The 57076-nt window shown below is 63.5% G+C and carries 56 protein-coding genes and 1 pseudogene (2 of these 57 running past the window's edge); 37 read left to right on the forward strand and 20 right to left on the reverse strand.

Annotated elements, in window-relative coordinates; all coding sequences use genetic code 11:
* From ctaD to U0C82_RS08050, 5 genes are all read right to left on the reverse strand, one after another.
* Positions 1-487, reverse strand: partial view of a cytochrome c oxidase subunit I gene (ctaD, locus tag U0C82_RS08030; protein WP_322186554.1) — the 5' end (the start) only. 2156 nt of this gene lie to the left of the window's left edge; 487 of the gene's 2643 nt are visible here — the first part of the coding sequence; it begins with the start codon at positions 485-487; its stop codon lies beyond the left edge, outside the window.
* A complete protein-coding gene (locus U0C82_RS08035) occupies positions 484-1461 on the reverse strand; it encodes a cytochrome c oxidase subunit II (protein WP_322186555.1) in 978 nt (325 codons plus the stop codon). The genes ctaD and U0C82_RS08035 overlap by 4 nt, the downstream gene beginning before the upstream one ends.
* 221 nt (positions 1462-1682) lie before the next feature.
* Positions 1683-5243: an error-prone DNA polymerase gene (locus tag U0C82_RS08040; protein WP_322186556.1), complete on the reverse strand. Its 3561-nt coding sequence runs from the start codon at positions 5241-5243 to the stop codon at positions 1683-1685.
* Positions 5240-6832: a DinB/UmuC family translesion DNA polymerase gene (locus tag U0C82_RS08045; RefSeq protein ID WP_322186877.1), complete on the reverse strand. Its 1593-nt coding sequence runs from the start codon at positions 6830-6832 to the stop codon at positions 5240-5242. Before U0C82_RS08045 ends, U0C82_RS08040 begins: the two co-directional genes overlap by 4 nt.
* Positions 6759-7844, reverse strand: a complete 1086-nt coding sequence (locus U0C82_RS08050; RefSeq protein WP_322186557.1) for an ImuA family protein — start codon at positions 7842-7844, stop codon at positions 6759-6761. Before U0C82_RS08050 ends, U0C82_RS08045 begins: the two co-directional genes overlap by 74 nt.
* Before the next feature lie 460 nt (positions 7845-8304).
* Here U0C82_RS08050 and U0C82_RS08055 point away from each other — a divergent pair, with 460 nt between their 5' ends.
* Entirely contained in the window at positions 8305-10344 is a 2040-nt protein-coding gene (locus tag U0C82_RS08055) for a thioredoxin domain-containing protein (protein WP_322186558.1), read from the forward strand.
* A gap of 27 nt (positions 10345-10371) precedes the next feature.
* Here the strand turns inward: U0C82_RS08055 and U0C82_RS08060 are convergent, their stop codons facing one another.
* The gene (locus U0C82_RS08060) at positions 10372-10851 is read right to left on the reverse strand and encodes a YbaK/EbsC family protein (RefSeq protein ID WP_322186559.1); all 480 of its coding nucleotides are present in this window, start codon (positions 10849-10851) and stop codon (positions 10372-10374) included.
* Positions 10852-11040: 189 nt separating this feature from the next.
* Entirely contained in the window at positions 11041-12300 is a 1260-nt protein-coding gene (gene rho / locus U0C82_RS08065; protein ID WP_322186560.1) for a transcription termination factor Rho, read from the reverse strand.
* An 803-nt stretch (positions 12301-13103) separates the two neighbouring features.
* Between rho and U0C82_RS08070 the strand changes: the two genes are divergently transcribed.
* Positions 13104-13313 carry a hypothetical protein gene (locus tag U0C82_RS08070; protein WP_322186561.1) on the forward strand — a complete coding sequence of 70 codons (210 nt, stop codon included), beginning with the start codon at positions 13104-13106 and terminating at the stop codon, positions 13311-13313.
* A 133-nt stretch (positions 13314-13446) separates the two neighbouring features.
* On the opposite strand, the gene U0C82_RS08075 is transcribed toward U0C82_RS08070, so the two are convergent.
* Together U0C82_RS08075 and U0C82_RS08080 are read right to left on the reverse strand one after the other, a co-directional pair.
* A complete protein-coding gene (locus U0C82_RS08075) occupies positions 13447-14274 on the reverse strand; it encodes a TorF family putative porin (protein WP_322186562.1) in 828 nt (275 codons plus the stop codon).
* Positions 14275-14586: 312 nt separating this feature from the next.
* Positions 14587-15252 carry a YiaD family glycine zipper/OmpA-like lipoprotein gene (locus U0C82_RS08080; RefSeq protein WP_322186563.1) on the reverse strand — a complete coding sequence of 222 codons (666 nt, stop codon included), beginning with the start codon at positions 15250-15252 and terminating at the stop codon, positions 14587-14589.
* A gap of 448 nt (positions 15253-15700) precedes the next feature.
* Between U0C82_RS08080 and U0C82_RS08085 the strand changes: the two genes are divergently transcribed.
* The 16 genes and pseudogenes from U0C82_RS08085 (at position 15701) to U0C82_RS08160 (ending at position 26650) form a co-directional block, all read left to right on the forward strand.
* Positions 15701-16159 (forward strand): hypothetical protein, encoded by a 459-nt coding sequence (locus U0C82_RS08085; protein WP_322186564.1) that lies wholly within the window; start codon positions 15701-15703, stop codon positions 16157-16159.
* A gap of 265 nt (positions 16160-16424) precedes the next feature.
* Positions 16425-17609: a DNA-packaging protein gene (locus tag U0C82_RS08090; protein ID WP_322186878.1), complete on the forward strand. Its 1185-nt coding sequence runs from the start codon at positions 16425-16427 to the stop codon at positions 17607-17609.
* A gap of 242 nt (positions 17610-17851) precedes the next feature.
* Positions 17852-19072 (forward strand): phage portal protein, encoded by a 1221-nt coding sequence (locus tag U0C82_RS08095; RefSeq protein ID WP_416186636.1) that lies wholly within the window; start codon positions 17852-17854, stop codon positions 19070-19072.
* 179 nt (positions 19073-19251) lie between these two features.
* Positions 19252-19770: an HK97 family phage prohead protease gene (locus U0C82_RS08100; protein WP_322186565.1), complete on the forward strand. Its 519-nt coding sequence runs from the start codon at positions 19252-19254 to the stop codon at positions 19768-19770.
* 54 nt (positions 19771-19824) lie between these two features.
* Positions 19825-21072, forward strand: coding sequence for a phage major capsid protein (locus U0C82_RS08105; protein WP_322186566.1), 1248 nt, complete (start codon positions 19825-19827; stop codon positions 21070-21072).
* A gap of 167 nt (positions 21073-21239) precedes the next feature.
* Positions 21240-21791, forward strand: coding sequence for a head-tail connector protein (locus U0C82_RS08110; protein ID WP_322186567.1), 552 nt, complete (start codon positions 21240-21242; stop codon positions 21789-21791).
* 2 nt (positions 21792-21793) lie between these two features.
* Positions 21794-22132 carry a phage head closure protein gene (locus tag U0C82_RS08115; RefSeq protein ID WP_322186568.1) on the forward strand — a complete coding sequence of 113 codons (339 nt, stop codon included), beginning with the start codon at positions 21794-21796 and terminating at the stop codon, positions 22130-22132.
* Positions 22129-22332 carry a hypothetical protein gene (locus tag U0C82_RS08120; RefSeq protein ID WP_322186569.1) on the forward strand — a complete coding sequence of 68 codons (204 nt, stop codon included), beginning with the start codon at positions 22129-22131 and terminating at the stop codon, positions 22330-22332. The genes U0C82_RS08115 and U0C82_RS08120 overlap by 4 nt, the downstream gene beginning before the upstream one ends.
* Positions 22333-22473: 141 nt before the next feature.
* Complete coding sequence (locus U0C82_RS08125) at positions 22474-22884, forward strand: DUF3168 domain-containing protein (RefSeq protein ID WP_322186570.1); 411 nt, start codon at positions 22474-22476, stop codon at positions 22882-22884.
* A 130-nt stretch (positions 22885-23014) separates the two neighbouring features.
* Complete coding sequence (locus tag U0C82_RS08130; RefSeq protein ID WP_322186571.1) at positions 23015-23428, forward strand: phage major tail protein, TP901-1 family; 414 nt, start codon at positions 23015-23017, stop codon at positions 23426-23428.
* A gap of 4 nt (positions 23429-23432) precedes the next feature.
* Positions 23433-23768 (forward strand): annotated as a pseudogene (locus U0C82_RS08135) (gene transfer agent family protein); the annotation flags it as partial.
* 107 nt (positions 23769-23875) lie between these two features.
* Entirely contained in the window at positions 23876-24046 is a 171-nt protein-coding gene (locus U0C82_RS08140; protein WP_322186572.1) for a phage tail assembly chaperone, read from the forward strand.
* Positions 24047-24185: 139 nt separating this feature from the next.
* Positions 24186-24713: a phage tail tape measure protein gene (locus U0C82_RS08145; RefSeq protein WP_322186880.1), complete on the forward strand. Its 528-nt coding sequence runs from the start codon at positions 24186-24188 to the stop codon at positions 24711-24713.
* A gap of 4 nt (positions 24714-24717) precedes the next feature.
* Positions 24718-25353, forward strand: coding sequence for a DUF2460 domain-containing protein (locus U0C82_RS08150; protein ID WP_322186573.1), 636 nt, complete (start codon positions 24718-24720; stop codon positions 25351-25353).
* Complete coding sequence (locus U0C82_RS08155) at positions 25350-26243, forward strand: DUF2163 domain-containing protein (RefSeq protein ID WP_322186574.1); 894 nt, start codon at positions 25350-25352, stop codon at positions 26241-26243. The genes U0C82_RS08150 and U0C82_RS08155 overlap by 4 nt, the downstream gene beginning before the upstream one ends.
* Positions 26240-26650: an NlpC/P60 family protein gene (locus U0C82_RS08160; protein WP_322186575.1), complete on the forward strand. Its 411-nt coding sequence runs from the start codon at positions 26240-26242 to the stop codon at positions 26648-26650. The genes U0C82_RS08155 and U0C82_RS08160 overlap by 4 nt, the downstream gene beginning before the upstream one ends.
* On the opposite strand, the gene U0C82_RS08165 is transcribed toward U0C82_RS08160, so the two are convergent.
* Positions 26647-27815, reverse strand: a protein-coding gene (locus U0C82_RS08165) for an IS3 family transposase (RefSeq protein ID WP_322186576.1) whose coding sequence is annotated in 2 segments (ribosomal slippage) — positions 26647-27551 and positions 27551-27815 — 1170 coding nt in all. Because the reading frame shifts where the segments join, the coding sequence is not laid out codon by codon here. The two genes, U0C82_RS08160 and U0C82_RS08165, sit on opposite strands and share 4 nt — an antisense overlap.
* Before the next feature lie 210 nt (positions 27816-28025).
* On the opposite strand from U0C82_RS08165, the gene U0C82_RS08170 reads away from it, so the two are divergent.
* Positions 28026-28343 (forward strand): hypothetical protein, encoded by a 318-nt coding sequence (locus U0C82_RS08170; protein ID WP_322186577.1) that lies wholly within the window; start codon positions 28026-28028, stop codon positions 28341-28343.
* A 413-nt stretch (positions 28344-28756) separates the two neighbouring features.
* Here the strand turns inward: U0C82_RS08170 and U0C82_RS08175 are convergent, their stop codons facing one another.
* Positions 28757-29086, reverse strand: a complete 330-nt coding sequence (locus U0C82_RS08175) for a PDDEXK family nuclease (RefSeq protein WP_322186578.1) — start codon at positions 29084-29086, stop codon at positions 28757-28759.
* An 860-nt stretch (positions 29087-29946) separates the two neighbouring features.
* On the reverse strand, positions 29947-30231 hold the full coding sequence (locus tag U0C82_RS08180) for a hypothetical protein (protein WP_322186579.1): 285 nt from the start codon (positions 30229-30231) through the stop codon (positions 29947-29949).
* Between the two features lie 204 nt (positions 30232-30435).
* On the opposite strand from U0C82_RS08180, the gene U0C82_RS08185 reads away from it, so the two are divergent.
* Positions 30436-31992, forward strand: a complete 1557-nt coding sequence (locus U0C82_RS08185; RefSeq protein ID WP_322186580.1) for a KAP family P-loop NTPase fold protein — start codon at positions 30436-30438, stop codon at positions 31990-31992.
* Between the two features lie 217 nt (positions 31993-32209).
* A complete protein-coding gene (locus U0C82_RS08190; RefSeq protein ID WP_322186581.1) occupies positions 32210-32851 on the forward strand; it encodes a recombinase family protein in 642 nt (213 codons plus the stop codon).
* A 664-nt stretch (positions 32852-33515) separates the two neighbouring features.
* Here U0C82_RS08190 and U0C82_RS08195 read toward each other — a convergent pair.
* The 4 genes from U0C82_RS08195 to U0C82_RS08210 all read right to left on the reverse strand — a co-directional run bounded on the left by U0C82_RS08195 (position 33516) and on the right by U0C82_RS08210 (position 35828).
* Complete coding sequence (locus tag U0C82_RS08195) at positions 33516-34142, reverse strand: hypothetical protein (RefSeq protein ID WP_322186582.1); 627 nt, start codon at positions 34140-34142, stop codon at positions 33516-33518.
* Positions 34143-34759: 617 nt separating this feature from the next.
* Positions 34760-35008 carry a hypothetical protein gene (locus U0C82_RS08200; protein WP_322186583.1) on the reverse strand — a complete coding sequence of 83 codons (249 nt, stop codon included), beginning with the start codon at positions 35006-35008 and terminating at the stop codon, positions 34760-34762.
* A gap of 116 nt (positions 35009-35124) precedes the next feature.
* Complete coding sequence (locus tag U0C82_RS08205) at positions 35125-35502, reverse strand: hypothetical protein (RefSeq protein ID WP_322186584.1); 378 nt, start codon at positions 35500-35502, stop codon at positions 35125-35127.
* A 119-nt stretch (positions 35503-35621) separates the two neighbouring features.
* Positions 35622-35828 carry a hypothetical protein gene (locus U0C82_RS08210; RefSeq protein WP_322186585.1) on the reverse strand — a complete coding sequence of 69 codons (207 nt, stop codon included), beginning with the start codon at positions 35826-35828 and terminating at the stop codon, positions 35622-35624.
* 203 nt (positions 35829-36031) lie between these two features.
* On the opposite strand from U0C82_RS08210, the gene U0C82_RS08215 reads away from it, so the two are divergent.
* From U0C82_RS08215 to U0C82_RS08230, 4 genes are all read left to right on the forward strand, one after another.
* Complete coding sequence (locus tag U0C82_RS08215; RefSeq protein WP_322186586.1) at positions 36032-36418, forward strand: hypothetical protein; 387 nt, start codon at positions 36032-36034, stop codon at positions 36416-36418.
* Positions 36419-36519: 101 nt separating this feature from the next.
* Positions 36520-37935, forward strand: coding sequence for a DEAD/DEAH box helicase family protein (locus U0C82_RS08220; protein WP_322186587.1), 1416 nt, complete (start codon positions 36520-36522; stop codon positions 37933-37935).
* 32 nt (positions 37936-37967) lie between these two features.
* The gene (locus tag U0C82_RS08225) at positions 37968-39824 is read left to right on the forward strand and encodes a portal protein (RefSeq protein ID WP_322186588.1); all 1857 of its coding nucleotides are present in this window, start codon (positions 37968-37970) and stop codon (positions 39822-39824) included.
* Positions 39812-40951 (forward strand): hypothetical protein, encoded by a 1140-nt coding sequence (locus tag U0C82_RS08230; RefSeq protein ID WP_322186589.1) that lies wholly within the window; start codon positions 39812-39814, stop codon positions 40949-40951. Before U0C82_RS08225 ends, U0C82_RS08230 begins: the two co-directional genes overlap by 13 nt.
* 8 nt (positions 40952-40959) lie before the next feature.
* Here U0C82_RS08230 and U0C82_RS08235 read toward each other — a convergent pair whose 3' ends face one another.
* Positions 40960-41178, reverse strand: a complete 219-nt coding sequence (locus U0C82_RS08235; RefSeq protein ID WP_322186590.1) for a hypothetical protein — start codon at positions 41176-41178, stop codon at positions 40960-40962.
* A gap of 116 nt (positions 41179-41294) precedes the next feature.
* Between U0C82_RS08235 and U0C82_RS08240 the strand changes: the two genes are divergently transcribed.
* From U0C82_RS08240 to U0C82_RS08295, 12 genes are all read left to right on the forward strand, one after another.
* The gene (locus U0C82_RS08240) at positions 41295-42113 is read left to right on the forward strand and encodes a hypothetical protein (protein WP_322186591.1); all 819 of its coding nucleotides are present in this window, start codon (positions 41295-41297) and stop codon (positions 42111-42113) included.
* Positions 42110-43081 (forward strand): glycine-rich domain-containing protein, encoded by a 972-nt coding sequence (locus U0C82_RS08245; protein ID WP_322186592.1) that lies wholly within the window; start codon positions 42110-42112, stop codon positions 43079-43081. Before U0C82_RS08240 ends, U0C82_RS08245 begins: the two co-directional genes overlap by 4 nt.
* A 91-nt stretch (positions 43082-43172) precedes the next feature.
* Entirely contained in the window at positions 43173-45167 is a 1995-nt protein-coding gene (locus tag U0C82_RS08250) for a phage tail protein (RefSeq protein WP_322186593.1), read from the forward strand.
* A gap of 39 nt (positions 45168-45206) precedes the next feature.
* On the forward strand, positions 45207-45413 hold the full coding sequence (locus tag U0C82_RS08255) for a hypothetical protein (RefSeq protein WP_322186594.1): 207 nt from the start codon (positions 45207-45209) through the stop codon (positions 45411-45413).
* 171 nt (positions 45414-45584) lie between these two features.
* Positions 45585-45905, forward strand: a complete 321-nt coding sequence (locus U0C82_RS08260; RefSeq protein ID WP_322186595.1) for a hypothetical protein — start codon at positions 45585-45587, stop codon at positions 45903-45905.
* 32 nt (positions 45906-45937) lie between these two features.
* Complete coding sequence (locus tag U0C82_RS08265; RefSeq protein WP_322186596.1) at positions 45938-46597, forward strand: response regulator transcription factor; 660 nt, start codon at positions 45938-45940, stop codon at positions 46595-46597.
* Positions 46598-46748: 151 nt separating this feature from the next.
* Positions 46749-48092 carry an ATP-binding protein gene (locus tag U0C82_RS08270; RefSeq protein WP_322186881.1) on the forward strand — a complete coding sequence of 448 codons (1344 nt, stop codon included), beginning with the start codon at positions 46749-46751 and terminating at the stop codon, positions 48090-48092.
* Between the two features lie 81 nt (positions 48093-48173).
* The gene (locus U0C82_RS08275; protein WP_322186597.1) at positions 48174-48572 is read left to right on the forward strand and encodes a hypothetical protein; all 399 of its coding nucleotides are present in this window, start codon (positions 48174-48176) and stop codon (positions 48570-48572) included.
* Between the two features lie 186 nt (positions 48573-48758).
* Positions 48759-50030, forward strand: a complete 1272-nt coding sequence (gene ccmI, locus U0C82_RS08280) for a c-type cytochrome biogenesis protein CcmI (protein ID WP_322186598.1) — start codon at positions 48759-48761, stop codon at positions 50028-50030.
* A complete protein-coding gene (gene ccmE, locus U0C82_RS08285; protein ID WP_322186599.1) occupies positions 50027-50500 on the forward strand; it encodes a cytochrome c maturation protein CcmE in 474 nt (157 codons plus the stop codon). Before ccmI ends, ccmE begins: the two co-directional genes overlap by 4 nt.
* Positions 50497-52476 (forward strand): heme lyase CcmF/NrfE family subunit, encoded by a 1980-nt coding sequence (locus U0C82_RS08290; RefSeq protein WP_322186600.1) that lies wholly within the window; start codon positions 50497-50499, stop codon positions 52474-52476. The genes ccmE and U0C82_RS08290 overlap by 4 nt, the downstream gene beginning before the upstream one ends.
* On the forward strand, positions 52473-52973 hold the full coding sequence (locus U0C82_RS08295; protein ID WP_322186601.1) for a cytochrome c-type biogenesis protein: 501 nt from the start codon (positions 52473-52475) through the stop codon (positions 52971-52973). Before U0C82_RS08290 ends, U0C82_RS08295 begins: the two co-directional genes overlap by 4 nt.
* Positions 52974-53253: 280 nt before the next feature.
* Here U0C82_RS08295 and dapD read toward each other — a convergent pair whose 3' ends face one another.
* The 3 genes from dapD to U0C82_RS08310 all read right to left on the reverse strand — a co-directional run.
* The gene (gene dapD, locus U0C82_RS08300) at positions 53254-54108 is read right to left on the reverse strand and encodes a 2,3,4,5-tetrahydropyridine-2,6-dicarboxylate N-succinyltransferase (RefSeq protein ID WP_322186602.1); all 855 of its coding nucleotides are present in this window, start codon (positions 54106-54108) and stop codon (positions 53254-53256) included.
* A 214-nt stretch (positions 54109-54322) separates the two neighbouring features.
* Positions 54323-55720: a ChaN family lipoprotein gene (locus U0C82_RS08305; protein WP_322186603.1), complete on the reverse strand. Its 1398-nt coding sequence runs from the start codon at positions 55718-55720 to the stop codon at positions 54323-54325.
* A gap of 132 nt (positions 55721-55852) precedes the next feature.
* Positions 55853-57076, reverse strand: the 3' portion of a protein-coding gene (locus tag U0C82_RS08310) for a lytic murein transglycosylase (protein ID WP_322186604.1). Its footprint extends 18 nt past the window's final position; 1224 of the gene's 1242 nt are visible here — the last part of the coding sequence; its start codon lies beyond the right edge, outside the window; its stop codon occupies positions 55853-55855.

The raw sequence follows: 57076 nt of genomic DNA on the forward strand, positions 1-57076 counted from the left end.
CCGACAGGCGCGGAAACGGCAGGTCTCGCGCGCCCAGCATCTCGGGCAGGAGGATGATCGCCATCGCCTCGAAGATCGGGACGGCGAACAGGAACATCATCACCGTGCCGTGCAGCGTATAGACCTGATTGTAGAAGCTCGCCGTCAGGAAGTCATTGTCCGGAACGCCGAGCTGCACGCGTACCATGAGGCCGAGAACGCCGGCGAACAGCATGAAGATGAACGCGGTGGAGGTGTACCAGACGCCGACTTCGGTGTTGTTGACGGCCGACCAGTACTTCCAGCCCTTCGGCGCGTCCCACACCCAGATGAGGCGCTTTTCCTGGGCCTCGCGGACGGCGGGATCCTCCTGGTCCACATGGCTCGCGCCGATGGTCTGGGGCTGTGGCGGATCGGTGTAGGGCGGCGTTGCGGGATCGGAACGATCGACCGCGTCGATGCCGGCATTGGAGGCGCGGGGCGCTGGCGTGCTCGGGGCCTTGCTCATTTCAGCTGCTCCAGCCAGGCTGCGATGGCGACGATGTCGGCTTCCGGCAGAACGCCGTAGGCCGGCATCTCGACGCCCTGTTTGACATGGTCCGTCGCGCGGATGAATTGCGCGACATTGGTCGGCGTGTTCTCGAGGATGCCGGCGGCGATCGTCAGGCGCGAACCCATATGGGTAAGGTCGGGGCCGATCGCGCCGTCGGCGGCCGTGCCGCGCACCGAATGGCAGGCGTCGCAGCCATTTTCCATGAAGGTGTCGTAGCCGGGGCCGGAGGTGATGCGGGCGGGCTCGGCCTGCGCACTCACATAGGCATCGTAGGCGTCCTGCGAGACGACGACGACGCGAAAGCCCATCTCGGCGTGGGCATCGCCGCAGAATTCGGTGCACACGCCGTTATAGACACCTTCCTTCCGCGGCTCGACCACGAGCCGGTTCACGCGGCCGGGGATCATGTCCATCTTGCCGGCGATCGACGGCACCCAGAAGGAATGGATCACGTCCGGGCTGCCGAGCAGGAGCTCGGACCGACGGCCGACGGGCAGCCAGATCTCGTTGGCGCTCTCGACGCCGCCGGGCGGCAGGCTCTTGACGACGCCCGGCTCGCCTTCGACGGCGTAGGCGACGCGGAACCAGAAGCGTTCGCCCGAGACGGCGATGGTGGGCCCGTTCGCGCCCGCCCGGAATTCGGGCATGAGCTTGAGGCCGTAGACCAGGAGCGCGGACAGGACGACGGTGGGAAACACGGCGCCGCCCCAGACGATGAGGCGCAGGCCGGTCTTTTCGGAATGGCGCCCGGGACGGACCTTCGTCGCATAGACCGACAGGCCGACGGTGACGAACCAGACGACGACCGCGCCGACGAGCATGACCCAGAACAGGGTCTCGACCTGCGCCGCTTCCAGCCCGGCGCCCGTGAAGGTGGACTGGGGCGAGGTGCAGGCGGACAGGGCGGGCAGCAAAAGGGCCGACGACAAGGCTGCGCTTCGTGCGCCGCGCGATCGAAGGAGGGACGCGATCGTTCGAGCCAGGGCTGACAATCCGTCCGGTCGCAACCGTCTGTGCGGCATCGAGGCTCCATTCATCGGCAGGGAAGGCGTTCGGCGATGGCACGACCAGGCATGGCGCTTCGCTCGCTTCCGACATTTCAACGATGTAGCGGCATATCGCAATCGGAAAAGTCTCGTTTGCCGGATCGTCAATGGAAGTTTCGTCCGCGTGGCAGGACGGCGACAATCGGATCGCCACCCGCTGCGCCGGCGGATCCGGTTTGCCCGTCATGCCCGTCGTCGGCGGCCTCGGCCGGCGTGATCGCAGCGCTTTGCGCGCGCCGCCCGTGCCGCTTGAGGAAGGCGCGGGTTCGCGCGTCCTCGTCGACCGGACGGCGCACCTCGTCGGCATTGCAGATGGCGGCGGCCAGCGATCCGGCGGCAAAGGCCGCGGCGTTCGCCTCGTCCTCGCTCATGGCGTTCTTGCGGCCGTTCGAGGAATGGCGAAGCGGCGCGCGCACATGGTCCGCCCGCGCAATGCCTTCGCGGCCGATCTCCTCGCCGGCGGCGACGGGGGCGAGGAGGGGCGTCAGGTCCTCGATGGTCCGGGCGACCACGTGGATGACGCCGCGATCGCTCTGCATGGTTCCCGAAACCCTGATGAAGCGGGCGCCCAGAACCAGCGGGCGGAACTCTTCGAAGACTTTCGGCCAGACGATGATGTTGGCGACGCCGGTCTCGTCCTCGATGGTGATGAAGATGACCCCCTTGGCCGAACCCGGCCGCTGGCGCACCAGAACGAGGCCCGAAACATCGACCCAGGTGCCCGATCTCAGGCTTGCGAGGCTCTGATTGTCCCGGACCCGGCGGGCGGCGAGGACGCCGCGCACGAAGGAGACCGGGTGCGCCTTGAGGGAAAGGGAGAGGAAGCGATAATCGTTGACGACCTCCTCGCCCGGCCGCATGGGTGGCAGATGGGCGTCGGGTTCGGCCTGAAGATCCTTCGTCGCGGCGCTTTCGAAGAGCGGCAGGCGCTCCGCCGCCCCCTTCGGATCGAGCGCGCGCACGGCCCAGAGGGCATCGCGGCGCGACAGGCCGAGGCAGGCGAAGGCGTCGGCCTCGGCGAGGCGTTCGATGACGGCGCGCTTGAGGCCGGTTCTGAGCCAGACGTCGCGCACCGAATCGTAACCTGCGCCGCGCCGCGCGATCAGTATCGCCATGTCGGCCTGCGACAGCCCCTTCACCTGCCGGAAGCCGAGGCGCACGGCATGGCGCGACCAGATGGCGGGCCGCATGGAGACGTGCGCGGAACTGATGGCGGACGGATCGAAGGCTTCGGGCTCGAGGCTCTGGTCCCAGCTGGACCGGTTGACGGATATCGGCCGGAACGCGATGCCGTGCTCGCGCGCGTCGCGCACGATCTGGGCCGGCGCGTAGAAGCCCATGGGCTGGGCATTCAGGAGCGAAGCGGCGAAGACGTCGGGATAATGACATTTCAGCCAGCAGGAGGCGTAGACGAGAAGCGCGAAGGAGGCCGCGTGGCTTTCGGGAAAGCCGTATTCGCCGAAGCCCTCGATCTGCTTGAAGCAGCGCTCGGCGAATGCGGCCTCGTAGCCACGCGCGACCATGCCGTCGATCATCTTCCTGCGGAAGGTGTGGATGGTGCCGACGCGCCGGAAGGTCGCCATGGCGCGGCGCAGCTTGTCGGCCTCGCCGGGGGTGAAGCCGGCGGCGACGATGGCGATCTTCATCGCCTGTTCCTGAAACAGCGGCACGCCAAGAGTGCGGCCCAGAACCGCTTCCAGCTCGGGCTTGGGGTAGCTCACCTTCTCGAGGCCCATCTTGCGGCGCAGATAGGGATGGACCATGTCGCCCTGGATCGGTCCGGGCCGCACGATCGCGACCTCGATGACGAGGTCGTAGAATTTTTCGGGACGCAGCTTGGGCAGCATGGTCATCTGCGCGCGGGACTCGATCTGGAAGACGCCCAGCGTATCGGCGCGCTGGATCATCGCGTAGGTCGCCGGATCGTCCTGGCCCTCGGACAGATCGGCAAGGCCGATCTCGCGGCCGTAATGGATCTTCAGCAGGTCGAAGGCGCGGCGGAGGCAGGACAGCATGCCGAGGGCGAGGATATCGATCTTCAGGATGCCCAGTTCGTCGATATCGTCCTTGTCCCACTCGATGATGGTGCGCCCGTCCATCGAGGACCGGAGGATCGGCACGGTCTCGTCGATGCGCCCCCGGGTGATGACGAAGCCGCCCACATGCTGGGAGAGATGGCGGGGAAAGCCGGAAATCTCCTCGGCATAATGGAGGACGGCGGCGGTGGTCCGGTCTTCCATGGATAGGCCCGCGGCCTTCGCCTCGCGCGCGCCGACCTCCGCCGAGCCATAGCCCCAGACCGAGCCGGCGAGCGCCGCCACCGCATCCTGCGACAGGGAAAAGGCCTTGCCGACCTCGCGCAGCGCCGAGCGCGCGCGGTAGGTGATGACGGTCGCCGCCAGCGCCGCATTGTCGTGGCCATAATGGGAGAAGATGTACTGGATCACCTCCTCGCGCCGTTCGTGCTCGAAATCGATGTCGATGTCGGGCGGCTCGCGCCGGTCGGGCGAGATGAAGCGCTCGAAGAGCAGGCCGGCGCGCTCGGGCGAGACTTCCGTGACGCCGATGCAGTAGCAGACCACGGAATTGGCGGCCGATCCGCGCCCCTGGCACAGGATGCCCCTGGACCGGGCGAAGCCGACAATGTGGCGCACGGTGAGGAAGTAGGGCTCGTATTCGAGCGCGGCGATGATCGCCAGCTCGTGTTCGATGCGCTCGCCCACGGTTTCCGGCACGCCGTTCGGATAGCGCCAGCCGGCGCCCTCATAGGCGAGGCGCCGCAGCTCCTCGCGCGGGGAACATGACAGGCCGAGGGCCTCGTCGGGATATTCGTACCGGAGGCTCTTCAGATCGAAGGCGAGCTGGGAGAAGAACCGGTTCGCCTGCGCCAGGGCGTCCGGATAGGCGGAAAACAGCCTTGCGATCTCAAAGCCGGGTTTCAGATGCCGCTCGGCGTTCATGGCAAGGCGCCGGCCGGCCGCCTCCAGCGGAACATGCTCGCGGATCGCGGTCATGACGTCGGCGAGCCGGCGCCGCCGGGGCGCGTGGGCCAGAACGTCGTTGGTGGCCAGAAGCGGCGTGCGGCAGGCGGCCGCGATCGCGTCGAGACGGGCAAGGCGGCGCTGGTCGAGCCCGTCATGGCAAAAGCGCGCGGCCAGCCAGACGTGGCCCGGAAAGGCGGCGTGAAGCGCGGCAAGGGTCCGGCCGAGGGTTTCGAGCCGGTCGTCCGCCTGCGCGCCTTCGCCGTTCCCGATCTCGCAAGGGGCAAGGACGGCGAGATTGATGTCCTCGCCCCAGGCGAGAAGATCGGCGCGATAAAGCAGGCAGGTGCCCTTTTGCCCGCGCAGATTTCCAAGGCTGAGCAGGCGGCAGAGCCGGCCCCAGCCGGCGCGATTGCGCGGATAGGCGAGGATGTCGGGCACCTCGTCGGAAAAGACGAGGCGGGCGCCGGGCGCGAAGGGCAGGCCTTCCTCCTTTGCGACCTGATAGGCGCGGACGACGCCGGCCAGGGTGTTGCGGTCGGCGATGCCGAGGCCCTTCAACCCCAGGCGATGGGCGGTGACGACCAGTTCCTCCGGCTGGGAGGCGCCGGTGAGGAACGAGAAGCAGCTCGCAACGCCGATTTCGGCAAACGGCGTCTCGACGCCCGGGCCTCCATCCGTCATGCGAAGAGCCCGTGCATGTACCAGGCGGGAGAACCGGCCGCGGAGCCGGTCGTCAGGACGAAATCCGGATCGAGATCGCGATCCCGGGCTCCCTCGCGAAACAGCCAGAAATGCCGGCCCGCCTCGTCCTCGATGCGGAAATAGTCGCGCGCCGGGCGGTCCTCGTGCCACCATTCGCCGGCGATCCGCTCCGGCCCCTCGGCCTTCCTGACCCGGTAGAGCGCACGGCGCCAGCGAAACGAGATCGGCGCGCCGTCGGGGATCGCGAAGCTCGCCTCGATCGGCTCGGGCCGCACCAGCATGCGCAGGGGCCGGGGTGCGATGGACGGCGCGTCGGCCGCCTCGCTCGTCCCCTGCCTTGTTCGCGATGGCCCCTCGCCGCCGTCCGCAGCGCCCAGGACCGGCTGCCAGCCCGCCGCGCGCTCCGGCTGCCAGCTGTCGCGAAGGCAGGGGGCCAGCACGCTCCGGGCGCCGAGCCGGGCGCCGATCCGGTCGACGAGATGGGCGAAGGCCGCGCCGGTCTCGGCCTTGCCGGACAGATCGGTCTGGAGATCGTCCCAGCGCTCGGTCTCGTAGACGCACAGCTTGACGAGATCGTAGCCGAAGCCGGCATCGAGCTCGTCGCCGAGGCTCTTCAGCCGCTCCTTGAACAGGCGCGCGACGGTGTCCGGCTCGCGAACCGGGCGGGCGGCGGCGACCAGAGCGCGGTTGACGACGCCGTCGACGCGAAAGAGCGAGAGTTCCATCGTCCGCGCCCCGATCCCGCGCGCCTGAAGGTCGCCCTTCATGCGGGCGGCGAGGGCGAGGAGGACCCGGGCGACATCGTCCTCCAGGGTGATCGGTTCGAACAGGCGGCGCTCGGTGATCAGTTGCGGCACCGGACGGCGCGGCGAGATGGGTCTTTCGGCAAGGCCCGTCGCCTCGTCGAGGACGCGCAGGAGGCCTTTGCCGAAGCGCCGGGCAAGGCCGGCTCTCGGTTGATCGAGAAGCGAAGCGATGGTCTTCAGGCCGAGCCGGTGCAGGAGGCTCGCCATTTCGGGTTCGAGCCGCAGGACGCTCACGGGAAGCTGCGAGACCGCGGCGCGCTCCTCGCCCGCCCGTACCACCACCGGCTGCGAGGGAACGCCGATGAGGGCGATGGCCGTGCCCGCCGAGCCGGCGATCGCGGCGCGGGCGAGAAAGCCCTGGTGGAAAAGCCGCATCAGGAGATCGTCCATCAGGGCGCGCTCGCCGCCGAAAAGATGGGCGCAGCCGGAAATGTCGAGGATCAGACCGAAGGGCGGATCGAGGGCGACGAGGGGCGTGTAGCGATCGCACCAGTCGGCGATGGCCGCAAGAAGCCGGCGATCTTCCGACGGTTCGGCAAGAAGGGTCTCGAGGCCGGGAAACCGCGCCCGCGCCTCCGACAGCCCGGCGCCCGTCGCAAGACCCTGCGCCTCCGCGCGCTCGCAGACAGCGGTGATCCGGTTGGCGTTCGCCGCGCTCTGGTAGAGCGCGAGCGGAAGCATCCGCGCCTCAGCCGGCGCGTCGGAACGCCAGGTGCGCCCCAGCCGGTCGCGGATGATCCGGTCTGTCGGAAGCTTCGGCATGGCGAGCGCCAGGAAGCGATCCTGCGTGCGGCCATGCTGCGAGGCGGAACGAGCGGTCATGGGAACTCCAGACGAGATCGATCCGGCCGGTGCGGGCGGATCGATTCTTTTCGATGGAAAGAGGGAAGACGGGTGCGCCGACGAGCCGGCGCTGATCGGCAAGATCGGCGACGGGACGCGCCTGGGCCGGCCCGATCCGCAGCCTCAAGGGGGCGGCGGTCGACTGCGCCTCGGCGCTCTGGCGCACGAGAAGAAGCGGTACGCCGGCCTTGTGGGCGCGCACATGCAGGCGGCGGGTGCCTTCGAGGCCGAGCTGGCGCGGATTGCCCCGCGCCTCCAGAACGACGAGGGCCAGCGCCTTGCAGGCGGCCGCTTCCTCCGCCGCCCAGATCGCATCGTCCAGCCTGCGGGCGCAGACGAGGGTCATCGCGCCGGAGGGCACCGAGAATGCGGCAAAGCCGAGAGGATAGGGCAGGCCCGCCTCGTGGATCGCCGGTCGTTCGCTGATCCACAGGACGGGACGGTCCCGGGACGCGCCGAACCGTGCGGCGAGCGCCATGGCAAAGCCTGCCAGACTGCCGCCGTCGCGGGCCTCGTCGCCGTGAAGTTCGGCAAGGCCGCCCGCCGGAAAGCCGCCGCCGAGCGCCGCATCGACGGCGGCGTCGCCAAGGGAGATCGCTTCGTGCGGGGTGCACCGACGATCCTGGCGGACACGGCCCATACCGGAAACAGGCCCGGAGCTAGGAAAATCGTCTTCCCCCGTGCCGGGTTCTTCGGGGCCGTGCCCCGGTGATGCAGCCGACTGCCCGGCGCCCTTCGGTTTCGCGCCGGCATCGCCGGTTCCATCGCGAAACCAGGTCGCCGGCTTTTCCTCGATGCGCGCGATCTGCGATCGCAGACTTTCGAGCAGGGTTGATTTCGTGTCGATATGACACGAATATAACGATTTTCCCGAGTCTTGACGTGTGATGCGCGCCGGCCCCGAAGGCAGGGACGAAATGTTGGCAGACATGACATCCTCCTTCCGCCACCCGAAGCAGGGTGGCCGGTGCAGCGACTCGAGCTCTCTATCGTTCCCGATATGTTCCTATGGATTCCAGAGGCAACCGCAAGAGTCAAGAATGCCTATCATGTGCATAAATTCCTCTCATGCGCTTCCGGTCGCGCAGGCCGGGAACGGGACGGACGATTGCGATCTCGATGAAGCTCTTCGGCGTTCGGATCCGCGATCGCGCCGCGCGAGCCCTTGTCGGCCCGAATTGCGCGGCACGGAGCGGACTGCGGGAGATCCGCCGCGGGCGTGTCGTCCCGGCCCGTTCCCTGCCCGTCCCCGATGGCGGAGAGGGATCTTGGCGTTTCGTTTCCGCCTGTAAATTCTGGCGCTTGCGGGGTCGATAGCCTGTCGAAGGGCGTGGTCGCCGCTAGGTCTTGCGGTATCACCCCATGGGAACGAAGCAGCCGGGACAATTGCCATGAGCCAGTCGAACGCCGCCGGGGGCAACCAGCTCGCCGATGCCGTGAGCCCCTATCTCCTGCAGCACAAGGACAATCCGGTTCACTGGCGCGAATGGGGGGAGGCCGCCTTTGCCGAGGCGCGGGACCGCGACCGGCCGATCCTTCTGTCGATCGGCTACGCCGCCTGCCACTGGTGCCACGTGATGGCCCATGAGAGCTTCGAGGACGCGGCGGTGGCCGAGATCATGAATGCGCTGTTCGTCAATGTGAAGGTCGACCGCGAGGAGCGGCCGGACGTCGACCAGTTCTACATGACCGCCCTGCATGCCTTCGGCGAGCAGGGCGGCTGGCCGATGACCATGGTGCTGACGCCCGAGGGCAAGCCGTTCTTCGGGGGGACCTATTTCCCGAAGGAGCCGCGCTACGGCCGTCCCGGCTTCGTCCAGATCATGCAGGCGCTCGACAGGGCGTGGACGGAGCGGCGCGCGGAAATCGACAAGAGCGCTGAGGACATCGGCGTGCGCCTGAGGACCCATCTTCAAACCCATGCCGCACCCGGCGAACTCGACCATCTGGCCCTTGAACCGGTGGCCGCCCGCATCGGCACGATGATGGACAAGGTGCGCGGCGGCATGGGCACGGCCCCGAAATTTCCCAACGCGCCCTACATGGAAGTGCTGGCGCGCTCCGGCTTTCACCATGGCAACGAGGAGCACAAGGCCGCCTTCCTCAAGACGACGCGGGCGCTGTGCCTCGGCGGCATCTACGACCATATCGGCGGGGGGCTTGCGCGCTATTCGACGGACGAGCGCTGGCTGGTGCCGCATTTCGAAAAGATGCTCTACGACAATGCCCAGTTCCTGCGGCATCTGACCTGGTGCTGGCGGGCGACCGGCGAGGATCTGTTCCGTCGCCGGATCGCCGAGACCGTCGGCTTTCTCGACCGGGAGATGCGGACGGCGGGCGGCGGTCTTGCCGCCTCCCTCGACGCCGACAGTGCGGACGCTGCCGGCCACATGGAGGAAGGCGCCTTCTACGTGTGGCAACGCGCGGAGATCGACGCGGCCCTGGGCCCGCGGGCGGCCGCGTTCGCCAAGGCCTACGACGTTTCGGAAGGCGGAAACTGGGAGGGCCATTCGATCCCGCACCGGCTTCATGGCGGTGCCGAGGGCTCGGACGCCGATTTCGACGAGGACAAGGCCGCCCTTCTGACGCTGCGCGAACGCCGCGCACGGCCGGGACGCGACGACAAGATCCTCGCCGACTGGAACGGCCTTGCGATCCGCGCGCTCGCCGAGATCCATCAGGCGACCGGCGAGGAGACCGCCTTGCGGCTCGGCCGGGAGGCGTTCGCGTTCGTGATGGGCGAGATGGTCGTCGACGGGCGGCTTCGCCATGCCGCGCGGGACGGGCGGACGGCGGGCCTCGCGCTTTCGTCGGACTATGGCGCCATGATCTCGGCGGCCATGGCGCTGTTTGCGACGACGCTCGATCCGGCCCTGCTCAGCCATGCCGAATGGCTGGCGGATGAACTCGAACGTTGGCATGCGGACGGCGAGGGGGGGCATTTTCTCAATGCGAGCGATGCGAGCGACGTGCCGGCCCGGCTGCGCGGCGACCAGGACGATGCCATGCCGTCCGGCACCTCGCTTGTCCTGGAGGGGCTTCTGCTCCTGGCCCAGGTGACGGGACGGATCGATCTGTCCGAGCGCGCCGAGCGGGCGGTGCTCCTGGCGGCGGGCCGGGCGGGCGCGGCCCCATCGGGCGTTCCGGGCATCGTCTCGGCGGCGGAGCGGCTGACGCGCGGCTCGGAGCTTGCGCTTTTCGGGTGGCGCTCGAACCCGGGATGGAACGGGATGGTCGACATCGTCGCAAGGACCGTCGATCTCGATCGGCTGGATTTCGTGACGCACGATCCGGCGATGCTGCCGCAGAGCAACCCGATGTCCGAATCGCATCCCAGCCGCACGCCGGCCGCGTTCCATTGCACGGGCCGGGTTTGCCGGGCCCCGGTGTTCACCCCCGAGGCGCTGCAGGGGCTGCTGCTGCCTGTGTGAGGGCGCCTGAGACCTTGGTCGGCCCGGCTATTTGACGGGGCCGAGCTGCGCCTTGGTGGCGCTGCGCAACTGGAGCGGAACGACCTCGAAGACGTCGTTCGGCGTGCCGGCGGCCGCCCAGACGCTGGCGAAGCGGAACAGGTCCTCGTCCATATAGGTGGCGATCTCCCGGGTCGCGCCGAAGGGCGAGACGCCGCCGATGGCGAACCCGGTGGCCTCGCGCACGAAATCGGCATCGGGCCGGGTGAGCGTTTCGCCGAGAAGCGCGCCGACCGTGGCTTCGTCGACCCGGTTGTCGCCGGAGACGAGCAGCAGATAGGGCTTGCCGCTGTCCCTGCCCTTGAAGACCAGGGACTTCACGATTTCCCCGACCGAGACGGAGAGCGCCTTCGCGGCGTCTTCGGCCGAGCGCGCGGTCGCTTCGGTGTGGATGATTTTGGCCTTGATGCCCTTCGACTGGGCATCGGCCACAACGCGCATGACGGCTGGATGGGGGGCGTCGGTCATGGGGCTCCTCTGTGGCGGTTGGCGCGGGTCGCATGTCCAGATGGACCCGGACGCCGGGCCGGTCAACGGCCGGTGATCTTCACGTCCACGAAACGACCGGCAGCGGACACGAAAAGGCCCGCCGGCTTTGCGAAAGCGGGCGGGCCTTTCCGGTCCCGTTGCGCAACGATGCGCAAGGAGCCGCGTCGATCAGGTGTTCATCTGGTCGAAGAAATCGGCGTTGGTCTTGGTCTGCTTGAGCTTGTCGTTGAGGAATTCGATCGCGTCGGTCGTGCCCATCTGCGACAGGATGCGGCGAAGCACGAAGATCTTCTGGAGATCGGACTTCTGGATGAGAAGGTCTTCCTTGCGCGTGCCGGACTTCAGGATGTCCATGGCCGGATAGGTGCGCTTGTCGGCGACCTTGCGGTCGAGCACGATCTCCGAATTGCCGGTGCCCTTGAACTCCTCGAAGATGACTTCGTCCATGCGCGAGCCGGTGTCGATGAGAGCCGTCGCGATGATGGTGAGGGACCCGCCTTCCTCGATATTGCGGGCCGCACCGAAGAAGCGCTTCGGGCGCTGGAGCGCGTTGGCGTCGACGCCGCCGGTCAGCACCTTGCCCGAGGAGGGAACGGTGGTGTTGTAGGCCCGGCCGAGGCGGGTGATGGAATCGAGGAGGATGACCACGTCCCGGCCATGCTCGACGAGGCGCTTGGCCTTCTCGATGACCATCTCGGCGACCGCGACATGGCGCTGGGCCGGTTCGTCGAAGGTGGAGGAGACGACCTCGCCCTTCACCGAGCGCTGCATGTCGGTCACCTCTTCCGGCCGCTCGTCGATGAGCAGGACGATGAGATAGCATTCGGGATGGTTGGCGGTGATCGAATGGGCGATGTTCTGCAGCAGAACGGTCTTGCCGGTGCGGGGCGGTGCGACGATGAGGCCGCGCTGGCCCTTGCCGAGGGGAGCGACGAGATCGATGACGCGGCCCGACATGTCCTTCTTCACGGCACCCTCGGGCAGCTCCATCTTGAAGCGTTCGTCGGGGTAGAGCGGCGTCAGATTGTCGAAATGGCTCTTGTGCTTGATCTTCTCGGGATCGTCGAAATTGATCGTGTTGACCTTGAGGAGGGCGAAGTAGCGCTCGCCCTCCTTGGGGGAGCGGATCGGACCTTCGACCGTATCGCCGGTCTTCAGCTGGAACTTCCGGATCTGCGAGGGCGAGACATAGATGTCGTCGGGCCCGGGAAGATAGTTGGCGTCGGGCGAGCGCAGGAAGGCGAACCCGTCCTGCAGGATCTCGACGACGCCTTCGCCGACGATCTCGGTATCCTGGGAGGCAAGCTGCTTCAGGATCGCGAACATCAACTCCTGCTTGCGCAGGACCGAGGCGTTTTCGACCTCGTTCTCCTCCGCAAAGGCGATGAGTTCAGGCGCGCTTTTGTTCTTCAGGTCTTGGAGTTTCATGGGTCTACGTCGAACTGTCTTGGGGGTGATGGGTGCGCAGTGACGGCGGGAACCGATCGAAAGCGACCAGGATCGATTGGCCGAACAGCAAATTTTGCGAGGGACGCGCGCCGGCCGGGATGCCGAGCAGCGGTCGGGTCAGATCTCGAAGGACATTCGAAAGCGGCCAAGGCGGGGAGGGGAACGCAGAACCGTACGGTCGATCCGGCGCGAAAAGAGATTTCAGTACCGATATAGCTGTCGCAGCGCAGTGAAGCAAGAGGCGGGGGACGCAGGGCCCGGCATGTCCGGGCTGCAGGGGCGGCCGCGCGATCGGTGGCTCGGCCGAAGCGGATGCCGGTGCGCGGCGCGAAGGGCGATCGGTGGGTGCCTCACCCTTGGGCGGGGCATGGCGGTCAGAGCAACCGAACGGGGTCAACCGGCTCCCGCCCAAGGTCGGCCAGACCGCCAGGGCGGCCCGTTCCAGCCTGCCTGCGACCCCAAATGACCAATGGATTCAAGATGCAACAGGGGGTGGGCACGGGCCGCGCCGGGGCGGCTTCGCGCTTGCCGCCCCTTCATCGGTCATTCATATTCGCTTGTGCAGGGTGAGACAGACCTATGACGACGATCGCACAGGGCGGGCGGCGGAACGGCGTGGTGGGCTTTGGGTCCTCACATTCCGGACATCGCCGATTGCCAAAGGACGAGTGTCGAACATATGGCCCTCGATAGTCTTGCAAGGCCTGTTTCAAACGACCGGCCTTTTCTCATCATCAGGTCGCATCCGGCCCCAGCGCCATCTTGAAAAAGGTCTTCGTACCATGAACACTCGCATGATCCTCACGGCGACAGTCGCGATCGCACTCGCCACGTCCGTCGGCTGCAGCCGCACCCAGCGCACGCTCGCCGGAGCCGGTATCGGCGGCGCCTCCGGTGCCGTGATCGGCAACGCGGTCGCCGGCAATGGCGGCGCGCTTGTCGGCGGCCTGGCCGGTGGTGCCACCGGCGCCTATGTCGGCCGCAACTACTAGGCCGGCAGCGGGACGCTCCGCGAAATCACGATGAAAAAGCCGGAGCCGCACGACGCGGCTCCGGCTTTTTTGTGCAATGGGGCAGGACGGGCGGCCGTGCTTCTGGGCGGGAGCCGCCATGGGTGGGCGACGATCAGTTCGCGCGGGCGAGCTTGCGCAGGGCCTTGAGGCCCGTGGTGAAGGACAGGGTTCCGACGATCGTCGCATCGCACTTGAAGGTGTCCGTGCACTGGGTCGAGGCGTCGAGATCGGTGTCGTGATAGCGAACGTCGAAGGAGAACGCATCCTCGAACGTGTAGGTGACGCCCGCATCCCAGACGAGGTGCCGGTCGAAAAGGCCCTTGTCGAAATCCTGATAGCCGACCGAACCGGAGAAGGCGAAATCCCTCGGCAGCGGAACGGAGAGATTGGCCTTGTAGAAATAGCCGGTTTCCCGGTCGTCGCCGAAATAGTTCGGCGCGTAGGCGAAGGTCGCGCCGACGGTGGCGATGTCGTCGAAATCGTAGGACGCGGTCGAGAACACCTCGGGATAGTTGAGTTCGTCCGCATCAAGATAGAAATAGTAATAGGCGGTGACGTCGAACGACCAGTTCCCGAATGTCGGGCGGTAGGCGACGTAGGGGTCGAATTCCGTATCGGGCTTGGGTGAGCCGAAATTCACGTTCGAGGTGAAGAAGCCGGCGTGAAAATCATAGAGCGAGGCGTCGAGTACACCCTGAAGCGCCGGTTCGCGGTCGGTTTGCGAAAATCCGCGCAGCGACACGTAGTCGGTCAGTGCGCTGACCGTCAGATTGACGTCGAACGGGCTTTCTTCGATGTCCATGCCGGGATTGGCCGTCGCCGCGGGAATGGTCGGCGTTTCCGCATCCGCCGTCTGAGCCGCCGCCGGAGCGAGCGCGGTGAGAAGCACGCTTGTGGCAAGGAAGGCTGCGAGACTGGCCGAGGTGAAACGCTTGATCATGTTGGAATGGCTCCGGGCGACAGGGATGGTTCCAAGACAAGACCCGATCGGGGGAACGATGGTAAACCCCTGCCATGACAACCATCCATGGATGCGTTGCCTGAATGACACAGAACCTGTGCTGTATCGGCAACTTGACAGTTGTCGGGCCGAACCCGAGCGCTCGCGCAGGCGCCACACGGCATCCGCGCGAAGATATGCCCGCCATCCGCCCGCCGACCCGGTTGCGGAACCGGGTCGGTCGCTTCAAGCTCTTTGAATACCCACCGGACGGACCGAAAACCGGATCCGTTTGTCGGCCCGTCCGATTCTTCAGCGGGCCGAGAGCGGTGAGATCTGGACCTCGACGCGGCGGTTTCGGGCGCGGCCGGCTTCCGTGCCATTGTCGGCGATCGGCTGGCTTTCGCCGTAGCCCTGGGTGTTGAGGCGGTTCGGATTGACGCCGCGGCTCGCCAGATATTGGCTGACCGAGGATGCGCGCTGCTGGGAAAGCTGCAGATTGTAGCCGTCGCCGCCCTGGCTGTCCGTATGGCCGTAGACGTTGACGATGGTTTCGTCGAACTTCTGCAGGACGAGGGCGACCGAGTTCAGGGTCTGGTAGAAGCCCGGCAGGATCTGCGCCTGGTCGGACGGGAATGTGACGTTCGAAGGCATGTTGAGGATGATCTTGTCGCCGACGCGGGTGACCGAGACGCCGGTGCCCTGCAGCTGCTGGCGCAGCTGGGCTTCCTGATTGTCCATGTAGGCACCGATGCCCGCACCGGCGAGGCCGCCGATGCCGGCGCCGATCAGGGCCGCCGTGGATTCGTCCGACCCGGTGGCCCGGGCCACGAGATAGCCGCCGGCAGCGCCGAGGCCGGTTCCGAGACCGGCACCGCCGAGCGTGTTCGAGATTCTCTGCTCGCCGGTATAGGGATCGGTCGTGCAGCCGGCGAAGGCGACGGACAGGCAGAGAAGGACGGCGATCTTTCTGATCATGGTTCAGGGGGCTCCAGCGTCGATGGTAGATGATGGGCCGTCGCAGACGCGCGCGGCCATTTGTGTCCGATCCCGCGTCTAGAAAGCGCGCGTGTCGCAAATAGGACTAACACGAGCGGTCTGAATTCAAGCTGAAGGCGTTGCCGGGACGCAACGGGACGGACAGGCACGGGACACGCCATGGGGGATGCTGCGCACCGGCAGGGATTCGGTTGCCCGGCGACCGGTTGCTGCGAGAAAACAGAAAATAAGAAAATAGTCCTTGACACCGTCACGGTCGTCGGATAGGTTGCAGGCACAGTCGGAGAATTGGGAAAGGCGGAGCGGAGAGCTTCGCCTTTTTGCGTTTTTCGCGCGGAATTTCGTCTCGAAAGCGCGCCGCCTAGGCGGTTGGACGGGATTCGTCGCGCGGTTTTCATATGGCGCGTCTTGCGATGAAGGGGGTGCGATGGTGGAGCGTCGCCTGATTTCGGACCGGTTGATGGATCTGTTGTTGGCCGAGGTTCGGACGATCGAAGCGGCATATGAGGAGAATAAGCCTAGTACTCGCGCCGAAGACCGGATGATCGCCTTGCCTTCGAAGGAAAGTCTCGCGGTCGCCAAGGACCGGATCGACCGGATCGGGCTGGTTGCGCGGACCCTTGAAAGGCTGATGGAGGTAAGACGGGCCGAAATCGCCGGTGCCGAACGGGAGGGGGGCGATGATGCCGAGACGGTTCGCCTGCGCGACGAACTCTTGAGGCGCTTGAAGATCCTGGACCAGCGGCGGCAGGCGGCAGCCGGCACACCGGAAAGGCAGCCGGGGCGGCGGCAAGCGCAACTGGAGAAAACGGACCGCGCGATGGCGAGGACAAAGCCGGAAGACGGGCGATCCCGGCGCACGGCGGCGGCAGGTGGGCAACCATGACAAAGCGATGGGCATGACCGATCCCGCAGCCTGCGAAGGCCTCGACGATGCGGGCGCGGGTCTCCGCGACCGTCGGGATGCAGGAAGTGCCGGCGACGGCGATGACGGGATCATGGGCGCGACCGGGGCGATGGTGTGGTCGCAGGACCCGAAAGAGCGCGAGCGCCAGTACTGGAAGGCGGTGGGCGGCGAGATCGCACGATGCTCGGCCCCCGTTCTCGATCTTGCGACGCCGCGCTGGGAGCAGCTGGCGCGGCGCGAGCAGATGCCGCCGCCGGGCGACTGGCGGCAGTGGCTTCTGATCGGCGGCCGCGGCTCGGGCAAGACGAAAGCCGGAGCCGAGTGGATCAAGGGCCTGGCGCTGGGGATCGAGCCTTTCGCCACCCAGCCCCATGGGCGCATCGCGCTGGTGGCCGAAACGCTGGCCGATGCACGCGAAGTGATGATCGAGGGCGAAAGCGGACTGAAAGCCGCGTTCGGCCGCCATGCCCCGGTGTTCGAGGTGAGCCGCAAGCGGCTGGTGTTTTCGAACGGGGCAAGGGCGCAGATCTTCTCGTCCGAAGACCCGGATTCGATCCGAGGCTACCAGTTCGACGCCGCCTGGGGCGACGAACTCGGCAAATGGGTGAAGGCGCAGGACAGCTTCGACAATCTGATGCTGGCGCTGCGGCTGGGGACCAATCCGCGGGCGCTGTTCACCACGACGCCGCGCAACGTGCCGCTTTTGAACCGCCTGCTCCAGGACAGCCAGACAGCGGTGACGCGCATGCGCACGGCGGACAATGCCGGCAATCTCGCACCCGGATTTCTGGAGGCGATGCAGCATCGTTATGGCGGAACGCGGCTGGGACGCCAGGAGCTGGACGGCGAACTGCTCAGCGATCGCGAGGACGCGCTGTTCGACCGGGCGACCATCGATCTGGGACGGCGCGCCGCGGCGCCGCAGCTGAGGCGGATCGTGGTGGCCGTCGATCCCCCGGCAAGTTCGACGAAGCGCAGCGATGCGTGCGGGATCATCGCCGCCGGCAAGAGCGCGGACGGCGCGATCTACGTGCTGGCCGACGCAAGCCGCCAGGGGGTGAAGCCGGAGGGCTGGGCGCGGGCGGCGGTCGCGCTCTACGAGCGTTTCGAAGCCGATCGGATCGTGGCCGAGGTGAACCAGGGCGGCGACATGGTGGAAGCGGTGTTGCGCACGCTCGCGCCGGACGTTTCCTATCGGGCTTTGCGGGCAACGCGCGGCAAATGGACGAGGGCCGAGCCCGTCGCCGCGCTCTACGAGCAGGGGCGCGTGCACCATGTGGGCGTGTTCCGCGAGCTCGAGGACGAGATGGCCGATTTCGGGCCCGATGGGCTGAGCGGCGGCCGGTCTCCGGACCGGCTCGATGCGCTGGTCTGGGCCGTGACGGCGCTGCAGGCCGGCGAGGCGAGCCCGAGGGTGCGGGCGTTCTAGACATCGTGCGTCCATCCGGACGCGCGATGCTCCAGCTCGTTTTCGATGTCGCGCATCAGGCTCTTTTGGAAATCGATTCCGATGTTCGGGCCGATGCTCGCGCGCCGGCGAAGCCGCAGATCACGGTTTCCAAAGTCGGCCGGCGCGGCCGCGGGAGAACCGCCCGCGCCGGGCGAGCACCCGTCGCCATGCGCGCCCGCGACGCGTTTTCGTCGAGATGAAGCAGAGGAAGGAGAGGGCTGATGGGCCTGACATCGAGGCTTGCCGCTTTGTTCGGCGGCGGGAGCGCCCGGCATGGCGAAGCGGGCGCTGCCGGCGGGACGGAGGCGAAATCTGCCGGGCTCGCCATGACGGGTGGGGCATTTCTCCTGACCGGCCCCGGCCCCGGCGCGCGAGGGGCGCGCAGCTACGAGGCCCTGTCGCGCACCGGCTTCATGGGCAATCCGGTGGTGTACCGCGCGGTGCGCCTGATCGCGGAGGCCGCTTCGGCGATCCCGCTGGTGCTGCAGAAGGAGGGGCGCGAATTCGACGACCATCCGGTGCTCGACCGGCTGCGCCGCCCGAACGGCATGCAGGACCGGGCGAGCCTGTTCGAAATGCTGATCGGGCACATGCTCTTGGCCGGCAACGCCTATGTCGAGGCTTCGGGCGCGGATGGGAGCATCGCCGCGCTGTATGCGCTGCGGCCGGACCGGGTGCGGACGATCGCGGACGCCGACGGCTGGCCGGACGCCTACGAATACAGGGTGGGCACGGCGGTTCGGCGGATCGCGGCGGAAGGGGACGGCGCCCGTCCGTCCACGATCCTGCATCTGCGGCTGTTCCATCCCCTGTCCGACCAGCTGGGTTTTGCGCCCCTGTCGGCGGCCGAGGCGGCCCTCGACCTTCACAATGCGGCGGCAAGCTGGAATGCGGCGCTGTTGAAGAACTCGGCGCGGCCCTCCGGCGCGCTGGTCTACCAGCCGGCGGACGGTTCGAACCTTTCGGTGGAACAGTTCGATCGGCTGAAGGCCGAACTGGAGAGCGGCTATGCCGGCGCGGCGGTCGCGGGGCGGCCGATGCTTTTGGAAGGCGGGCTCGACTGGAAGGCGATGGCGCTGACGCCGAAGGACATGGATTTCATGGAAGCCCGCCATGGCGCTGCCCGCGACATCGCGCTGGCCTTCGGCGTTCCGCCGATGCTCATGGGCATCCCCGGCGACCTCACCTACGCCAATTATTCCGAGGCGAACCGGGCGTTCTACCGGCTGACCGTCCTGCCGCTGATCCAGAAGATGACCGGCGCGATCGGCGCTTGGCTCGGCGAGCTTGCCGGCGAGGACGGGTTGGAACTCGGGATCGATCTGGATGCGGTGGAGGGATTGTCCAGCGAGCGCGAGGCCTTGTGGGCAAGGGTCTCGCAAGCCGATTTCCTAACCCGGGACGAAAAGCGCCAAGCCGTCGGATACGGGGCGGGAGGCTGACGTCGCAGGTCGAGCCCGACGGGAGGCCGGCCCGATGAGCCGCCACAAAAAGACAGCACCACTCGGACCGAGGGTGCTGTCAAGTGACTGCCACGACATCAAGAATTCAGGACAGGTGCAAAGGTGCAACAGATCCGTCAAATTGTCAATAAAGAAACACCGCCCGGAGGGAACGCGCGATGACGGCCGGACCGGCTCTGGCGGGCCCGGCCCCGCCGCCGCTCGTGATCCAAGGCTATGCGGCCCTGTTCGAGCGGCCGGATCTGTCCGGCGACATCATCGAGCCCGGCGCGTTCAACGCCTCGCTCATGCGGCGCGGCGTCGGGGCGATCCGCATGCTGTGGCATCACGATCCGGCGCGGCCCGTGGGGCGGTGGACGCTGATCCGCGAAGATCGCCGCGGGCTCTATGCCGAGGGCGTGATCGCCTGCCGCGCCCGGGCCGGCGAGGAGGCCGCGGCGCTCGTTGCGGCAGGCGCGCTCGACGGCCTGTCGATCGGGTTTCGCACGCGGCTTGCCAGACGCGCGAACCCGCCGCACCGGCGGCGGCTCGTGACCATCGATCTGTGGGAGATTTCCCTGGTCTCCTTTCCGATGCAGGAGGGTGCACGATTGAGCGCTCCCGGCAATGACGGGCCTTCGTCGATGCTGCCGCCGCGGCGCATGGGCGGCGGGCCGATCCATCCCGGATCACACTGACCCCGGCAGTCGGGGAACCGATTCAACACATCACGAGAATGAGGAGTTCTGCGAATGAACGAGAGCATCGGCGCGCCTGAAACCAAGGCTCATGGCGCGGAGATCGAAGCCGGTCACCACCGGTTCATGAACATCTTCGAGACCTTTCGCGAGGCGAACGACGAGCGTCTGGCGCAGCTGGAACGGCGCATGAGCGCGGACGTGGTGACCGAAGAAAAGGTGGACCGGCTGACCCGGGCGCTCGACGACCAGCAGCGGCGCATGGAGCGGCTGACGCTGAAGAGCACGCGGCCGCAGATTGGCCGGGACGAGCGAACGGAGGCCGCTCTCCCGAGCGAGCACAAGAGCGCCTTCGAGGCCTATGCCCGCGCCGGCGACGAAACGGCGATGCGCCAGCTCGAAGCCAAGGCCATGTCGCAGGGGACCGGCGCCGATGGCGGGTTTCTGGTGCCGGAGGAGACCGAAACCGAGATCGGCCGGCGGCTGATCGCGATTTCGCCCGTGCGCTCGGTGGCCACGATCCGCACCGTGTCGGCGGCGGTGCTGAAGAAGCCGTTCGCGATATCCGGCGCGCAGACCGGCTGGGTGGGCGAAACGCAGATCCGGCCCGAGACGGCGGCGCCGAAGCTGGCCGAGCTGACCTTCGCGACCATGGAACTCTACGCCATGCCGGCGGCGACCAATGCGCTTCTCGACGATGCGGCGGTCGATCTCGACCAATGGATCGGCGAGGAGGTGGAGCAGGCGTTCGCGGCCCAGGAAAGCCGGGCCTTCGTCGGCGGCGAGGGCGTGAACAAGCCGCGCGGCTTCATGACCTATCCAATCGTCGACGAGACCGTTTGGAACTGGGGCAGCGTCGGCGCGCTGAAGACCGGAGCCGACGGCGGGTTCGCGCCCGGAAAGGCAGCCGACCGGCTGATCGACCTCGTTTATGCGCTGAAGGCGGGCTACCGCCAGAACGCCAGCTTCATGATGAACCGGCGGACCCAGGCGATGGTGCGCAAGCTGAAGGACGCCGACGGCAACTATCTGTGGCAACCGCCGACGATGGCCGGCTCGCGGGCCTCGCTGATGGGCTTCCCGCTGGTCGAGGCCGAGGATATGCCGGACGCCGACGCGAAGGCGAACGCCATCGTCTTCGCCGACTTCAAGCGGTTCTACCTCGTCGTCGACCGCCAGGGCGTTCGGGTCCTGCGCGACCCCTATTCCGCCAAGCCGTATGTGCTCTTCTACACGACCAAGCGCGTCGGCGGCGGGGTGCAGGACTTCGACGCGGGCAAGGTGATGACCTTCTCGGTCTGACCGGCCCCGGTCCGCATCGTTCGGGGGCCGGCGATCCTCCAACCGTCTTCCTGGTTCCACGCATCAGGCTTTCCGCGAATCGATCTCGATTTTCGGGAAGACGCTCCAAGCGCCGGCCCCAATGCGCGCCGCATCTTATGACGACGACACGAAAGAAGGATGGACCCATGGTCACGATCGATCTCGGCCGCGCGGTATCGCCGGTCGGCCTTGCCGAGGCGAAGGCGTGGGCGCGCATCGAGCGCGGCGACGAAGACGACACGCTGGCGCTGCTGCTTTCCGCCGCGAGCGAAGCGGCGGAGGCCGAACTGGGACTGGCGCTTTCCAGGCGCAAGTTCCGGATCGTCGCCGACAGAAGCCCGCCGGACGGGGTTCTGTCCCTGAAGCTGACGCCGTTGGTGAGCGTCGACGCGGTTCTGGCCTATGCCCGCGACGGGACCGAGATCGCGTTCGACCCGGCGCTGGAGGCTGCAATTCTCGACGATGGATCGGGCGTCCGCCTGTCCGGCGCCGTCCGGGCGGCCGGCGTCAACGGGATCGACGTCACGGTGACGGCCGGCCTTGCGGCGGAGGCGATTCCAGCGGAGGTGAAGCATGCGATCCTGGTCGCGGCCGCGACCTGGTTCGAGGCGCGGATCGCGGCCGGCGACGCGGTGACCGGCATCCTCCCGAGCCCGGCGCGGCGCCTGCTGCGTGCCCGCCGCAGGATGCGGCTTTGAGAATGGCCAGGCCCCTGTTCATCGATCCCGGCCTCCTTAGCGAACGGGCGGTGCTGGAAGCGCCGGACGACCGGTCCGACGGCCAGGGTGGGGCGGTGACCGCGTGGATCCCCGTCAGGACCGTCTCGGTTCATGTCGCACCACTCGGCGCGCACAGGTTCGAGCGGTTCGACCGGGCGCAGGGCGAAATCCGCCATCGCGTGATCTGCCGCAAGGCGGACGATGTGCGGCGCGGCCTGAGGTTTCGTCTGGACAGCCGCATCCTGAGGATCGAGACCGCCCACGATCCGGATGCGCGGGGGCGGTTTCTCCTGTGCCTGTGCGTGGAGGACGACCGGTGAGGCTTGCGGTCGCATCCAATCTCGATCGCCTGCGCGTCTCGATCGAGAAACGCCTGGCGCGGCGTGCGGCCTGGCGCGGCGAACGGCGCGACGAGGAGGATTTTGGCGAGGAGATCTGGGCCTCGAACCTGCCCTCCACCTCGCGGTTCGCAGAGGCCTCGGCGAAGTCAGGATCGGACCAGCGTGACCGGCTCTTTTAGCCACTCACGAAAAGTTCGATCGCCCAGATCGCTTTTTATCGTGCAAGCGTGATGTTTATGATACAATATCACAATATGTGAAGAGTTGTGACAAGGCGCGAGCTTCGTCTCGCAAGGCCGACAGTCAGGGAGGCAAGGAACATGGCGCATCCGAGTTCGCAGTTGCAGCAGTCGATCTTCCGCGTCCTGACCGGCGATGCCGCTTTGACGGGGCTCTTGGGCGGGCCGAAAGTGTTCGATCGACGGCCCGAGCGGGCCGCCTTCCCCTATCTCACCCTCGGGCGCACCGCGGTGGTCGACTGGTCGACAGGAACCGAAGACGGGTCGGAGCACATTCTGACCCTGCATATCTGGGCCAGAGGCGGCGGAAAGCAGGAAACCTACGCGATCATGGATCGGGTGACGGAAACCCTGAACGATGCCGCCCTGCCTGTGGACGGCCACCATCTGGTGAACCTGCAGCTGCAGTTCGCCGAGGCGCGCCAGGAGCCCGACAGCCTGACCTATCACGGGATTCTGCGGTTCCGCGCGGTGACCGAACCGCTGGCTTGAAACGCTCAAGGAGAGCGACCGGGGCGGCTCCGAACGACCTGCCCCGTCCTCAGCACGATACGACCTGACCGAAGCGGCTCCTTCAAGAGCCGCTTTTTTCGTGGCCGGATTTTACCGATCGGAGAATGCCATGGCGGCACAGAAGGGCAAGGACCTGCTGCTCAAGCTGGACGAAGCGGGCGACGGGAGCTTTGCGACGATTGCGGGGCTCAGGGCACGCAAGCTGAGCTTCAACGCGGAGACGGTGGACATCACCGACACCGAAAGCGCGGGACGATGGCGCGAACTCCTGGGCGGTGCGGGCGTCAGCCGGGCCTCCCTTTCGGGCAGCGGCATCTTCAAGGATGCGGGCTCCGATGCCACGTTGCGGTCGATCTTCTTTGCGGGCCGCATCGCCGCCTTTGAGGCGGTGATCCCGGATTTCGGCCGGGTCAGCGGGCCGTTCCAGGTGACAGCGCTCGAATATGCCGGAGAGCACAATGGCGAGGTGACGTTCGACGTCGCGCTGGAATCGGCGGGGGCGTTGCGCTTCGATGGGATCTAGGCCGATGTTCGCGAATGCCCGCAGGGGCGAGGTCGCCGCGCGGATCGACGGGACCGAGAGGCGGCTCTGCCTGACGCTGGGTGCGCTGGCCGAGCTGGAGGCCGCGTTCCAGGCAGACGATCTGGGCGCGCTGGCCGCGCGCTTCGCGGCGGCAAGACTTTCGGCGCGCGACCTGACGATCATCATCGCGGCGGGGCTGCGGGGCGCCGGCATGGCCGTGTCGTCCGAAGACGTATCCGCGATGCGCTTCGAAGGGGGCGTTGCGGGCGCAGCGCAAGTCGCGGCCGCATTATTGACGGCGGCCTTCGGCGGCGCCGATGGGCCGGACGCGGGCGTGCCGGGGGACGGCGGACCGGAGGCAGGTTCGCGCGGCGAGGCGCCGCCAAACCCCCAGGCGCCGCGGCGGGACGAAGCCCATCCGCCGCGGCGTTTCCCTGGGACGACGTCATGCGGTTCGGCTTCGGCATCCTGAAACTCTCGCCCGAGGCTTTCTGGGCCATGACCCCGCGCGAGATCGCGGCCGTGTTCCCGGCCTTTTCCGCCTTCGACGGCGGATCGGGCATCGGTGTGCCATCCAGAGGCTGCGTGGCGGCGCTGATGCGGCGTTTTCCGGACTGATACGGCCGTTCGGCGGATCGGACCGTCGTGTGTTGCCAAGCATTCCGCCGGACCTTTCAGGGCACGGCGCCTGCGCGCCTGCCTCCACCCTTGCCTAACGATTCGAGGATTTCCCATGGACGAGGACGACACGATCCGCATGCGCATGAGCGCGGATACGGCGGAGCTGAGCGCTGCGCTCGACGACCTGTCGCGGCGGGCGGACCAGTTCGGCTCGGCCATGACGCGGGCGCTGACGGGGGCGGTAAGCGGGGGGAAATCCCTCGATCAGGTGATGCAGGGGCTGGTGAGGCGTTTTTCCGACATTGCGCTCAACGCTGCTCTGAAGCCGCTCGAGACCATCCTGTCGGGGGTGATCGGCGGGCCTCCGGTCGGCGGTGGCGGCGCTGCCGTCACGCCGTTCGCCAAGGGCGGCATCGTCGCAAGGCCGAGCTTCTTTTCCCATGGCGGCGGGCTCGGCGTGATGGGGGAAGCGGGGCCCGAGGCGATCCTGCCGCTGCGCCGGGGACCGGACGGCCGGCTCGGCGTTGCCGCCGGCGGGCAGGGCGGCGGCCCCTCGATCGTCTTCAACGTCACGACGCCGGACGCCCAGAGCTTCCGCAAATCGGAGATGCAGATCAACGCCATGCTCGCCCGGGCCGCCGGGCGTGGCCGAAGGGGGCTATGAGACCATGGCGATCCAGGCATTCTCGGACGAGCGGTTTCCGCTGCGGATCGGGTTCGGCGCAAGCGGTGGGCCGGAGCGGCGCGTCGAGATCGTGCGGCTTTCGACCGGGTTCGAGCATCGCAACCAGCGCACGGCGCATGCCGTGCGGCGTTACGATGCGGGCTCGGGTGTCAAAAGTCTTGCCGATCTGGCGGAGGTGGTCGCGTTCTTCGAGGCGCGGCGCGGCAAGCTTGTCGGGTTTCGCTTTCGCGATCCGATGGACTGGACCAGCGCCGCGTTCGGCAAGGCGCCGGGCGCGTTCGACGTGTCGCTCGGGACGGGGGACGGAACGCGGACGCGGTTTCCTCTTCTCAAGCGTTACGGGTCCGGCCCGCAGGCCTATGAGCGACCGATCGGCAAAGCGGTTGCGGGAAGCCTGAGGATAGCGCTGGACGGCGCGGCCGTCATGGGCGGATTTAGGCTCGATCCGGGCGGCGGCGCGGTTTCGTTCGACGCGCCGCCGCCCGCCGGCGTAACGGTCGAGGCCGGATTTGCCTTCGACGTGCCTGTCCGCTTCGATACCGATCAGCTGTCCGTCAATGTGACGGGGTTCGAGGCCGGCGAGATCCCCTCGATCCCCCTGATCGAGGTTCGACCATGAAGCGGTTTCCCGCTGCGCTGGAGCGCGCGCTCGAAGGACCGGCGACGACGCTTGCCGAATGCTGGCGCATCACGAGACGGGACGGCGTCGTTCTCGGTTTCACGGACCATGACGAGGACCTGACATTTGCCGGAACGCTGTTCGAGGCCCGGACCGGGCTGTCGGCGAGCGAAACCGAGAGCGAGCTCGGGCTTTCGAGCGAAACGCGGGAGGTCTCCGGAGCCCTGAGTTCGGCCCGCATCGAGGAAGACGACATTGCGGCCGGCCGTTACGACGGCGCGAGCGTCGAGACCTTTCTGGTGGATTGGACCGATCCTGGCATCGCGCACGCCCGCACGGACGTCCAGACGGTGGGGGAGATCGTGCGCGACGACCTGGCGTTCACGGTGGAGCTGCGTTCGCGCATGGCCGATCTCGACCGGGTGCGCGGGCGGCTCTACCGGCGCGAATGCGATGCGGCGCTCGGCGATCATCGCTGCAGGCTGGATCTTGCCGGCAAAGGATATACGCGCCGCGCCACCGTCCTTTCGAGCAAGGAAGGGTTCGTCACGATCGCGCTCGACGCGGCGGTCCAGCCGGACCGCTATCGGCACGGGCGAATGCTGATCGAGGACGGCCGCGCAAAGGGTGTCGCCCGCCAGATCGCCAATCTCACCCCCCTGGAGAGCGCCGCCTACCAGATCACGCTGACCGGCGCGCTTCCCGTCCTGCCCGCGCCCGGCGACCAAGTGAGCGTGAGCGAGGGCTGCGACAAGCGGTTCGCGACCTGCCGGGACCGGTTCGCCAACGCCGCCAATTTTCGCGGCTTTCCCCATCTGCCGGGGAGCGACGCAGTGCTCGGGGTCGCCAAGACGGGGGCTCTACACGACGGGCAGCCGCTGGTACGATGAGCCGCAAGGGTGGGGAAATCGTTGCCGGCGAGCGCGTCGCAGCGCTTGCAAAGGGCTGGCTCGGCACGCCCTACCGCCACCAGGCGGCGCGGAAGGGGGTCGGATGCGACTGTCTCGGTCTCGTCCGCGGGGTCTGGCGCGACCTCTACGGCGCCGAACCGGAGCGGCCGCTCGCCTACACCATGTCATGGGCAGTCGAGAACCAGGGCGAGCGGCTTCTCGATGCCGCACGGCGCCACCTCGTGGAAGCGCCGGCGACCGGGCTCGGCGAAGGGGCCGTCGTGCTGTTTCGCTGGCGCGCACGGCTTCCGGCGAGCCATTGCGGCATTCTCGACGGCCGGGGTCGCCTGATCCATGCCTACGAAGGCATGGCCTGCCCCAACCGGGTGGTCCGGGGTGAATCTTAGTGCATTGTCGGCCTCTGCACCATGGCTGGCGTAGCCGGCGACGCCGGTCCGTTGAGCGGTGCCGGCCATTGAACAGCTTTTGGCGCAGGCGGCCGGTAGCCGAGCGATGAATGGGGACGCGCCGTGTTGTAGTGGCGTCGCCAGTTTTCGATCACGACCTTTGCCTCGGCGAGCGAGTAGAAGATCTCGCCGTTCAGAAGCTCGTCCCGGAGTTTGGAATTGAAGCTCTCGCAGTATCCGTTCTCCCACGGACTTCCGGGCTCGATGAACGCCGTCTTCGCACCGACCGCGACGATCCATTCCCTGACTGCTTTCGCGACGAACTCCGGGCCATTGTCCGACCGCACATGCTCGGGTGGGCCGCGCAGGATGAACTGGTCCGTCAGGACATCGATGACGTTGATCGAGTTCAGCTTCCGATCGATCCGGATAGCTAGGCACTCCCGGGTGAACTCGTCGATGATATTCAGCATGCGGAACTTCCTTCCGTCATGGGTCCGGCTTTCCACGAAGTCGTAGGACCAGACGTGATCATGATACTCTGGCCGCAGACGGACACACGATCCGTCGTTCAGCCAGAGCCGGCCTTTCTTTGGTTGCTTCTGTGGGACTTTGAGCCCTTCCCGACGCCAGATCCGCTCGACGCGCTTGACGTTCACCGTCCCGCCTTCGCTCTTCAGCAGGGCCGCAATCCGACGATATCCGTACCGGCCGTATTCGCTGGCGAGCCGTACGATGTCAGCGGTCAGCGCCTCTTCATCAGCCCGACCAGTTCGCTTCTTGCGCTGCGTCGAGCGATGCTGACCAAGAACCCGACACGCCATGCGTTCGGACACGCCGAGCTTCGAGACGACATGGTCGACACACTGCCGACGACGCGAAGGGCTCAGAAGTTTCCCGACGCAGCCTCACTGAGAATCAGCTTCTCGAGCGTCAGATCGGAGACCGCCTTGCGTAGACGCTCGTTCTCCTTCTCAAGATCCTTCAGGCGCTTTACCTGGCTGCCCTTCAGGCCGCCATACTCCTTGCGCCAGCGATAATAGGTGAATTGCGTGACGCCGATCGCGCGAACCGCTTCCGCCACGCTTCGGCCCTGCGAAACCAGGACATCGACCTGCCGCAGCTTCGCGACGATCTCTTCAGGCTTGTGCTTCTTGTTCGGCATGCTCTCGTCCTCCGATGGTCCCAAAACCATACTTCATGAAGGACCACTTTCGTGGGGGCAGGCCAAAACATCGGATCGGAGAGGACCTCAGCCTGTCACAGATCAAGGCGTTGAACTGCCTGTTGGTGTCCCTGAATGTGGAGCCGATTGATCTGCCCAAGCGGTAAACAATCAACAATCAACAAGAGCCCACAAGGGCCAGGAGATCACATGCCCCATTACAAGACTTTACATCACTCGTTTGCCCACCTGCTGTTCGTGTTTGAAGGCGAGGAAGCACAGGTATTCCCACCCATGTTTGACCGAGCCAGGCAGTTTTGCACGGATCATGGCTGCGCTTGGGAACTACATGATCGCTGCAACTTCCGGGTAGATGGGGACGTTCGCTGCTCCGTGGTGTTCAAAATGACCTTGCCCACGGACGCAGCCTTGCAGAGCGCAATGGATGAGTTTCCCCGACTGGGCAACGTGGTGTTTGGAAACCCCATCACGCTGGATCACGTATTGATGCTGAAACTCAGCAAATAAATCACGCAACAAGAACTCCACAAGGAGCAAGCACTTTGAGCAGATGGAACGACGATGACTTTTGGCACGACATCACCTTCGAACAGCGGTGGCAACGTGCGGAACAAACTGCGCTGGCTGAACGCATCGCACAGTATGCGACGCACGTGTTGGAAACTTCACGCCAGCAAGACCTTGCGGTAAAGCAACAGCACGAGCGAGCCACCCAGTGGTGGAGCCGTCAACGCAAAAGCCTCCACATGTTGATATTTGAGTGCGGCAACTATCGCAGCGATCTCAGCGAGCAGCACCGAGAACACCTACTTGCAATGTGGAGTTACTGCGGGAGTAGAAGTTGCCGCGCTGCGGTAGCAGGCAGAGCCATAGCACGGATCATTCAAGACAAAAGCCGTGCTGGCATATACGCGCAGTAATCAACCAGCACGCCACGAAATGCCATGGCGTTGACACCAATCCGAGTAACTGGTCTTGGAATTCTTGTTGATCTTGGCGGCGGGGTTCTGGAAGACAATCACAATTTCCCAGTCCGGGTAGGCCGCACGGATCGCACGCATCTTGGCGCGATCACTGCCAGTGAAGCGGCCCTTCGCTTCCACGATGCGTTTGCCAGGGACATCAATAAAGTCGGGCAAATATGTGTGAGCCAGCGTGTAGGGAAAACGATGTGCTTCATAGGCAAACGCGCGGTCCAGAGAACCAGCGACCTTTGCCTCGAACTTGTTGCGATACGGAGAGTGTTTCATCTCCTAGTTAGTCGGGACCACCTCCTATGGGTTTCACACCCACAGTGAGTGGCAGATCCGGTGGCGCAGTTGGATCCTCATGCAGATCAATCCAGTATGCGCCGCACTCATCGGGGTCACCGCGCTTCCGCTTCCGGCGCCACCCACAATCAGCAGATAGCGCTGTTAACAGATGGTCCATATCAATATCAGCACCAAATCGTTCGCCTAATACAGCCAAGGGATATTGGCCGCGCCGATCACACCAGCGACAACCAATTCGCACGCACACATAGGGATAACCGCGCAACAACATGCGGCAAATGTTTCGGATGTGTTCCGCTGGTCAAGAGCCTCCCGCTATGCGCACATCGGGTGAATGATGAAGCCGTCCATCTCCATCGCACAGACTTGCCAATGGCCGGAGCAGGAGCCTGAAAAAGCAAACACATACCCGCCGGCACCATCGTAGGGAGATAATCCATCCTGAAGTACACGGTCAGTCTTGGAGGGTGAATTAGCAGTGTTGGCATGGCCCACGATGTTACTCATCAACCGATTCGGATCTATTGTTGCGGAATTCTTCGAGGTTTTTTTTGTATGAAATGAAAGTTCTAATTACGGCGAGAAATGGAAAAATGTAAACAACAAATTCAAGAAATGGCTTATAAATCGGTGATTTAAAATTCCCATCGAATATCATTAGAACTGCATATGCAACAAAGGGAAGTATATACTCTGAACAATGATACTTCATACTAACCTTAATGGCATGTTTTTCTGCTTCGAAATCTTTCATTTGGTTTTCTGCGCCCTATTCCAGAAGCGTTCTATTCATGCCGGTATGGCTGCCCACTTGCATTTCGGGGACTTTAGCACGCTCAACGTTTCCCTCCAGGGATCACTGTTAGTGGAGCCACCGGAAGATCCGGTGGCGCAGGTGGATCCCGGTGCAGATCAATCCAATAGGCACCGCGCTCGTCGATGTCACCACGCTTGCGCTTGCGGCGCCATCCACAATCCGCGGACAATCCACGCAGCAGCTGTTCCATGGGGATATTCGCACCATAGCGCTGGGCCAACACAGCCAAGGGATACTGGCCGCGCCGATCACACCAGCGACAACCAATCCGCACGCACACATAGGGATAACCGCGCAACAGCATGCGAGGAATGTTCCGCTTGTGTTCTCATTGTCAAGTGTAGGCTTATTGTACCGTTCGCTTCGTGCGTTGCCGTGAAGGGTTTCCAGCGTTCGCGGATCCCCAGTCCATCGGGTAATTCATCCACAGGTGCTTTTCCACAGGTTGTGATGAAACCTCGAGACTGCTCTATAAGGGTGGATCAACACGCAATCCAGGAGCAGATGGGTGAGCAACACAAAGAAAGGCCCGACTACGGCCACGTCGACCGGCCCTCAGACTCTGGAAAAAATATGGGATGGCGATCTTTTTGATCGCTCTCAAGATGCAGCCTTTCTCCAGCGTTTTCTGATGGATCAAAGTCAACTCGTGGACGCGCAAAAGAAGCGCAAAGCCTACGTGTTGAACTTGGATGCCTCCTGGGGTCGTGGAAAGACGTTCTTCCTCAAACGCTTTGCCGATCAGGTCAAGCAGGACCAGCATCTTACAGTGACGGTGAACGCCTGGCGCGATGATTTTGCCGACGACCCACTGTTAGCGGTGATGAGCGCTATCGACGAGGTGTTGCAACCCCATCTTAAGTCGAACAGCAAAGCACAAAAGGCGTGGAGTGCCGCGAAGAAAGAAACTGGTGCAATCGCCAAGGAGGCTGCGATTGGCGGGGGCAAGCGACTGGTTGCATTTCTCATTGGCAATCAAGCAGTTGATGGAATAACAGGGTTAATTTCCGATGGCATGGCTGAGAATGAGCAAGAGGATAATGGCACAACTCGGGACACATCCAAGAAACCAACAACAGACAGCGCGACACGTGCGGTGGGTGAGGATGTATCCAAGGCAGTTGGGAAAAGCATTGACCGGCTGAGCACACAGACCGGCACGCAAATGCTGAATGATTTTCAGAGCAAGCGCAACAGCATCAAGAAGTTCGCTGAGAATGTCTCAGAGGTCCTACGGCAATTGGAACAGGCGGGCACGATTAAGAGCCCCATGTTCGTGTTCGTGGACGAATTGGATCGTTGCCGTCCCCCATATGCGATTGCCATGCTGGAGCGGATCAAGCATCTTTTCGAAGTGCCTGATTTGGTGTTTGTTGTGGCCACGGACAGCAAGCAATTGTCCCACTCGGTAAAGGCAGTGTATGGAGTGGATTTTGATAGCAGAAAATATCTGAAACGTTTTTTCAACCGAACATACGAGTTTGAGAAGCCGGATACAGAGAAGTTCATTCGATCATGTTTTGACAGTATGGGTGTTCTCGAGGAAAAAATCTCAACTCCTTTGGACAACACCATCAGTTTGCTGGCAAAAGGTTGCGATTGGGCTGGTCTTGAATTGAGAGACATCGAGCAAGTTGTTGCATCGATTGCTGCAATCACACGGTTATGGGAACCCAACGTGCGGCTGCAATCAATGCTGCTGTTTCCTTACGTGATACTTAATCACATGGGCATTGATATCACCAAGGCTGAAACTTTTGTGAAGGAATTAAAAGAACGCGGTCGAGGCGGTTGGACCTTTCAGATACATGCCCATACAAGATCGCCTGGCAGCGACAGTGTGAGTGTAATTGACCAATTAGCGACATACCGGAAATATATGGGTATGCAGTTGACCAAAATGTTGTTTGAATTGGAGCAGAAAGCAAACGGTATGGATTTCCTCCAGTACTTGGCAGTCAATATACGTGAAGAGATGTATGAGAGAAAAGCACGTGACGTCGAAGTTTACAGTTACATGAATGAATACCATAGGTTGGTGCTGCAGGCTGGACGTTTGCAATAGAGTGTTTCAACGACGGATCAGAACGAACCACGTGTAGCAATGTAAATCTACACCAGATCCACGCACGGCCCGCCCACCCGTGCAGACCTGTCACACCCAACCACTCTTGCTGTCACAGTCAACCGAAAACTTCCCCCACCCAGTGAAAATCTTCACTTGCTCTTTGAACGCAGCGGCTTTTTACGAAGAACGCCCCGTTACGTTGTAAAAAAGAGCCATGCAAAAACCACATACACCATTCGTCGCATACTATCGCGTTTCCACACAGCGCCAAGGACAGAGCGGACTTGGACTGGAAGCGCAACGTTCCAGTGTGGAGCGTTTCACCGAGGCCCGTGGCGCTGAACTGCTTGGGAAGTTCACAGAGGTGGAGAGTGGAAGGCGCGATGCCCGTCCCCAATTGGAAGCCGCGCTTGCTTTTGCTGCTGAGCATTCAGCCACATTGGTGATTGCCAAGTTGGATCGTCTCGCTCGATCAGTGGCATTCATCACCCGACTGCTGGACGGCAAAGTTCCGTTTGTCAGTGTAGATATGCCTGAGGCCAACCGCATGATGTTGCAGATCAGCGCTGTGTTTGCAGAGCACGAAGCCATATTGATAAGCCAGCGCACACGCGATGCCATCGCGGCAAAGCGTGCACGAGGACAAGCCTGGGGAACCAACACAGCACGCGTACAGCAAGCCAATGACACTGCCAGCGCGTTGGCTAGCACAATTGCAGAGATCCGCGCACACGGGCATCTACGGGCATCCATGATAGCACGTGAACTAAACGCACGAGGCATTGCTACGCCCAAGGGCAAGCAGTGGCAGTGCGTGCAGGTTCAGCGATTGCTTGCACGGCTGGATGCATCGTGAAGGGTCAAAGACGCTCACTGGCTGCGATGCATGTGCTTCACTACTAGTGGAGCAGAGCGCGCGCGCTGGCGCTTGCCAGGGTTCTCAGGACACACAAGGGTACACCCACCCCCTAAGGTTTTTTGTAATCGTGTTCTGCTTGGCCGCATGATTTGGTTTTTCACAGACCTGCATTGGGTGACCCCCAAAGCCCACAGCATCGCGCGTTCAGTGTGATGCAGATCCGCCTGCGCTCCCAGTAACCCTCGTGAATATTGGAATTATCGAGGAAAAGTATGCGCAATCATTATGAGAATAAACGATATCACACACCCGGCCATGCCACCGAATATCCGAATACGTTCGCGGCGAAATTTCTTGTTGTTCATTATTTCATGTAAAAATCGAAATCCCGATTGTTTCCTCTCGCTTCTTGTGAGAAATTTTTGTCGTTCCATTTCCAGATAAAAATCTGATTTGCCCAAAGTCGTCGCAATAGTAAGGAAGAACACGCAGAACGATACAAAAAAGTATAATCGGGATTTGCAGGAAAATATCATCCGGTAAGAACGGACTCAAACTGCTCATTTAAAATCCTCGATTGTCTCTGCAATTATCGGGTTGGCCCCATGATTTCTTTTCTCCCCGATTTTTCACAAGCCAAATTTTTTTACCGAACTACCTGCTACGCGTCGTCGTCGTCGTCTGGTGCGTCATTCTCTGCGCTTTCCACGCGCCCCATAATGGGGTCATAATCCGCTGGCTCATAAGCACGTTCCCTCAGCCAATAGCCGTAGCCGCGCAAGCCGATCACACCATATTCAGGTTTTTCACGTGTACGCCAGAGCATAGTGTTCATTGCTTTTTCTGGATTTGCGCCTTCTATCACCAATCCATATTCACGCAATTGATGCAATAGTGTTTCTCTGTCCACTGGGCGTCCACGGTTCATTATGATAAGGCGCGCAACTGCTGCAACGTCCTCTTTTCTGCTGTTCGAGCCTGATCGATCAGATTGTTCTAGCGATAGTTCCGTTTCCACGTTAATTCGCCTCGGTTTGCGATGCATAGGGCGTGAAATCAAACGTGGCGGCACGAAGCGAGTTTTACCCCACAGGTTCCGCAAATTTTGGCTCCTACCTTCCAAAACCGCATCAACATCCAAATTCTGGATTTCTTCCCAACCCTGAATGAGACTATCGATACGATCCCGTTCCGCTTTCCAAACTTCTAATTTCTCGGTATATTCCTGGATACGCGCTTCCAACTGCGCACGGAGTTCGCGGGCTTTTGCAAAGGTATGATCGCTCATAATCGTTCCCGACGTGTTCTATCTCTTATACGCAACGTATGCAAAAAACGATTTTGCCACAAGATTATTCAACGTTTCCCACAAAAAGCGTGAACCACGCAGTTTGTCTATCTTGTATCGTGGTGAATGGAGGCCTATAACGCTTACAAGGCCCTAGAACGCCAAAACCCACGGGGGGCAACCCGTGGGTTTCTGGTAGGGTTCACCGGATCGGCATTTGCATTGCCTTGCGATCCGGGGACGAGCATGTTGGTGCTCATATCGTGTCCCTGGGCCCGATATAGCATCAGCATGCCGTTCTATCAAGGTAGTGCACCCCTTTTTATAAGGAGGTGCTCCATGATCACCCGTGCTTGTCACTGGGTTCATGCATACACGCGGAGGCGCTTTGGGCGTACCGAGCATGTATGTGGGCATTGGCGCTGCTGCTAGCAGCGTAGTGATTTGATCACCGTGCTGCCTGGGCGGCGTAGCCCCTTGATGGCTCCTGTTGGTGGGGATCTTCCCCACCAACACCCCAAGATGTTCAAACGATCAGCCGATCATTTATCGTCGGGTTTGATCGCCAATCAATGATGCTGATTAAGAGCCTTTTCCGATTTGAAGGCATGTCAATTTCAACTTTGTTTAGTAATCCAAGCGGACAGTTTCTTCCAAGACGACCAGACGATTGGTGCGACCCATATCGCGAATGCTATGGCATTGCCCGCAGCACCGGTCGCATACATATAAACCGTCCATGATTTTGCTACGTATGCGTCCAAGGTTCCGGCGCAGAAACCGATTGCAGCCGCTACGAACGCGATTGCCTCTCCCAAAAATCGCCAATCTTCCCGCGTGCGTAAATGTCTGCTTTCATCGGCCATCAAAATAGTCTTTTCCAATCGTCAACGCGCTTAGAGCTTATCAACACTGGGTTCGCAGGAGAGGAATTCGTTAGTCTCTCTTCACTACCAGTGAAGCCCTGGATAACCCCTACGGGTTAATCGATTACTCGCAGGGTTTCCGCGTCAATCACCATGCCCTGTTGCTCACGCAGCCTTGCCCGCTCCATCAGCGCGTTGATCTCCGTCACTGTGTGGGTGACCTGATGATCGATCTCCAATTGCTGTGACGGCGCACCCCATCCCCGGTTCAGTATCGCGACTGCCGCTGTGACCCGCGCGTTCGGGTTAGTGCTGTTTTCCATGACATCAACCAGCGTATCAATTGCCGTAACCGTGTACGCTTTGGCTGCACTTTTCACTTCCTCTGGAATGGCTGGTCGCCCCTTGGGATTACCGGACCGGCCCTTTTGGAACCCCTTTGCCCGACGTTCTGCGATTTCCGGTTCTGTGAGTGTTTGGCCTTTTCGCGCCATGCTTTGCCTCCGCGATCCACTCACGCTTGCGAAGGATCATCATCTCGGTGTTTTGCTCAATTATCCGCTGCACAAACCGGTCAATCGCCGCGTGCAACTGGGCTCTTTCACGTTCCCGCTTACCCAAGGTTTGCAGGTCCTGATCCCCGCAGCGGGTTGCCCCCAAACTGCTTTTGAAATTCTTGCGCATCAACAACATCATCAAATTCCATGGTGAAGCCTCCGCCGGTGCATTCACCAATCCTGCATCCACTGCCCCATCGATCCGTTGCCGCCACTCCATAGGTGCGCTCAGCGAATGCACGAACCGCGTCGGGTTCGCTCATGCTGGGGTTCTCCGTGAGTATCCTGCGCACTCGTGGTGCATACCCGGATGCGATGTTGATCCAAACCGCTGCCATGCTGTGTCTCCGTTTCACCTATTTACCCACACGCGTGAAATTCCACGCAATCAGGAAATCAGTGGTCGCTTAGGCGATCAACTGGAAGTAGCCATCGTGGGCAACCAACACGCTGAAGGAACCCACAGATGAGTAAGCCCAACCCGGATCTGCAGAGCCTTTTCGCCAGTGCCGCCACCAAGCCCACACCCACTGCGAGTGATCCCGTCGCGGTGTTCCAGGGCAAAATTCAACGCCAATTGGGGTTCCTCCGCGATGCACAAGCGGGCACCCCGGTGAGCAACCGCAGCACTTGGTTTCGCCCACATGGTGCGGGTTACACGGTGAAAATTGGACGTGATCCCCTCGACATGGGCAACGGAGCCACGCTGTTCCGGGCGGATGATCTCCAGGGGGTTCGTGCACTGCTTGAGGCGGCACACCAACTGGTGCAAGAGGACCCCAAGTTGCGTGAGCAAATCCAAGCCAACGCGAAAGCGCGCAAAGCCCGGCTGGTGCCCCGCACCAACAAATAACCAAGCAGGAAATGGCCGCCCAGTGCGGCCATCGCCATGACTGAAACCCAGGGTGATCACAACGCTGGGTAAATACTCGAACGCAACGGTTCGAGTAACTCATGGGCAAAACACTGGATGCACAGCAGTTGGTTCAACTGCAAATGCTGTTTCACAAAGACATTGAATTTTTCGCACAGGAAATGTTTGGGGTTCAACTTCGTCCCAAACAGATTGAGTTCGCCCGTGCCTTTCAGGACAACTCATTCATCACGTTCAAAGGCGGCGTAGGCTTCGGCAAAACCTACATCATGGCCGTGCTCACGTGGTGGGCGCTGATCACGCACAACGAAGTGCAGGTCACCGTGTTTGGTCCCAACGAAACGCAGATCCGACAGGGTTTGTGGAAAGAGATCGGACGCTTTCACGGTCTCATGAAACTCAAATGGTTCAAAGACCAATACGATTACACCGCGACCCGTGCATTCCGCAAAAAAGATCAACCCAACTGTTTTGCGGAAATCCAACTCGCGGACAAAGACAACACCACAAAAGCACGAGGCATCCACAGCCGAAACAATTTCATTTTCGTGGATGAGGCAACCGGTGTGGCCGATGAAGTCATCGAGGTTCTCATCAACATCAGCACGGACGCAAACCCCAAACTGTGCTTGATCTCCAACCCAACCACGGCGGACTGTTTCTTTGGACGCACCTGGCTGGACCCGGAAATATCACCGGACTGGGCCAAAGTGCACGGCCAAATGAAAGACAATCCAGACCTCAAAGGAGATGCGTTCGAAAAGTTGGTGCGAGCCTATGGGGGCGCAGGGTCGCGCCTATACCGGATCAACATTCTCGGTGAGTTCCCCCTGGACAGCGAAGAAAGCATGATTTCAGCGGAGTTGGTCACCGAGGCCACGCTGAACACCACGTCCCGCACCACACCCCAGCAGCCCATCATCTGGGGACTTGATCCCGCTGGTGGGGGCAAGGACCGCAGCGTGCTGATTGAGCGCCAAGGCGGCGTCGTGGGTGAGCCCTGGAGTTGGCAGGGCATCACCACGGATCAACTGCAAACAGAGGTGGCTGATCTTTACCACAAAACACCTGCATCGCAGCGGCCGGATCAGATCTGCGTGGACGCGATCGGCGTGGGTGATGGTGTCTACAACTATCTGCGCATGGCAGGATTGCCGGTGCGCGCGATCAAAGTCAGCAACCGGCCCACCAGAAAGCCTGAACTGTTCTCCCGCCTGAGGGATCAACTGTGGTGGAGCCTCAAGGATTGGCTGGAAGAAGGTGACCGCAAACTTCCTGCCCATGATGATCTCAGCAAGCAAATCTGTCTGCCCACGTATGAGTACCGAGACGGACGCATCAAAGTCGAGGCCAAGGACCAGATGCGCAAACGTGGGCGTGGATCCCCGGACTTCGCGGATGCGCTGTGCCTCACCTTCGGTAGCACGGTGCGGATTCGCGGTGCCGATAAATACCTCAACAAAGCAATCGCAGTGAGACGCAGTTATCTCGCCTAACGAAGAGTGGCAGCAAGCCACCGAAAGGCCGAATGAACAAAAAGCCACTCAGTGACGCAGACATTATACGTGCGATCGAGCCCGTGCTGGAGAAAGCCGAGAGCAACGGCACCCGTGCGGAATACCGGGAACAAGCGCTGGCCCTGTACAACCGGGAAGCATTTCCCGGTGATGAGAAAATCCCAGTCAGCCGCTCCCGTTACGTGACTTCCGAGGTTTACGATCAGGTTGAGATGATCGTCAGCCAGTTGCTGAGCCTGTTTGAGGGCCAGGAGGATGTGGTCACCTATCAGCCCAGGGGTTCCGAAGACGTAGCCCTGGCCGAGCAGCAAACCGACATTGTGAACTGGGTGCTGCGGGATGACAACGAACTCACCCTGCTGCTGAATGACTGGTTTAAGAACGGCCAAATCTACGGCATGGGCATCGCCTACGCGGACTTCTACAAGAGCACGAAATGGCGACCACCCGTGCTGCGCCGTGGTGTTCCCGACACGGAACTTCACGCGTTGTTGGATGATGACACCAAAGACGTGCGCGAGGTTGGTGATCCCTATGATGTTGCCGCCAACAACATTCCGGGTCTGCCCATGCAGCCGCCAATCCCGGTGCGGGACATCAAAGTCGCTACCAGCGACACCAAGGCAGGGGTTCGCATTCAGGTGATCCCACCGGAGGATTTCATCCTCAGCGCGGATGCCACTTTTGACTACAACACCGGGGGCATCAATGCGGGGCTCCAGGGCTACCGTTGCACGATGCCACGACGTGAACTCATCGAGATGGGCTACGACGCCAAACTGGTCGCCAAGATCCCCACAGCGGATCAGGACATGGACAGTCTGCAAGACAACCGAGACCCACGCGGGGATGACGGCGATGCCGTGAACGCGGTGGAGCCGGATGTTGAGGTGCGTGAGATCTTCATGCGGATGGCCACCGAGGGTGAGGAAACAGCCCCACTGATGCGCTTCACTATTGGTGGAGCATCAGGCAAGCAACGGGTGCTGCTGAACGCCGAGGAAGTGGAGATGGCTCCGTTTGCCGCGTTTGTCCCGGTCATCGACCCCAACACGGTGTGGGGCAAAGGTGTCGCGGACATCATCGGCCAGGATCAAAAATACAAAAGCAAAATCTACCGGGGCATGCAGGACAACTTTCATCAGGTACTGCACCCCAGGGCCACCGTGCGCACGGACGCCGTGGACATGGACGACTTCCTCAACGACGAGATTGGTGGGCTGATCCGTGTGGATGAGCCCAACGCGGTTGGTTACCTGGACACTCCGTTCGTCGGGGGCATGGCATTCAGCGTGATCGAGCGCGTGAACGCGGACATTGAGACCCGTACGGGCACCGGCATGAACACGCTGGCGCTGAACCCTGAGGATCTCAAGAAAACCACAGCCACCGCGAGCAGTCAGCGCCTGTCCAATGCGCAACTCCGGGTGGACAAGATTGCCCGGCTATTCGCAGCCACGGGTTATCGTTACCTGTTCCGGGTCATCGGCAGCCTGCTGGCCAGCCATCCCGAGGACACCAACCTGATCCTCCAGCGCATGCGCAATCGCGTTGTGGAATTCTCGTTCGACCACTGGGACACCGCCATGGACGTGCGTGCGAACGTGAGTTTCGGCAACACGGACAAGCCGCAGAAAACCCAAGCGTTGATGAACATCCTGGCCATGCAGAAGGAAGACATCCAGCAACTGTTGGATGAGAACCGCGCCGCGCAGAATGCGTTCAGCCGCAGCAGCGCCAAGCAGCACATGATGCGCGTGGCCAGTGTGCCCACGAAGTTGGCCCTGCACTGCGCACGCAGGCCAACAACATCATTGAAGCCAAAAAGCAGCGCGGACAGGACCTGTACGCGGAGATGGACGCGTTGACTGCGGGTGCTCCTGCGAATGCTGGCAACACCAGCAGTGCTTTGCAAGCCTTGCAGAGTGCGCGCGCCGGTATGAGTCGCCACGAAGCCCGCACCAATGGTGCACTGGTGGACGAAGCCATCGCCCACGCAGAAGACATCGTGGCGGACGTGGCCGATGGCATCACCTTTGATCAGTTGAAGGCTGCGCGAACAGCCATCGGATATCGTGCTTTCGACCGCAATGCATCACCCGCTGAACGCCAGTATTTTGGCGATGTGTATGCGGCTCTCACCAGGGACATGGATGCGAGTGCAGCGGCTATTGGTCCTGATGCCAAACAAGCATTCACCAAGGCCAACAACTACGACCGACGGCTCCGCAACGACGCCAGTGTGTTCGGCACTGCTCAAGTGGACGAGATTGCCAACAAGCCGTTTGATGCACAGATCTTCGAGCAGTTTGAGAAAACCAAAAAGGCAGGCGGTCAGAAACTCACCGTGTTGCGCAAACAGATTGAAGCCGCTGGCGGAGCAGACACCTGGGACCAACTGGTGGCCAGTTCCGTGGAGCGCATGGGCACGAAAACCGATGCCGATGGCAACGCTGTGTTTGACCCCGCCATGTTCTTGAAGAACTGGACCAAAACGAGCAAGGAAACCAAACGGGCCATGTTCTCCGGCACCACCCGAGCCGCATATGCGGAGGACTTGGATAGGGTAGCACGTGTGAGCGCACGGTTGGGCAAGTATGGCAAGCAGGGCAATCACAGCAACACCAGCAATCACACACTGATGCGACAGGTGTTCGAACCATTCAACTTGGCAACGGGCGCGTTTGCGGGTCTCACAGGTGCGCTCACTGGGAACTTGTATGCGGCGGGTGGCGCAATGTTGGGCGGTCCAACGCTCAAAGGAGCAAATTACCTGATCCAACGCAATCACGCCAACAAACTATTGGACCCGCAGTTCGTCAACATGTTGGCTGGGGTTCCCAACGCGCAAATGCAGCGCGGAGGTGTTCGCAAATATTTGGTGGACTATGGCACCAAACTGGGCACAGTCGCTGCGAGAACAGAATTCTCACAGTATCTGCGTGATATTGGTGCAGAGGATCTTGCCGAACAAGTCATGAAGGCTGCCAAATAAGGCAGCCTTCACTTCGCGTCCGCATATGCATCTCTGAACATCTTGATTTCATCTTGGATCGCATACAGCACCCATGAAACCACTAGCACTGCGATGTATAAGAGCAGAGCCGGGATCACTTGACCGCCTTCAAACAACTCCGCTGCCAACACACTGCCGATAACAAAGAGTGCGCATCGGGGCACAAATAAAAAAACATACGAAAATTTCAACACAGCCAAAGCCATCTTCTGCTCCTTAGTTGCTGCGCTAACGATAGCATCTTGCACAGCGTTAGCGAGCTATCCCCGCGAAAATACTTGGGAATGTTAAATATGTAAAACATTTAACATTGGAGGCTCATATGGCTGATCTCAGCGATATCAGTTGGCAGCAAAACGACGAAGCCAACAACAGCGCCAGCCCGAATGGGTTTCCCGTAGGCGTGCTGCCCACGCAGATTGGTGGTGCAATTCGCGCCCATAGAGGTGCCAGCAAGCGCTTTTGGGATCGCATCAACAGCATGGCAATCAGCACGGGCACTGGCGCGGCGTACCGGATTGCCTACGAAGTGCCACCCACTGCGCTGGTGAAAGGCGAGGTGTTCCGATGGTTTGCGCACGTCGCAAATACGGGTCCAGCCACGCTGCGCATCAACGAGGTGCAAACCGCACCCATCGTGCACAATGATGATGGCGCTGCGCTAATCGCGGGAAATATCCCATTGGGCTCAGTGATCACCACGGTGTTCGATGGCACAGTGTTCCGGGCAATCGGGTTGGACAAATATGGTCCCCGCATGGGCGCGGTGGAAACCTCAGTGACTGCGCTCGCCGCGAGCACGCTGAAAACAGACATCAGCAACATCAAAACCGCTAACAAGGGTCGGGTTACCACGGGCACGGTGATCTTCAACTACGCGGATGGCACCTACCAGAGCATCGAGATTGGTGGACCCGTTGCTTTTGATGTCGCCAACATGCCCACGATCGGCGGCACAATTCAGATCAACATCACGTTCACCGGAGGCAGCATCACGATGCCACCGGGCGTGGTTTGGGATCTCGGCTCCGGGGAAAAGACCTCCACTTTCAGTGAAGTGGGTGTGACCTGGGTGGTGAACCGGCGCTATCGCGTTGTGTTTGAAGGAGTGAATGGTGTGCTCACCGGGCTGGTGTCATGAGCACACTGGGCGCGAAGAAACTCATGGCGGGCAAAACCGCCGAAGGCCAAGCCCTCTACACATCGCCGGGCACGTACAGTTTTGTGGTGCCCCCAGCGGTGACCTCTGTGAGTGCGTTGGCGATTGGTGCAGGCGGTGGCGGTGCACGCAGCGGCGGCGGTGGTGGAGCGTACGCTTACGGGAACAGCATCAAAGTCACGCCAGGGCAGACGATCACCGTGGTGGTGGGATCAAGCCCATCCGGGGGCAATGGCGGTGACAGCAGTTTTGGCAGCACGGTCAGTGCGGGCGGAGGCAGAAGCGGTTCCTCATCCGGTGGTGCTGGTGGCACCGTGAACGCTGGATCAGGCAACCGAGGTGGCAGCGGCAGCACTTACACGACTATTCCGGGTTCCAGTGGCAGTTACCAAACCACTGAAACCGAAGGCCCATATTACGATGCATCACCCCCCACGTATAGCACCGCTTGGTATCAGGCGGATGATCTGGAGGGAACCGACGACAAAGCCGTTATGGTGTGGAGCAGCAACGGCAATTATGGACCCTACCGGTATGGCGACCTTTCCTACAACGCCACATCGTTCCAGCACTCAGATGGCTGGACCTACTACCGTGGTTCCTACCGGGGCGTGTTTGAGGGCCTACGTCAGCCGTCATACCGAAACACCAATCTGCACAACTACGAGGTAAGCCGTAGCCGGCCCAAAACTGTCTACTACACGAACCCGGACACCTATTACGGTGGTAACGGCGGCAATGCGGGTACTGGCACCTCGGTGGGTGCGAATGGCAGTTCCCCCTCGGGTACCAACGGCAGCACGGGCAGTGGTTCGCCGCTGGCTTCCAGTGGAGGCAACTATGGTGCTGGTGGACGTGGCAGCGGCAACGGCTCCAACAGCACGGGAACGAACGGCGCTGTGAGGATTGTCTGGGGTAGAGGCAGAGCCTTCCCCGCCACGAAGGTGTGATCAGCAAAAAGGACTGGAACGAGGTTCCAGTCCTTCCCTAAGCAGCGACAACGCGTTCTGCGTTGCAATGTATTTAGTTGCCTAAGGAAAATTGTGTGTAATTGCTACACAGCGCAACGTCTTCGTCGATCCGAAATCCTCCGAGAGCGTCATTCCTTACCATTCACGGGGTTTCCGCGACGATCTCGCGCAGCGGCGCTTCCTGGAGGCTTCCCTCGACGGGTGGACGCGGCGGATCGGCCCTGACGGGACGGCTCTCAATCCGATGTCGCCGATCTATGGCGGACCCATGGTGGATCCGGGTGCGATCCATCTGTGGACCTGGGACGCACGACCCTATCCGGCGTTTCCCCAGCGCTCCGATCTGTGGACCGACGGGCGCAACTGGCGGCTCGGCCATTGGCTGAACGGACGTCTCGCCAATGCGCCGGCCGATGCGCTGGTGGCCGCGATTCTGGCCGATCATGGGATCGAGGCAGCGGATACGAGTGGCCTCGACGCCGTGCTCGACGGCTATGTGATCGACGGGCCGCGTTCGGTGCGCGACGATATCGAGGCGATCCTCTCGCTGGTCGGTGGCATCGCCTTCGTGTCGGATGGCGAGATAAGGTTCCGCTCGCTCGCGCAGCGTGTCGGCATGGCCTCGATCGAGGCGCTGGCAGATGGCGAGGGGCCGCTGGTGGAGATGCGGCGGGACGAGACCGGGGAAAATCCCGACGAGATCGCGATCGGCTACATGGACCCGGACCGCGCATACCAGCCGGCGGTCTCCGCGGCAGCGACCGGCGACTACCGGGTGCCGCGAAAGGGGATTGCGTCCTATCCGGCGGTGCTCCACCGCGAACTTGCCGACCGTTGCGCCGCGCGTCTTCTGGCCGAGACCGAGGGTTCGAGCGAGACGATCCGCTTTGCCGTCGCACCGAAGCTTGCGCAGCTGGAGCCGGGCGACGTTCTGTCGCTGCCGGGGCGGCCAGGGCGCTGGCTCGTCACCCGGATCGAAAGCGGACAGACGCGCCGGATCGAGGCGCGGTCCCTGGCGCCGGCCGAGGTGACGGGGGCAGGCTTCGGGCGTGACGCGGAACTTCGCACGGAGTTCCCGAGGCCGTTCGTGGCCTCGCGCCCGGCTTTCGAGATCATGGATCTGCCGCTCCTGCCCGGACATGACCAGAGCGGCGGTGCGGTCGCGGTCCATGCCAGTCCCTGGCTGCCACATGCGGTGGATGCTGGATCGACGCAAGGGGGTCTGACGCGGCGGGCGATCGTGGACCGGCCGGCCCTGATGGGCCGGTCGGTCGCGCAGCTCCTGCCCGGTCCCTGCGGCGTCTTCGACCATGCCAACGCCCTGACGGTTCGCCTCAACCGGGGCAGCCTCTCGTCGATCGAACCCGGCGCCCTGTTCTCGGGCGGCAATGCCGCCGCAATCCTTTCGCGCGACGGACGGCTGGAGGTTCTGCAGTTCCGGAATGCGGAGGAAATCGAACGGGGCGTGTTCCGGCTGTCGGGCCTCCTGCGTGGCCAGGCCGGAACCGAGGCGGATGCGTCGAGCCCGTTCGAAAGCGGCGCACGGTTCATCCTTCTCGACGATGCCGTTCGCAGCCTCGACCTCGGCGAGAGCGAGATCGGCCAGAAGCTGACGCTCCGGATCGCGCCGCTCGGGCGCGGTCTCGACGACGAGGCCGTGACCGGCACGAGCGCTTCGGTCGGCCTGCGGGCCGTGCGCCCCTACAGCCCGGTCCACCTCAAGGCACGGTTCGAGGCGGACGGTGGGGTGAGGTTCTCGTGGGTCCGGCGCACCCGCATCGGCGGCGACAACTGGCAGGCCGAGGAAGTGCCGCTCGGCGAAGACCGCGAGATCTACAGGGTCCGCGTGCGCGCCGCCGCCTCGTCCGGCGTTCGTCCCGCCGGCAGCATCGCCGGCACCGTTCCGGCCGACGTCGCGAGCCCCGAATTCGCGCTCGGCAGGATGCGACAGATCGAGGCGTTCGGCACGCTGCCGGCGGCCCTGACGATCGACGTCGCACAGGTCTCCCCCGTCTGGGGGAGCGGTCCCGCCCTGTCCGGGCGGGTCACAAGGCCCGCGAACTGACGGGTCGCGTGGTTGATTTGCAACGAGAAGGAGACTGTCATGATCGACCAGAAGGAATGGTATCGCTCCCGCACGGTATGGGGCGGCCTGGTGGCGCTTGGCGCAGCGCTCGGCGGCCTGTGGGGTCTGGAGGTTTCCGCGCCGATGCAGGAAACCATCACAACGACGCTTCTGGACATGGCGGCGGCGATCGGTGCGCTGGTTGCGATCTACGGCCGTCTGGCGGCCGATAAGACGCTGAAATGACGAAGGAAAGAGGCCGAAACAGGAGTTTTTCCCAAGGCGTTAAGCCAGAAAAAACAAGGCCTTATTGAAACTTCGCTCTTGAAGAAGCATTCAGCATGAGTTCACGATGCGAACTCTAGAAAGCTTGAGAGCGAACCGGTTCCGGCAAGCTGACCTGATTGGCGATCGAACATGACCCTGAAGACATCCATCCCCCGTGCCCTGATCGCGGCTCTCGTGCTTTCGGTTTCGGTCGGCGAGATCGCGGTGGCACAGGGCAATAGCGGTCGTGGGGGTCAGGGACAGGGACAGGGCAATGGCGGCGGCAATGGCGGCGACCAGAAGAGTTGCTCCCAGACCGAGGTCCGGGAAGCCGAAAGCCGCAGCGGCGGCCAGATGATGTCGGTCAGTCAGTCGACGGAAGGTGGATCGACCGTCTGCCGCATCACCGTGCTCGTCCCGTCCCAGGGAAACGGCAAGCCGCGGCGGACAGTTGTCACGGTCCGGCCCTGATCGGCCGGACGTTTTGAGGAAGGGTTGAGGGCATGCGGGTTCTCGTTGTCGAGGACGACGACAATCTGCGCCGCCAGTTGCGCGAAGCGCTCGAGGCGGGCGGATATGTCGTCGATGAGGCGTCCGATGGCGAGGAAGGCCATTTTCTCGGAGACACCGAGCCGTACGACGCAGTCGTGCTCGATGTCGGCCTGCCCGTCATGGACGGAATCAGCGTTCTGGAACGCTGGCGCCGCGACCAGCGCAAGATGCCCGTCATCATTCTGACGGCCCGCGACCGCTGGAGCGACAAGGTGGCCGGCATCGACGCGGGCGCGGACGATTATGTAACGAAGCCGTTTCACATCGAGGAAGTGCTCGCCCGGGTCCGAGCGGTGATCCGCCGGTCGGCCGGCCATGCGACGTCCGAGCTCGAATGCGGCCCCCTGCGCCTCGACACCCGCACCTCGCGCGTCAGCGTCGACGGCGCGCCGCTCAAGCTGACGTCCCACGAATATCGCCTGCTCGACTATCTGATGCACCATCAGGACAGCGTCGTCTCGCGCAGCGAACTCATCGAGCATCTCTACGACCAGGATTTCGATCGCGACTCCAACACGATCGAGGTCTTCGTCGGACGCCTGCGCAAGAAGATCGGCATCGACATGATCGAAACGATACGGGGACAGGGTTACCGGCTCCGGCATGAGTGAACCCGTTTTCGAGCAGAGCACCGGCGAGACGGCGAAGGGGGCACGGATCCGCGGCGAGGGCCTGTCGCGATCGGCGCGGCGGGCAAGCCGTCTCGCGCGCCGCCGTCTGTGGCGACTGCTTGCGCGTTCGCTCGCGGTTCGCGTCGTCGGCATGTCCAGCCTCTGGACCATCGCGGCCCTGCTCGCCGTCGGAATCCTGATTTCCGCGCTCTACCGGCAATCGGCCGAGAACAGTTTCTCCGCGCTTCTCGAAGCCCAGCTCTTCAACCTGATCAACAGCGTCAGCGTCAGCGAGGCCGGGTTTCTGACCGGCAGCCCGAATCTTGGCGATCTGAAATACGTCCAGCCCGAATCCGGCTGGTACTGGGAGATCGTGCCGGCAAGCCAGGACCTGCGCGGTCGCCTGACCTCCTCGTCCCTCGGCTATTCCGCCATCTCCACCGAACCCATCGAAGCGGTGCCGTTCGAGTTCGACTATCAAAGAACCTATACCAAGCCCGGTCTTGCCGGCGAGGAACTTCAGATCCTCGAGACGGAGGTGGTGCTCGACGATTCCAACCGCGCCGCGCGGTTTCGCGTCATGGGCAACAAAAGCGAGCTCGATGACGAGACCAACGCCTTCGACCAGCGGCTGGCACTCTATCTCGCGATCGTGTGCATGGGCAGCGTGATCATCAATGCGGGCGTCATTCTGGTGGCGCTGCGACCGTTGCGGACGGTGCGACGGGCGCTCTCGAGGGTAAGGGCCGGGCAGGCCGAGAAGCTCGAAGGCGACTTTCCCTTCGAAGTCGCGCCGCTGGCGGACGAGATGAACGCGCTGGTGGCCAACAACCGGCGGATCGTGGAGCGGGCGCGGACCCAGGTCGGCAATCTCGCCCATTCGCTGAAGACCCCGATTGCGGTTCTCGTCAACGAGGCCGACCGGATCGGCGGCACGAGCGGCCAGATCGTGAAGGATCAGGGCGGGCGCATGCGCGAGCAGGTCCAGCACTATCTGGACAGGGCGCGGGTCGCGGCACAAAGCGAAAGCGTCGTCTATCGCACTCCGGTCCAGCCCGTCCTCGAGCGGCTCGTCCGCGTGATCGCCAAGCTCAGCCCGGACCTCAAGGTCGTGTTCGAGGCGGAGACGGCGGCCGGTCTGGTGTTTGCCGGCGAGCGGCAGGATTACGAGGAAATCGTCGGCAATCTCTTGGAGAACGCTTCGAAATGGGCGCGCGGAAAGGTGCAGCTCACCTGCCGCGCCGCAGGACCCGACCGCTTCGAGACGATCGTCGAGGACGACGGGCCCGGGCTTTCGGAGGACGAGCGACGCGAGGCCATCAAGCGTGGCCGGCGGTTCGACGAAACGGTGCCGGGAAGCGGTCTCGGCCTGTCGATCGTGTCGGATACGGTGCGCGAATATCAAGGCGACGTCCGGCTGGAGCGATCGGCCCTGGGCGGGCTTGCCGTCATCGTTGCGTTGCCGCACTTGCACACCTCGGCCAGCTTGACATGATGACCAAGACGAACGAACCAAGGGCCGAGCGCTGAGACGCGACCCAGCGCCATGCTCGATCGATCCAAAGTTTGAGAGCCGATGCCGTCCTCACGCCTGACCATTCTCCTCGTTCCCGGGCTCGTCCTCAGCTTGAGCGGCTGCCTTTCCTTCTCCGGCGGCGGGCTTGCGCCCGCTTCGCCGGGGGCGACATCGCTCGCCGGCGGCATTATCGGGAAAAGTGCCTATGCGCCGCAGCTGTCCAGCGGCGCGATCGCTCGCGCCGTCGAGGCCGAATATCAGGCGCTGCAGTTCGGTTCGGTGGGCGAGCCGATCGCATGGTCCGGCGACGGCGCGTCCGGCCGTGTCGTGCCGACGCAGGTCTACCGCGTGGGTTCGCAGGACTGCCGGGGCTACACGCAGTTCCTCGAAGGCGCCGATCCCAAGGGTCTTGCCGGAACCGCCTGCAGGGCGGGCGATGGAACCTGGGTCATGGTGTGAGGCGGGCCGCGGCCTCGAGAAAAACCCTGCCGATCCGCCCGGCGAGGCACCCCGTCTCATGACGAAACCGTAAGGCCGGTTTTGCTTGGGACCGGTGAAGCGTTCTGCTAGAACGATTCCGAATTGCGACATCCGCCCGTGGCGGCGGCGCATGCGTTCAAGGGCGAGACGGGTTAAGTCGGTTCAATGGTCTTCTGGTTCATCATCGCGGCCATGACGCTGGGCGTCGTTCTGCTTCTCGTCTATCCGGTCTTCTCGTCCTCCATCGGCTCTGCCGAAGGCCGCGCGGCGCACGATGTCGAGGTCTATCGCTCGCAGCTGAGGGAAGTCGAAGGCGACGTCGAGCGCGGCACCCTTTCGCCAGCCGAGGCGGAGACGGCGCGCGCGGAAATCGGACGCCGGCTTCTGAAGGCGAACGATGCCGCGGTCGGCGGCGCGAGCGGCAAGGCACCGGCAGGAACGCGCAGGAATCTCGTCGCAGGCGTCGCGATCATCCTCCTCATCCCGGCGATCTCCGTATCCGCCTATCAGTCCTTCGGGGCGTTCGGCCTGCCCGACCTGCCGCTTTCGGCCCGCTCCCAGCCGGTTCCGGACGACGGGTCCGGCGTGCCGAGCGACATCCTGCGACTGGTCGCGGGCGCCGAGGAGCGCCTGAAGAGCGATCCGAACGACGGGCAGGGCTGGAACGTGCTCGCGCCGATCTACCTTCGCATGGGCCGGTCCGAGGATGCGATCGAGGCGTTCCGCAATGCGACCCGGCTTCTGGGCGAAAGCGTCGATCGCGAGGCGGGCCTCGGCGAAGCGCTGACCCAGGACGCGGGCGGCGAGGTGACCGACGAGGCCCGCGGTCATTTCGAGAGCGCGCTCGAAGCGAATCCGGATTATCTGCCGGCCCGGTTCTTCGTGGCGCTCGATCTTTCGCAAGAAGGCGAAAATGCCGATGCGGCTGCGGCCTGGGCCGCGCTGATCGAGAATAGTCCGGCGAACGCCCCTTGGATGCCGATCGCCACAGCTGCGCTCGCCGATGCGCGGGGCAAGGCGGGGCTTGCACCATTGGACGAGGCCGCCATGCCCCAGCCCGCCACAAGCGCGACGGGACAGGCGCCGGCGCAAACGCCGCGCGGCGGGCCGGCGGCGTCGGCCGGGCAGGGCGGCGGTGCCCCCGGCCCCGACGAAGACCAGCTCGCCGCCGCGTCCCAGTTGAACCCCGGCCAGCGCCGGGACATGATCGAGGGCATGGTGTCGCGTCTGGCGAGCCGCCTTGAAGCGGACCCGAATGACGCGCAAGGATGGCAGCGGCTGATCCAGTCCTATTCGGTGCTCGGCATGGACGAGGAGGCCGCCGCGGCGCTCGCCCGCGCACTCGACACATTCTCCGACGACACCGAGACCCGCGCGCAGATCGCGGCGCTCGGAAATACGCTCGGCATCGCAGGCACTGAGGGAGGAACTCAATGACGCGCAAAGGCAAACGTCTGCTGTCGATCGGCGGAATCTTCTCGGTGATAGCGCTGGCCGCCGGGCTGGTCCTGACCGCGATGTCGGACTCCGTCGCCTACTTCAACTCGCCGACCGACATCGTCGAGAGGACGCCGGGTCCGGGCCAGCGCATCCGTCTCGGCGGCATGGTGGAAAGCGGCAGCGTTGTGCGCGATCGCGGCGAAACCGTCACCTTCCGCGTCACCGACACCGTCCAGAGCGTGCCGGTGACCTATACGGGGATCCTGCCGGATCTCTTCCGCGAAGGGCAGGGCGTCGTCGCGGAGGGCACGCTCGGCCCCGACCGGCTCTTCCTGGCCGATACGGTTCTGGCCAAGCACGACGAGAACTACATGCCGAAGGAAGTCGTCGACGATCTGAAGGCGCGAGGCCTGTGGGACCACGACGCATCGCGGCCCAAGGCCGCCGGTACGGGAGAGGGCGCATGATCGTCGAACTCGGCCATTACGCGCTGATCCTCGCGCTTGCGGCCTCCATCGTCCAGTCCGTCGTCCCCGCACTCGGCGCCTATCGCGGCGACGCGCGGATGATGGAGGTCGGGCAGACGTCGAGCCTCGGCGTCTTCCTGCTGCTCGCCTTCTCCTTCTCGGCCCTCACCACCGCCTACGTCACCTCGGATTTTTCCGTGGCCAACGTCTACGAGAATTCCCATTCGGCCAAGCCGATGCTCTTCAAGATTTCCGGCGTCTGGGGAAATCACGAGGGCTCGATGCTGCTGTGGGTGCTGATCCTCGCCCTTTTCAGCGCGCTCGTCGCAAGCTTCGGGCGCGATCTGCCGCCGAGCCTCAAGGCCAACGTCCTGTCCGTCCAGGCCTGGATCCTGACGGCCTTCATCGCCTTCATCCTCTTCACCTCGAACCCGTTCGCCAGGCTTTTCCCGGCGCCTTTCGAGGGACAGGATCTCAATCCGATCCTCCAGGATGTCGGTCTCGCGATCCATCCGCCGCTGCTTTATCTCGGCTATGTCGGCTTCTCGATCGCCTTCTCGTTCGCGGTCGCCGCCCTCATCGACGGCCGGATCGACGCGGCCTGGGCGCGCTGGGTGCGTCCGTGGACCCTCGCGGCCTGGATCTTCCTGACCCTCGGCATCTCCATGGGCTCCTACTGGGCCTATTACGAGCTTGGCTGGGGCGGCTGGTGGTTCTGGGATCCGGTGGAGAACGCCTCCTTCATGCCGTGGCTCTCAGGCACCGCGCTCCTCCACTCGGCGGTCGTGATGGAAAAGCGCTCGGCGCTGAAGGTCTGGACGATCCTCTTGGCGATCCTCACCTTCTCGCTCTCGCTGCTCGGCACGTTCCTCGTGCGCTCCGGCGTCCTGACCTCCGTCCACGCCTTCGCGACAGACCCATCGCGCGGTGTCTTCATCCTGTTGATCCTGTGCCTGTTCATCGGCGGCGCGCTTGCCCTCTTCGCGTTCCGCGCCTCGAGCCTGGAAAGCGGCGGCCTGTTCCAGCCGGTCAGCCGCGAGGGCGCGCTGGTCCTCAACAATCTGTTCCTGACGACGGCGACGGCGACCGTGCTCATCGGCACGCTCTATCCGCTGCTCCTCGAAATGGTGACGGGCGAGAAGATCTCGGTCGGCGAGCCCTTCTTCAACCTGACGTTCGGCCCCCTGATGGTGCCGCTTCTCCTCGCCGTTCCGTTCGGGCCATTGCTCGCCTGGAAGCGCGGCGATATCGCCGGCGCGACGCAGCGGCTCTACTGGGCGATCGGCGCGGCCCTGCTCACCGCGATCATCGTCATCGCGCTGACGCGAGGCACGGAAGTCCTCGCCTCGCTCGGTCTCGGCCTCGGCGTCTGGCTGCTGATCGGCAGTCTCGTCGATGTGGTGGAGCGCGCGAACTTCAGAAAGGCCGGCCTTTCGACGGGCTTTGCACGGCTGAAGGGCCTGCCCCGTTCGGCGTTCGGCACGACGCTCGCCCATTTCGGTCTCGGCGTCACGGTCATCGGCATCGTCTGCGTGTCCGCCTTCGAGACCGAGATCGTCACCTCGATGTCTCCCGGCGAATCGCGGGAGGCGGGCGGCTACGAAATCCGCTTCGACGACATGGAAGAGCGTTCCGGGCCGAACTACACCGAAGACGTGGCGACGTTCACCCTTCTCACGGCCGGTGCGACGGTCGACCGGATCGAAAGTGCGCGCCGGCTCTACACGGCGCGCCAGATGCCGACGACGGAAGCGGGCCTTCGCACCGAATGGTTCTCGCAGCTCTATATCTCGCTCGGCGATTCGGCGGCCAATGGCGGGGCGACGGTCGTGCGCATCTGGTACAAGCCGCTCGTCACGCTGATCTGGATCGGGACCCTGTTCATGGCGTTCGGCGGCCTCGTCTCGCTCGCGGATCGCCGCTTGCGGGTCGGTGCACCGGCTGCGCGCAAGGCCCGGCGAGTGGCACCGGCATGAGGAGGCTGACGCATCTCTCGCAGGCGCTCGCGATCGCTCTCCTCGTCACTGTCGGTGCTCCGGCGGCCGGGCTCGTGGCGACGCCCGCCCACGCGGTCGAACCCGACGAGGTGCTCGCGGACCCGGCGCTCGAGGCGCGGGCCCGCCAGCTTTCGACCGGGCTTCGGTGCATGGTCTGCCAGAACCAGTCGATCGACGATTCCAATGCGGGGCTCGCCAAGGATCTGCGCGTGCTGGTGCGCGAACGGCTGGTCGCTGGCGATACGGACGAGGAGGTGATCACCTATCTCGTCTCGCGCTATGGCGAGTTCGTGCTCCTGCGGCCGCGCGTGTCGATCGGCACCATCGCGCTCTGGGCGACCCCGTTCGCCGTGCTGCTGGCCGGGATCGGCTACGCCGTCATCGCCATGCGCCGCCGCGAAAACGACGACGTGCCGACGCCGACGCTGTCCGACGAGGAAAAGCGCGCGCTTGCCAAGGTCATGAAGAACGGTTGACGCCGGACGGTTTCTCCCGCTTCCCGATGCCGGCGGGACGCCCGGAAGGATCGCGTCGCCGGCCGGATCTCTGGCAACCGGTTGTTCGAGCGTCCGGTGCGTGGCCAAGCGTTCCGCCGGCCCGACCGCATCGGCCCGAGGATCGGAACCGATCTTCCGAAATCCCGATGCGAGACATCAAAGGGACAGATCGAGCATCACGGGCCCGAACAGACGCGTGATGCTCCAAGAGCGCGATGCAATCCGCGCCGCCCATAGGCCGCAGGCGGGCGTGTCGGGATCAGTTGCGCAGGAGATCGTTGATCGATGTCTTCGAGCGGGTCTGCGCGTCAACGCGCTTGACGATCACGGCGCAGTAGAGGTTCGGGCCCGGCTCTCCATTGGCCATGGCGCGCCCCGGTGCGGACCCGGCGACGACCACCGAATAAGGCGGGATCTCGCCATAGGAAACCTCCCCGGTCGTGCGGTCGATGATCTTGGTCGACTTTCCGATATAGACGCCCATGCCCAGAACCGAGCCTTCGCGCACGATGCAACCTTCGACGACTTCCGACCGCGCGCCGATGAAGCAATTGTCCTCGATGATCGTCGGGCCGGCCTGGAGCGGCTCGAGCACGCCGCCAATGCCGACGCCGCCCGACAGATGCACGTGCTTGCCGATCTGCGCGCAGGAGCCGACTGTCGCCCAGCCGTCGACCATCGAGCCTTCGTCCACATAGGCGCCCAGATTGACGAAGGACGGCATCAGCACGACGTCCCGGCCGATGAACGCGCCGCGGCGCACGATCGAGCCCGGCACGGCGCGGAAGCCCGCCGCACGGAATTTCGGCCCGTCCCAGCCGGCGAACTTCGACGGCACCTTGTCCCACCAGGTTGCGCCGCCCGCCCCGCCTTCGATGATCTCCATATCATTGAGGCGAAAGGAGAGAAGCACGGCCTTCTTCAGCCATTGGTGGACGGTCCAGTCGCCGTTCTCCCCGCGCGAGGCCACCCGCGCCGAACCGTCGTCGAGCATCTGAAGGGCGCTTTCGACGGCGTCCCGGACTTCGCCCTTGGTGGTCGTGGAGATCGAGGCCCGATCCTCGAATGCCTGTTCGATCGTGGCCTCGAGGGCGCTGTGTTGGGTGCCGCTCATCGCGTCGTCCTTCATGTGACATGCCAGATTGCGCGGAAGCAATTTCCCGCTGGAATCGGCGCGGACCCTAGTTGAAGCAGGATCGCTTATCAATGCGGCTGAGGCTCGGGGCCGGGACGTTCGGTGCCGAAACGCCGGTGATCGGGCGTGCCGTCGAGGACGCACGCCGCCCGGATCGATGGCAGGGGACGACTGAAACGTCCCGCGACCGTGCTCAGTCGGCCGGCGTGTTCGAGGCGGCCGCGCCGGCTTTCGCCTTCATCATCGCCTCGAGGTCGGCGCAATGGTCGGTGGTGTTGGCGCGGGGCGTGAAGATGGTGAAGTCGAAGGGGGCCGGCATTTCGCGCGACAGGCCGTAATCGGATGCGGCCTTCGCGTCTGCGCTGGCGATCTCGACCATCTGGACCGCGACCGCGTCGTCGTGATCGGTAAGGCCCTCGATAACGGCCGGCACACCGCGATCCTTGCGGGCATGGCCTGCGCCGGCGATCAGGATCGCCGAGCCGTTCTCGTCCGCCGCCTCGATCATCGCCGAGGCCATTGCCCCGTCGCGAAGCCGCTGGGCCAGCTCCATCGGGGCGAGGGCGGCGTCCGGAATCAGGCCGCAATGGGATGCGCCAAGTTCGCTCAACAGGGCCTGGCGCATCGCCGGATCGACCGGAAGGTCGAGCCCGAGCCGCGCACGTTCGGCGGCCGGAATCGCATCCTGGCCCTTGGCCGACAGGTCGCGGACCGTGTCGGAATCGAGATTGCCCGCAACCAGCGGCAGTTGATTTTCGATGGCGGCCTGGAACACGGGCTCGTAGATCGAGAAATCGGGCCAGCCGCGCTCGTTCCAGGACAGCTTGCGGGCCAGATCGGACAGATCCACCGGGCTGGTCTCGCCGATATTCTCGAGCACTGCGGAGAACATGTCCGGGATCATCTCGAAGACGATGGCGGGCTTGCGATCGGCCTCGGCGGTGCTGCGGATAATGCCCGCCTGCAGGCGATGATGATCGGGATTGTCGTGGATCTCGCCGAGGAGAACGTAGCGCGCGCCCTTGACCGCCTTGACGAGGCTTTCCGTATCGCTGGGCGTGCCGTCGGACGAGACGATCGACCCGACGAGCGGATTGTCGGCATAGACCGACGAGCGCCATGCCTGATCGTCCTTGTCGAACAGCTTGGTCGCGACCGATTTCGGCGCGTCGACCTGTGGTGCGCCCGAACCGGTCTCGTCGGACGGGGCGGAGGAGGCGGCCATGGTGAGGAGCGCGTCGGCGCTCGAATCGTAGGCAAGAACGGCGAGCGGTTCGGACGACGCCATCGGCGCGTTGAGCCCGATGCCGGGATTGCGCGCAGCGATCGCTTCCAGAGCTTCGAGCGCGCCGGAAGCGGACGGCATGTCGCCACCGAACGGCGTCGCCATGGCGACTGCGATCGGGGTCTCGTCGCCGCGTATGTCGAAGGGCTTGTGGATGATCGGATCGGTGTCGGGGGCGGAGAAGCCTGTCTCGGCCGTCTGCAACGGCAGGGCATCGATCAGGGACGAGATGCGATCTGCAAACGCGAAACTCGATACGCTGACCACGCCGAGCCCCAGCGAGGCGATGACACCAAAGCGCTTCAAGCGAAAATCCCCACGAAATACCCCATCCTCAGCGCGAGACGCTCCCCAGCATCTCCGCGTCTCCATTCATTAACCCAACTTGTGGCGAAACTATTACATCGCGTTCAGATTGAAGCGCCATGGTTAGCGCTTTCATAAGGGGCCGAGGGCTTCGACGAGGTCGCGCGAAGGCCAGCACGTCTCGGCCAGACCGAGTTCGGCCTCCACCGCGCCGATGGCCCGCCGCGTCTTGAAGCCGGCGAGACCGTCGATCCCTCCGACGTCGAAGCCCTTGTCGACGAGGGCGGCTTGCACGGCGGCGACATCGCCGCGTGTCAGCCCGTCGGTCGATGCGAAGGGGGCGACGAGCGGGCCCGCGCCGATCATCCGGTCGGCAACATGGCCGACGAAGAGGGCGTAGAGGTCGGAATTGTTGTAGGCCTTGATGACGTAGAAGTTCGGCGTGGCGATGAAGGCCGGACCCTTCCGGCCCGCCGGCATCATGAGATGCCCGGTGCCCGCCAACTCGTGTCCGGGAAACGGACGCCCCGACACCCGGGCCGCGCCATCCTCGACGAAGCGCGAAATCGGACGGCCCTTGTCGGGACCTTCCAGGGTGCAGGAAAGACCCTTTGCGACCGTCACCTCGAAGCCCCAGTCGCGGCCCGGTTGCCAGCCATGTTCCTTCAGATAGTTCGCGATCGAGCCGAGCGTGTCGGGCACGGAATTCCAGATGTCGCGCTTGCCGTCACCATCGAAGTCGACGGCATAGTCCAGGAACTTCGAGGGCATGAATTGCGGCTGTCCGAGGGCCCCGGCCCACGATGATCGCATGTCGCGCACCGCCCTGTCGCCGTTCGATGCGATCTTCAGCGCCGCGACGAGCTCGGTGCGGAACATCTCCTTGCGCCGGGCAAGCCATGCCTTCGTACCCAGCACCTCGAAGGCGTCGTGCGGGATCGTCGCGTTTCCGAACGCCGATTCCCGGCCCCAGATCGCCACGAGAACGGGAGCGGGAACGCCGTATCGCGCCTCGATCCGGTCCAGAAGACCGGCATGGGTCTCAAGCAGCGCCTTGCCGGAGCGCACGGTCTCGGCAAGGGCGCGTTCGGATAGATAGTCCGACCCGTTCTTGAACTCGGCCTGGACGTTGATCGGCGAAACGGCTTCCGTCTCGCCCGGAAGCGTCAGGTCGGGCAGATCGAGATCGGGCTCGACGCCGGCGAACGCCGCATCGAAGATCTCGCGCGATACGCCCTGCGCTTCGGCCTCCGGCCAGATCGCGGTCTCCAGGAAGGTCCTGAAGTCTTTCGTCAGGGACTGATCGGCCCTGGACGCTCCGGCAGGACCGAAGACCATGAGAAGGGCGAAGACGAA

Origin of the sequence: Fulvimarina uroteuthidis, from assembly GCF_034321785.1 — a bacterium.
In the GTDB taxonomy this organism is placed as follows: Bacteria; Pseudomonadota; Alphaproteobacteria; order Rhizobiales; family Rhizobiaceae; genus Fulvimarina; species Fulvimarina uroteuthidis.

Coding starts and splice junctions, on each gene's coding strand:
- U0C82_RS08040 (WP_322186556.1), bottom strand. CDS start 5,243: ATGACGGATGGAGGCCCGGGCGTCGAGACGCCGTTTGCCGAAATCGGC.
- U0C82_RS08045 (WP_322186877.1), bottom strand. CDS start 6,832: ATGCCGAAGCTTCCGACAGACCGGATCATCCGCGACCGGCTGGGGCGC.
- U0C82_RS08050 (WP_322186557.1), bottom strand. CDS start 7,844: ATGTCTGCCAACATTTCGTCCCTGCCTTCGGGGCCGGCGCGCATCACA.
- U0C82_RS08055 (WP_322186558.1), top strand. CDS start 8,305: ATGAGCCAGTCGAACGCCGCCGGGGGCAACCAGCTCGCCGATGCCGTG.
- U0C82_RS08060 (WP_322186559.1), bottom strand. CDS start 10,851: ATGACCGACGCCCCCCATCCAGCCGTCATGCGCGTTGTGGCCGATGCC.
- rho (WP_322186560.1), bottom strand. CDS start 12,300: ATGAAACTCCAAGACCTGAAGAACAAAAGCGCGCCTGAACTCATCGCC.
- U0C82_RS08070 (WP_322186561.1), top strand. CDS start 13,104: ATGAACACTCGCATGATCCTCACGGCGACAGTCGCGATCGCACTCGCC.
- U0C82_RS08075 (WP_322186562.1), bottom strand. CDS start 14,274: ATGATCAAGCGTTTCACCTCGGCCAGTCTCGCAGCCTTCCTTGCCACA.
- U0C82_RS08080 (WP_322186563.1), bottom strand. CDS start 15,252: ATGATCAGAAAGATCGCCGTCCTTCTCTGCCTGTCCGTCGCCTTCGCC.
- U0C82_RS08085 (WP_322186564.1), top strand. CDS start 15,701: ATGGTGGAGCGTCGCCTGATTTCGGACCGGTTGATGGATCTGTTGTTG.
- U0C82_RS08090 (WP_322186878.1), top strand. CDS start 16,425: ATGCCGCCGCCGGGCGACTGGCGGCAGTGGCTTCTGATCGGCGGCCGC.
- U0C82_RS08095 (WP_416186636.1), top strand. CDS start 17,852: ATGGGCCTGACATCGAGGCTTGCCGCTTTGTTCGGCGGCGGGAGCGCC.
- U0C82_RS08100 (WP_322186565.1), top strand. CDS start 19,252: ATGACGGCCGGACCGGCTCTGGCGGGCCCGGCCCCGCCGCCGCTCGTG.
- U0C82_RS08105 (WP_322186566.1), top strand. CDS start 19,825: ATGAACGAGAGCATCGGCGCGCCTGAAACCAAGGCTCATGGCGCGGAG.
- U0C82_RS08110 (WP_322186567.1), top strand. CDS start 21,240: ATGGTCACGATCGATCTCGGCCGCGCGGTATCGCCGGTCGGCCTTGCC.
- U0C82_RS08115 (WP_322186568.1), top strand. CDS start 21,794: ATGGCCAGGCCCCTGTTCATCGATCCCGGCCTCCTTAGCGAACGGGCG.
- U0C82_RS08125 (WP_322186570.1), top strand. CDS start 22,474: ATGGCGCATCCGAGTTCGCAGTTGCAGCAGTCGATCTTCCGCGTCCTG.
- U0C82_RS08130 (WP_322186571.1), top strand. CDS start 23,015: ATGGCGGCACAGAAGGGCAAGGACCTGCTGCTCAAGCTGGACGAAGCG.
- U0C82_RS08140 (WP_322186572.1), top strand. CDS start 23,876: ATGCGGTTCGGCTTCGGCATCCTGAAACTCTCGCCCGAGGCTTTCTGG.
- U0C82_RS08145 (WP_322186880.1), top strand. CDS start 24,186: ATGCGCATGAGCGCGGATACGGCGGAGCTGAGCGCTGCGCTCGACGAC.
- U0C82_RS08150 (WP_322186573.1), top strand. CDS start 24,718: ATGGCGATCCAGGCATTCTCGGACGAGCGGTTTCCGCTGCGGATCGGG.
- U0C82_RS08155 (WP_322186574.1), top strand. CDS start 25,350: ATGAAGCGGTTTCCCGCTGCGCTGGAGCGCGCGCTCGAAGGACCGGCG.
- U0C82_RS08160 (WP_322186575.1), top strand. CDS start 26,240: ATGAGCCGCAAGGGTGGGGAAATCGTTGCCGGCGAGCGCGTCGCAGCG.
- U0C82_RS08170 (WP_322186577.1), top strand. CDS start 28,026: ATGCCCCATTACAAGACTTTACATCACTCGTTTGCCCACCTGCTGTTC.
- U0C82_RS08175 (WP_322186578.1), bottom strand. CDS start 29,086: ATGAAACACTCTCCGTATCGCAACAAGTTCGAGGCAAAGGTCGCTGGT.
- U0C82_RS08180 (WP_322186579.1), bottom strand. CDS start 30,231: ATGCTGTTGCGCGGTTATCCCTATGTGTGCGTGCGGATTGGTTGTCGC.
- U0C82_RS08190 (WP_322186581.1), top strand. CDS start 32,210: ATGCAAAAACCACATACACCATTCGTCGCATACTATCGCGTTTCCACA.
- U0C82_RS08195 (WP_322186582.1), bottom strand. CDS start 34,142: ATGAGCGATCATACCTTTGCAAAAGCCCGCGAACTCCGTGCGCAGTTG.
- U0C82_RS08200 (WP_322186583.1), bottom strand. CDS start 35,008: ATGGCCGATGAAAGCAGACATTTACGCACGCGGGAAGATTGGCGATTT.
- U0C82_RS08205 (WP_322186584.1), bottom strand. CDS start 35,502: ATGGCGCGAAAAGGCCAAACACTCACAGAACCGGAAATCGCAGAACGT.
- U0C82_RS08210 (WP_322186585.1), bottom strand. CDS start 35,828: ATGAGCGAACCCGACGCGGTTCGTGCATTCGCTGAGCGCACCTATGGA.
- U0C82_RS08215 (WP_322186586.1), top strand. CDS start 36,032: ATGAGTAAGCCCAACCCGGATCTGCAGAGCCTTTTCGCCAGTGCCGCC.
- U0C82_RS08220 (WP_322186587.1), top strand. CDS start 36,520: ATGGGCAAAACACTGGATGCACAGCAGTTGGTTCAACTGCAAATGCTG.
- U0C82_RS08225 (WP_322186588.1), top strand. CDS start 37,968: ATGAACAAAAAGCCACTCAGTGACGCAGACATTATACGTGCGATCGAG.
- U0C82_RS08230 (WP_322186589.1), top strand. CDS start 39,812: ATGGACGCGTTGACTGCGGGTGCTCCTGCGAATGCTGGCAACACCAGC.
- U0C82_RS08235 (WP_322186590.1), bottom strand. CDS start 41,178: ATGGCTTTGGCTGTGTTGAAATTTTCGTATGTTTTTTTATTTGTGCCC.
- U0C82_RS08240 (WP_322186591.1), top strand. CDS start 41,295: ATGGCTGATCTCAGCGATATCAGTTGGCAGCAAAACGACGAAGCCAAC.
- U0C82_RS08245 (WP_322186592.1), top strand. CDS start 42,110: ATGAGCACACTGGGCGCGAAGAAACTCATGGCGGGCAAAACCGCCGAA.
- U0C82_RS08255 (WP_322186594.1), top strand. CDS start 45,207: ATGATCGACCAGAAGGAATGGTATCGCTCCCGCACGGTATGGGGCGGC.
- U0C82_RS08260 (WP_322186595.1), top strand. CDS start 45,585: ATGACCCTGAAGACATCCATCCCCCGTGCCCTGATCGCGGCTCTCGTG.
- U0C82_RS08265 (WP_322186596.1), top strand. CDS start 45,938: ATGCGGGTTCTCGTTGTCGAGGACGACGACAATCTGCGCCGCCAGTTG.
- U0C82_RS08270 (WP_322186881.1), top strand. CDS start 46,749: ATGTCCAGCCTCTGGACCATCGCGGCCCTGCTCGCCGTCGGAATCCTG.
- U0C82_RS08275 (WP_322186597.1), top strand. CDS start 48,174: ATGCCGTCCTCACGCCTGACCATTCTCCTCGTTCCCGGGCTCGTCCTC.
- ccmI (WP_322186598.1), top strand. CDS start 48,759: ATGGTCTTCTGGTTCATCATCGCGGCCATGACGCTGGGCGTCGTTCTG.
- ccmE (WP_322186599.1), top strand. CDS start 50,027: ATGACGCGCAAAGGCAAACGTCTGCTGTCGATCGGCGGAATCTTCTCG.
- U0C82_RS08290 (WP_322186600.1), top strand. CDS start 50,497: ATGATCGTCGAACTCGGCCATTACGCGCTGATCCTCGCGCTTGCGGCC.
- U0C82_RS08295 (WP_322186601.1), top strand. CDS start 52,473: ATGAGGAGGCTGACGCATCTCTCGCAGGCGCTCGCGATCGCTCTCCTC.
- dapD (WP_322186602.1), bottom strand. CDS start 54,108: ATGAGCGGCACCCAACACAGCGCCCTCGAGGCCACGATCGAACAGGCA.